Raw genomic sequence first — 55,432 nt, forward strand, 5'->3', positions numbered from 1 at the left:
GCCACGACCGCCGGCTCGCACGCCAGCGCCGCGAACGCGAGGCCGCCGAAGCGCGCGCCGCCGCCCGCCGCGCGGCCAGCGCCGGTGCGGCCAAGCCGGCGCCGGCGGCGGGCCAGCCCGGCACGCAGGCCGGCGCACCGAGTGCCGCCCCGGCCGACGACGCCGACGCGAAGAAACGCGCGATCATCGCCGCCGCGCTCGAACGCGCGCGCAAGAAGAAGGACGAGCTGTCCGAGCAAGGCGCCGGGCCGAAGAACACCGAACGCGTGAGCGCGGCCGTGCAGGCACAGATCGACGCAGCCGAAGCCCGCCGCAAGCGGCTCGCCGAACAGCAGGCCCAGCGCGACGCCGAAGCCCAGGCCGCGGCGTCCGGCGACAAGCACGACGACGAAGGCAACGACGACCGGAACGATCCGTCCGCGCCGCCCGACAAGAACAGTCCATGAACGCCAGCAAACGACGCGCGATCTACGAAACGCTGCAAAGCCTCAATCCACATCCGACCACCGAGCTCGAATACACGACGCCGTTCGAGCTGCTGATCGCGGTGATGCTGTCCGCGCAGGCAACCGACGTGTCGGTCAACAAGGCGATGAGGAAGATGTTTCCGGTCGCGAACACCCCGCGACAAATCGTCGCGCTCGGCGAAGAAGGCGTCGCCGACTACATCAAGACGATCGGCCTGTACCGGACCAAGGCGAAGAACGTGATCGCGACGTGCAACCTCTTGCTCGAGCGCTACGACGGCGAGGTGCCGGCCGATCGCGAAGCGCTCGAAAGCCTGCCGGGCGTCGGCCGCAAGACCGCTAACGTCGTGCTGAACACCGCGTTCGGCCAGCCGACGATCGCGGTCGACACGCATATCTTCCGCGTCGCGAACCGCACGGGGCTCGCGCCGGGCAAGGACGTGCGGGCCGTCGAAGCCGCGCTCGAGAAGTTCACACCGAAGGAATTCCTGCAGGACGCGCATCATTGGCTGATCCTGCACGGGCGCTATGTATGCAAGGCCCGCAAGCCCGAATGCTGGCACTGCGCGATCGAGCCGCTGTGCGAATTCAGGCCGAAGACGCCGCCACCGAACGAATGAGCGTCAGCCGCGGCTGACCCGCCGCTCGGGCCGCGCGGCACAGCCCGCCGGCCACGTTGCGGCGCCGGCCGCTTCCCCTTCCCCGCTATGCGTTGGACGTTGCCGTCGCATCGTCGGCCGCCGCGCCGCCCGCACGCACGAGCGCCAGCACGGCCGCGAGGATCGCGACGCCGCCGGCCCACTGTAGCGGCGACAGCGCCTCGCCGAACAGCAACGCCGCGAGCGCGACCGTCACGACCGGTTCGAGCGTCGACAGCATCGACGTGCGCGCGGCCCCCAGCCGCTCGAGCCCGGCGAAGAACGCGAGCATCGCCGTGACCGTCGACACCAGCGCGATCGCGAGCATCGACGCCCAGCCGCCGGCCGTCGCCGGCCAGCGCGGCGGTGCGCCGAATGCAGCGGTCCGCACGATCGCGATCGCGACGAGCGTCGCGGTCGCCGACAGGCAGATGATCGCGGTGGTCGCGAGCGGATCGACGCCGCGCGTCGCCTTCGTGCCGCCGACGATGTACAGCGAATAGATCACCGCGGCGGCCAGCGCGAGCGCGATGCCGAGCGGCTCGCCGTGCCCGCCGCCGACCATCAGCGCCGAGCCCGCGACACAGAGCACCAGCGCGACCGCCTTCGCGCGCGTGAGGCGCTCGCCGAGCCACCACGCGGCCAGCAGCGTCACGAAGGCCGGATACAGGTACAAGAGCAGCGCGACGAGGCTCGCCTGCGCGTGCTGGAGCGCGCTGAAATAGCAGAACGACTGTCCGACGTAGCCGAGCGCGCCCATCGCCACGAGCGGCGCAAGCGCGCGGCCGCGTGGCCATGCGACACGGCGGTGCCGGGCGATCGCGGCGAGGACCGCGCCGCCGATCGCGAAGCGCACGATCAACAGCCCGAGCACGTCGACGCCGGCGGCATACGCATAGCGGCCGAAGATCGCCATCGCGCCGAACGCGACGGCGGACAGCGCGACATAGAGCGCGCCCTGCAGCGCGGCCGACGGTGAGCGGGTGGTGGCGGACATGACGATACGGCGCGAACGCGACGACGGGAATCGCCGGAGTGTAGCGGCGCGGCGACGCTCAGCCTAGCCCGCGCTTACCCGTTGCGCCGCCCCGCTGCCCCGCCCCGCAAGCCGCGCCGGCCGACTGCCGCCACCCGCGGCGGCGCCAGCACCGTCCGCCGACCCGGCGTACAATGCCCGACGCGGCATGAGGCCGCCCGAATCACGACGCTTCCCCACCATGTTCAATCCGAGTCGCGACGAAGTCCGTCGCTTTTTCACCGAAACCTGGCGCAAGCAGTGCGCCGGCGAGATCCTGACGCCGCTGGAAGCGATGGCAGCAGACTGGATCGTCGAGCACCCCGAATACCACGCCGACCTCGCGGACGCCGACGGCGCCGCCGCGCGTAATTACACGCCCGAGGAAGGCCGGACGAACCCGTTCCTGCACCTGTCGATGCACCTCGCGATCAGCGAGCAGTTGTCGATCGACCAGCCGCCCGGCATCCGCGCCGCGCACGACAAGCTGGCCGCGAAGCTCGACTCGACCCACGATGCGCAACACGTGATCATGGAATGCCTCGGCGAGACGATCTGGGAAGCGCAGCGCACCGGCACGCCGCCCGATACGGACGCGTACCTGCAGCGCATCCTCCGTCGCGCGTCGCGCGACTGAGCGCCGCGGACAAAAAAATACCCCGCCGTGGCGGGGTATTCTTGCTGCGTGGGCCGGCAAGGCCCGTCGCGCTTACTTCTTGAACACGAGGTCGGTTTCTTTCAGCGACTCGATGTAGGCCGCGATGTCCTTCATGTCGCTGACCGACAGGTTCTGCACCTGCGCCTGCATGATCGCGTTGTTGCGACCGAGCAGCGGGTTCGTCAGCCCCATCTGGTACTGGCGCATCGCCCACACGAGGTAGTCGGCGTGCTGGCCCGCGAGACGCGGATATTCGGCGTTGATCGGCTTGTTCAGCTGCGCGCCGTGGCAGGCCGCGCAGTTGTGCGATTCGACCAGCTCCTTGCCCTTCGTGGTGTCCGCCGCATGCGCGGCACCGATCGCGAGGCCGGCCGCCAGTGCAACCGCCACCGTCTTGAATGCGTTGTTCATGAATGCTCCTGTCCCGCCGGTCAGATCGGCGGCGCGCGCTTTACTTGTAGGGATTGTCCTTCGTGTCGGCCTTCTGGGCGGCGTAGTACGCCGACAGATCCGCGATGTCCTGGTCCGTCAGCGAACCGGCAATCGCGTTCATCGACGGGAAGTGACGATCCTTCTTGCGGTAGGCCTTCAGCGCGTTCTCGAGGTATTGCTGGTTCTGGCCGCCGAGGACGGGCACCCGGTAGACCTCCGGGTACGCTGCGCGGTAATCCTGGATGCCGTGGCAGCCGATGCACATGGCGGCCTTGCTCGCCCCGTCCTTCGGGTTGCCGACCACACCGGCCGCCTGCGCGCTGCCCGCGAGCGCCACGAGCGCTGCGACAACGACGTGTTTGCCGACGAATTTGTTCATAGCTCTTGTAACCTAGCTTGAGGGGAAACTGGCGCCGAAGCGGCAACGGCCCGCGCCGTTTTGCTGATCGGATCGCCACGCAGGCCAAAAAAAACGGCCAGATTGTACCGCGCCGGCGGGGAATGCGTCCATACGGCGCCCCGGTTGGTCCCGCCGCAGCCCCGCAACGATACGCGGGCCCGGCCCAACCGGACAGCCCTTCTGACTTATACTGGGTTTTTTTGCGATTAAGAAGAGCGCCGCCATGCGTTTCGAAGGATCCTCGCACTACGTCGCCACCGACGACCTGAAGCTCGCGGTCAATGCCGCGCTGACGCTGCAGCGCCCGCTGCTGATCAAGGGCGAGCCCGGCACCGGCAAGACCATGCTCGCCGAGGAAGTGGCCGCCGCGCTCGACATGCCGCTGTTGCAGTGGCACATCAAGTCGACGACGAAGGCGCAGCAGGGCCTGTACGAATACGACGCGGTGTCGCGGCTGCGCGACTCGCAGCTCGGCGACGCGCGCGTGAAGGACATCTCGAACTACATCGTGAAGGGCGTGCTGTGGCAGGCGTTCGACGCCGAGCATCCGAGCGTGCTGCTGATCGACGAGATCGACAAGGCCGACATCGAATTCCCGAACGACCTGCTGCGCGAGCTCGACCGGATGGAATTCCACGTGTACGAGACGCGCGAGACCGTGCGCGCGAAGCATCGCCCGCTCGTCATCATCACGTCGAACAACGAGAAGGAGCTGCCCGACGCGTTCCTGCGCCGCTGCTTCTTCCACTACATCCAGTTTCCCGACCCGGCGACGATGCAGAAGATCGTCGCGGTCCACTTCCCGAACATTCGCGAGGAGTTGCTGCACGCGGCGCTCGAGAGCTTCTTCGAGTTGCGCAGCGTGTCGGGGCTGAAGAAGAAGCCGTCGACGTCCGAACTGCTCGACTGGCTGAAGCTGCTGCTCGCCGAGAACATCCCCGCCGACGCGCTGCGCGGCGTCGATGCGAAGCAGATCGTGCCGCCGCTCGCGGGCGCGCTGCTGAAGAACGAGCAGGACCTGAGCCTGCTCGAGCGGCTCGTCTACATGAACCGGCACAACCGGTAACCCCACCCGCGAAGGCCCGGCCATGCTGCTCAATTTCTTCTACGCGCTGCGCGCAGCCAAGCTGCCCGTCTCGGTGAAGGAATACCTGACGCTGCTCGAATCGCTGAAGGCCGGGCTGATCTCGCCGTCGATCGACGCGTTCTACTTCCTCGCGCGGATGACGCTCGTCAAGGACGAGCAGTACTTCGACAAGTTCGACCAGGCGTTCGGCGCGTATTTCCACGGCGTGTCCGCACTGCCGGCCGAAGCGTTCGACATCCCGCTCGACTGGCTCGAGAAGCGCCTCGAACGCGAGCTGTCCCCGGAGGAGAAGGCGCAGATCGAAGCGATGGGCGGGCTCGACAAGCTGATGGAGCGGCTGAAGGAACTGCTCGACGAGCAGAAGGAGCGCCACGAAGGCGGCAACAAGTGGATCGGCACGGGCGGCACCTCGCCGTTCGGTCATGGCGGCTACAACCCGGAAGGCGTGCGCATCGGCGGCCCGTCGAACGGCAACCGCACCGCGGTGAAAGTGTGGGAAGCGCGCGCGTACCGCGACTACGACGACTCGGTCGAGATCGGCACGCGCAACATCAAGGTCGCGCTGCGGCGCCTGCGCCGCTTCGCGCGCGAAGGCGCGGCCGAGGAGCTCGACCTGCCCGGCACGATCCGCAGCACGGCGGCGAACGCCGGCTGGCTCGACCTGCGGATGGTGCCCGAGCGCCACAACAACGTGAAGGTGCTGATGCTGCTCGACGTCGGCGGCTCGATGGACGATCACATCAAGCGCACCGAAGAGCTGTTCTCGGCCGCGAAGGCCGAGTTCAAGCACCTCGAGTTCTACTACTTCCACAACTGCGTGTACGACCACCTGTGGAAGAACAACCGCCGCCGTCACGCGGAGCGCACCGCGACGTGGGACGTGCTGCACAAGTTCACGCCCGACTACAAGCTGATCTTCGTCGGCGACGCGACGATGAGCCCGTACGAGGTACTGCAACCCGGCGGCTCGGTCGAATACAACAACCCGGAAGCCGGCGCCGTGTGGCTGCGCCGCCTCGCCGACCAGTTCCCCCATCATGCATGGCTGAACCCCGAGCCCGAGCGGCTATGGGAATACCGGCAATCGGTCGCGGTGATCCGCGACCTGCTGGGCCAGCGCATGTATCCACTGACGCTCGCGGGCCTCGAAGCCGCGATGCGCGCACTCAGCAAGTAACGAACCCAACCTGCAGACACGAAGGCCGCGTCCAAGCGGCCTCCCCCCCGGAGATAGCATGAACCCTTCGCCCACCGCGAGCGCTGGCCGCGCCGGCGGCCGCCGCTTTTTCGCCGATACGTCCGTCTCCGCGCTCGTCGCCGGCTTCGTCGCGATGATGACGGGCTACACGAGCTCGCTCGTGCTGATGTTCCAGGCCGGCCGCGCCGCGCACCTGAACGACGCGCAGATCTCGTCGTGGATCTGGGCGTTGTCGATCGGCATGGCGCTGACGACGATCGGCCTGTCGCTGCGCTTTCGCGCGCCCGTCGTCGTCGCATGGTCGACTCCCGGTGCCGCGCTGCTGATCGCGTCGCTGCCCGGCGTGCCTTACCCCGAGGCGATCGGCGCGTTCGTCGTTTGTGCGCTGCTGCTGACGGCCGTCGGCGTGAGCGGGCTGTTCGACACGCTGATGCGGCGGATTCCGGCCGGCATCGCCGCCGCCTTGCTCGCGGGCATCCTGTTCGAGATCGGTATCGAGATCTTCCGCGCCGCGCAGTTCCAGACCGCGCTCGTGCTCGCGATGTTCTTCACGTACCTGATCGTCAAGCGGCTCGCGCCGCGCTACGCGATCGTCACGACGCTGATCGTCGGCACCGCGGTGGCCGGCGGCCTCGGCCTGCTCGACTTCAGCCGCTTCCACATCGCGCTCGCGCAGCCCGTGTTCACGATGCCCGCGTTCTCGATCGCGTCGATCGTCAGCATCGGCATTCCGCTGTTCGTGGTTGCCATGGCGTCGCAGAACGTACCGGGCATCGCGGTGCTGCGCGCCGACGGCTATCAGACACCGTCATCGCCGCTGATCGCGACCACCGGCCTCGCGTCGCTGCTGCTCGCGCCGTTCGGCTCGCACGGCGTGAACCTCGCGGCGATCACGGCCGCGATCTGCACGGGCCCCGAAGCGCACGAGGACCACGCGAAGCGTTACACCGCCGCCGTGTGGTGCGGCACGTTCTACCTGATCGCCGGGATCTTCGGCGCGACGATCGCCGCGTTGTTCGCGGCGCTGCCGAAGGCGCTCGTCGTATCGGTTGCCGCGCTCGCGCTGTTCGGCTCGATCATGAGCGGGCTCGCGAACGCGATGCAGGACGTGAAGCAGCGCGAAGCCGCGCTCGTCACGTTCATGGTCACGGCGTCGGGCCTCACGCTGCTGTCGATCGGCTCGGCGTTCTGGGGGCTCGTCGCCGGGATCGTCACGCAGGTGATCCTGAACGCGAGGCGCCCCGCGTGATACGGCGCGACGCCCGCCACAGCGGGGGCCGGACACGCCAAAACGTGCTCGACACGAATCGGGCCTAAAATGATGGATCGGAGGCGGCGCCCTGCGCCGCTTCGCTTCGCCGCCGCGCTCGCGCGGCCCGTGAGAACCCGGCGCTCCGCGCCCTTCTTCCGAATCGCCATGACTACCGCACTCGACCAGCTGAAGCAGTACACGACCGTCGTCGCCGACACGGGCGATTTCCAGCAGCTTGCGCAATACAAGCCGCAGGACGCGACCACGAACCCGTCGCTGATCCTGAAGGCCGTCCAGAAGGATGCGTACAAGCCCATCCTCGAGAAAACCGTCCGCGATCACCGCGACGAAAGCACCGATTTCATCATCGACCGCCTGCTGATCGCATTCGGCACCGAAATCCTGAAGCTGATCCCGGGCCGCGTATCGACCGAAGTCGACGCGCGCCTGTCGTTCGACACGCAGCGCTCCATCGACAAGGGTCGCGAACTCATCAAGCTGTACGAAGCCGCCGGCATCGGCCGCGAGCGCATCCTGATCAAGCTCGCGTCGACGTGGGAAGGTATTCGCGCGGCCGAGGTGCTGCAGAAGGAAGGGATCAAGTGCAACATGACCCTGCTTTTCTCGCTCGTGCAGGCCGCCGCATGTGCGGAAGCCGGCGCGCAACTGATCTCGCCGTTCGTCGGCCGCATCTACGACTGGTACAAGAAGCAGGCCGGCGCAGAGTGGGATGAAGTGAAGAACGGCGGCGCGAACGATCCGGGCGTGCAGTCGGTGCGCGGCATCTACACGTACTACAAGACGTTCGGCTACAACACCGAAGTGATGGGTGCGAGCTTCCGCACGACGAGCCAGATCACCGAGCTCGCGGGCTGCGACCTGCTGACGATCAGCCCCGATTTGCTGCAGAAGCTGCAGGAGAGCACCGACGCGGTCGCACGCAAGCTGTCGCCGGACGCGCTTCAGGACAAGCCGACCGCGCGCGTCGCGATCGACGAGGCATCGTTCCGCTTCCAGCTGAACGACGATGCGATGGCGACGGAAAAACTGTCCGAAGGCATCCGCGTGTTCGCCGCCGATGCGGTCAAGCTCGAGAAGCTGATCGACGCGCTGCGCTGAACCGGACTACGCGAGATTGCTGTCAGTTGAACTGTCAGCAACCCTGACAACAGCCGTCAGCAAGCGTGACCAACGGCCGCGAACCTCGTGTTCGCGGCCGTTTTTATTTTTCATTCCATCGTCAGGCGCGCGCACTACAATCCACGTCACGAGTGCGCCGGCCGCATCCCGACGTGCTCTTCCCGGTCAATCTTGGAAGTACCCGAGCCGGCACCGACACGCCGGCCCGGCCCACAGGAGACAACGATGCAAGTCCAACCGTATCTGACGTTCTACGGCCGCGCGGAAGAGGCCCTGCAGTTCTACGAAAAGGCGCTCGGCGCGAAGACCATGTTCAAGATGCACTTCAAGGATGCGCCGCCGAATCCCGATCACCCGATGTCGCCGGAGATGGGCGACAAGGTGATGCATGCGAGCTTCATGATCGGCGACTCGATGATCATGTGCTCGGACGGCGACTGCAGCCAGCCGGCAGGCGCCGCGCACGCCGGCTACTCGCTGTCGCTGAATCCGGCGACGGTCGAGGAAGGCCAGAAGCTGTTCAATGCACTCGCCGACGGCGGCGAAGTGACGATGCCGTTCGGCAAGACGTTCTGGGCGCTCGGCTTTGGCATGGCGAAGGATCGTTTCGGCGTGCACTGGATGGTCAACGTCGAGGACCTGTCGCAACGCGAAGATCTCGCGAAGCGCGCACAGGGCTGACGCCAACGAAAACGCCCGCCACTTCGCAGTGGCGGGCGTCGTTGTCGCGGCGCGATGCGCGGCCCGCGACATGCGGCCGCGCCGCCCGCATCAACCCTCGACGACGTCGAGATAATCCTCCGGCCGCGTGCGATCCTCCGCATGCGCCATGCCCATCGCGCGCACCAGCACGCTCACCACCACCGCCACGACCAGGTTCACGACCAGCGACCACACGGCCGCGTAGCCGGGAATCGCGAGGCCGAACAGGTGGATCGTGAAGATCGAGCTTGCGAGCTTCAGCGACACCGCCATCCACGTGCCGCACACGATGCCGGCCGCCCAGCCGGCCAGCAGGCCGCGATGGTCGAGCAGCCGCGTGTACAGGCCGAGCACGATCGCGGGCAGCGTCTGGATGATCCAGATCCCGCCGAGCAGCTGCAGCTGGATCGCATAGGTGAGCGGCAGCCCGAGGATGAACGCGACCGCGCCGACCTTCACGATCAGCGAAGTGAGCTTCGCGACGTGCGTCTCCTGGTCGTGCGTCATGTCGCGGTTGATGAACTCGCGGTGGATGTTGCGCGTATAGAGGTTCGCGGCCGCGATCGACATGATCGCCGCCGGCACCAGCGCGCCGATGCCGATCGCCGCGAACGCGACGCCAACGAACCACGACGGAAAATACTCGAGGAACAGCGCGGGCACCGCGAAGTTCGGGCCGAACGCCTTGAAGTACGGCGCGTACTGCGGCATGTCCTTCACGCCCGCCGCAAGCGCCATGTAGCCTAGCAGCGCGAGCAGGCCGAGCACGAACGAGTACGCGGGCAGCATCGCCATGTTGCGGCGGATCGAGTTGCCGGACGACGACGACAGGATCGCCGTGACCGAGTGCGGATACAGGAACAGCGCGAGCGCCGAGCCGATCGCGAGCGTCACGTACGCGCTGTAGCCGTTCAGGCTCGCCGCGTCCGGCGCCTTCAGCAGCAGCTTCGCGGGCGGCACGCTCGCGAAGATATGGCCGAAGCCGCCGAGCTTCGCCGGGATCACGATGACCGCCGCGGCGATCGTGATGTAGATCAGGATGTCCTTCACGATCGCGATCATCGCGGGTGCGCGCAGCCCCGACGTATACGTGTACGCGGCGAGGATCGCGAACGCGATGATCAGCGGCAGGTCGCCGACGAAGCCGGTCGTATCGAAGCCGAGCGCGCCGATCACCACTTCGATGCCGACGAGCTGCAGCGCGATGTACGGCATCGTCGCGAGGATGCCCGTCACCGCGATCGCGAGCGCGAGCATCCGGCTGCCGTAGCGGGCGTTCACGAAGTCGGCAGCCGTCACGTAGCCGTGGCGCTTCGCGATGCTCCACAGCTTCGGGAACACGATGAACGCGAACGGGTAGATCAGGATCGTGTACGGCAGCGCGAAGAAGCCCATCGCGCCGGCACCGAACACGAGCGCGGGCACCGCGACGAACGTGTAGGCCGTGTAGAGGTCTCCGCCGAGCAGGAACCACGTGACGATCGTGCCGAAGCGGCGGCCGCCGAGGCCCCATTCGTCGAGGTGGGCGAGATCGCCGCGCCGCCAGTTCGCAGCCAGGAAACCGATGATGGTGACGCCAATGAACAGGAGTACGAAGACGAAGGTTGCGCCGAGATTCATCGTGCACCTCCCTGCGGGCCGCCCGCCTTCCACGCGTTCTTGGTCTTGAAATAGACGAACGCGGTGATCACCGCGCTAATGAAGACCCAAAGCAGCTGGTACCAGTAGAAAAACGGAAACCCGAACCATTGCGGTTCGATCTTGCTGTACGACGGCACCCACACCATCGCGATCAGCGGCAGCACCAGCAGCCAGAGCCAGCGCTTGGCGGCCCGATTGGCGTCGGCATTGTGAGCCATGACGTCTCCTCATCTTTCCCGGTTATCGATCTTGTTAAGCGGGTACGGCGGCGAGAGGAGCGGCAAAACGGGTAAGCTGCGGCCCCCCTGGCTTCGCGCCAGTATAGGAGCCGCGAGCGAGCGGTCAAGCGGGGGCGAACCCGAGGTGATCCGCCCCCAGTCATGCGGTTGCACCGGCATGCGGCCGGTGCATGAGCGTCAGATCGCGAACGAGGATTCGCGTGCGCCGGCCGTTTCTTTCAAAGCTTTCACCCATTTGCGCGCGGGCAGCTTCAGCGTGTCCTCGATCAGCTTCGCGCGTGCGTCGAGCTGGGCGAACGACACGTCGAGCGCGGGGCCCGAGAACGCGATCGCGATCCGGTTGCCGTCGTGCACTTCCGGCAGCGCGATCACGCGATGGTCGAACGCCGCGTTCAGGTGCTTCATGTTGCGTACGAAGCTCGGATGATCGCCGAACAGGTTGATCGTCGCGATGCCCGCATCGGCCAGGCAGCCGCGCACCGCGCGGTAGAACGCGACGCTGTCGAGCACCGGCCCGCGCGCGGTCGCATCGTACAGGTCGATCTGGATCGCGCCCGTGGTGCCGCGATTGGCCGGGTCGTTGACGAAATCCCAGGCGTCGGCTTCGTGCACGGCGAGGCGTGCGTCATCGGGCGGCAGCGCGAACATCGTGCGCGCGGCGACGATCACGGCCGGGTTCAGTTCGACGGCCTCGACCTTCGCGTGCGGCAGGAAGCGATGCGAGAACTTGGTCAGCGCGCCGGTGCCGAGCCCGAGCTGGACGATCCGCCCGGGCGTTTCGAGGAACAGCAGCCACGCCATCATCTGCTGCGCGTATTCGAGTTCGATGTGCAGCGGCTTCGAGATGCGCATCGCGCCCTGCACCCATTCGGTACCGAAGTGCAGGAAGCGCACGCCGCGCTCTTCCGAGAACGTGACGGGTGCAAAGCGCGGCTTGCGCGGTGCTTCGAGGACGGGCACGTCGTCGTGTTCGTCGATGTCCGGGCGGCGCTTCACGCGCGGCGGCTGGAGTTTTTCGGAGCCGTTGTACGCGGACGTCTTGCGTTGCTTGAACGCGCGCGCCTCGGCGGACGCGCGCTTGATCAGTCGGGTCATGATTGAATCTCGCTGGGTGAGGCTGGATGAGCGGACGAGAGGATAGCATTGGTGGCAGCGGGAACCGTACCGAACGCCTGGTGATGCACGACTTCGACTTCACCGCGCCGTTGGCGCTACGCTGCGTTCATTGATCGAAGGAGGACGCATGACCTCGAACGGCAAGAAGATCTGGTTTCCCGCGAAGCGCTACGGCTGGGGATGGGGTTTGCCTGTCGCATGGCAAGGTTGGGTCGTGCTGCTGCTGTTCGCGATCGGGATCACCGCGAGCGCGTGGCTGGCGCCGCCGCACCAATCGCCGATCGCATACGGTGCCTGCATCGTGGTACTGGTCGCGCTGCTGACTGCCGTTTGCTGGCTCAAGGGCGAGAAGCCCGGGTGGCGATGGGGCAAGGACGATTGATCGTCGGGCGCGATACGCACGCACGTGCGATCGCCGTTCTTCGGCAACGAACAACCCGCTTCCCGCCGTCATCGACCCAAAGCGATCGCCCTCTGTCGAACGGCTGAATTGCCCCGGTCTCCCCGCGACGCAAAGATGTGAAGGAACGGCCGTCGGCCGGAAGATCACGCGCGCGCTCGCCTTCGTCAACACGCACCGCGGTGCCGAGCCGGCATCGCCCATCGGCGTTCACCTCCAGCCTGCCCCGCCCTCACACCGCATGCGAACGGTCGCACCGGGTTCCTGCGCGCACCTTGAAAATATACCCAAATAGGGATAAATTCATCGATGGATCCGTACATCAAACCGCTGTACTGGCTCGGTTCGGCGCGCAAGGACCTCAAAGCGATGCCCGAAGCCGTGCAGGACACTTTCGGTTATGCGCTCCTGGCGCAGACCGGACGCAAGCACGAGCAGGCGAAACCGTTGCGAGGATTCGGATCGGCTGGCGTGCTCGAGATCGTGGAATCGGAAGACAACGGCACGTACCGCGCCGTCTACACGGTGAAGCTCGGGAGCAGCGTCTACGTGCTGCACTGCTTCCAGAAGAAATCATCGTGCGGCATCGCGACGCCAAAGCCGGACGGCGATCTCGTCCGCGCACGCCTGAAAGCAGCCGACGCACACGCACAAGGAGCAAGACGATGATCGAAATCGAACCGGGCAGCGGGAACGTCTACGCTGATCTGGGCATGCGCGATGCCGACGAAATGCGCGTGAAGGCTCAACTCGCCGCCAAGATCGCGGAGATCATCAAGGCACGCAAATGGACGCAGCAGCAGGCGGCCCGGCTGCTCGGCATGACGCAGCCGAAGCTGTCGAACATGCTGCGCGGGCAGTTTCGCGGCGTGAGCGAAACGAAGATGCTGGAATGTCTGGCGAAGCTCGGACGCGACGTGCAGATCGTCGTCGGGCCTGACCGTCAGTCCGAAGTCGAAGGGCACATCGAAGTCGTATTCGCCGCCTGACGGCAACGTCGTGCCGATGTTCCGGATTGCAGGGCGAGCGACGCGATCGCGTACTGCTGCGTCGCGACGCGCCTCTCCTGGCATCCTTGGTATGTCGATCGGGAGGACCGATGGATCGCCGCCATTTCCTCAAGTCGTCGACCTTTTTCACGGTTGCGGCAGCCACCGGTACGCTCGTCGTTCCGCTGTCGGCCCGATCTGCCAGCACCGCGCGCAAAGGCCGGTATCGGTTCCCGCAAGGCGTCGCCAGCGGTGATCCGCGCGATCGCTCCGTCGTGTTCTGGACGCGCTGCGTGCCCGTCTTCGAGGACACGCGGCGCCGCGCAAAAGGCATCGCGCACACAATACCGTTACGGCTCGAAGTATCGACGCGGCCGGATTTCTCGGCGCTCGTCGCCAGCGTACCGCTGGGAGCACGCGCCACCTATGACTTCACCGTGCGCGCGAAGGTAACGGAGCTCTCACCGAATATCACGTACCACTACCGGTTCGTCGCCGGCGGCGACGTGAGTGCCACCGGCGTCGTGCGCACGGCTCCGGATGTTGACGAGGCCAACCACCGCGTTCGCTTCGCATGGCTCACCTGCCAGGACTGGAGTATCAATCACTGGCAAGCCATGAGCCTGCTGGCAGCCGAAAGCGATCTCGATTTCGTCGTGCATGTGGGCGATTACATCTATGAGACTGTTGGGACCTCGAGATCCGGCGCGGTCGAGGCGGCGCACCCGCCGCTGCGCCTGCCTGACGGCAAGCCTCTCGCCGATGGCCGCGTGTATGCCGATACGCTCGAAGACTATCGGACGCTCTATCGCACCTATCGTACCGACCCGCGCTTGCAGACGCTGCACCAGCGCCTGCCGATGATCGCGATATGGGACGACCACGAATTTTCCGACGACTGCTGGCAGGATCACCAGGTCTACACCAACGAGGAAAGGCAGGAGACGCAGCGCCGCCGCAACGCCAGTCGTGCGTGGGCGGAGTACATGCCGGTGGACTGGAGCGACGTGCGCTTCGAACCGGACAATCCGTCGTATACCAACATTCGTATCTATCGCGAATTTCGCTTCGGCACGCTGATGCATCTCGTGATGACGGACGAGCGGCTGTATCGCGACGACCATGTCGTCAGCGAGGCGTCTGTCGCGCGGGCACGCGGGCACGACCCGGTCAACGGCGACGACGCAGCCGGCTCGCGCTACTTCGTTAACCAGGGTGTGCTGCAGCGACTGGAGGCGCAGGATACCGCGCAGCTCGGTCGCGCGCCGTCGATGCTCGGCCCGGAGCAGACGCAATGGTGGAAGGCCACGATGAAGGGTTCGCCCGCGACCTGGAAGGTGTGGGGCAACGAGGTGATGTTGAACCGTCTGTGGGCCGTGATGCCAGGCGCGCCGCAGACACCGGCAGCACGCCTCGTGGTCGATTGCGACGCATGGGACGGCTATCCGGCACACAAGCACGAACTGCTCTCATACCTGAACGAGCAGGGGATCCGCAACGTCGTCGCGATCAGCGGGGACCTGCATGCGTTTCAGTGCGGCGTCGTGCGGGACGACCCCGACCCTGCAAAAGGTTCGCCCGTGGCCGTCGACTTCGTCTGTGCAGGCATCAGCAGCGCGTCCTTCTATTCCTACCTGAAAGCCGCATGGAGCGGCACGCCGTTTGCGTCACTGGCCTCCACCCCGGCCAAACTCGACACCTTCCTGATGACGAACAACCCCGATCTGCGCCACGCCGACCACGACGCACAGGGCTATGCGTCAGCCACCGTCACGCCGGAGCGTTTTTCCGTGGTGTTCAACAAAGTGAGGCCGTTGAACCCGGACGCCACCGCGCCCGCGGATGCCCTGCTCGACCGCACGCAGCTGACCGTGCCCAAGGATTCGGTCGAGGTGCGCGTCGAGCGCTTCTAGGTTCACGCTTCAGAGATGGCGCATTGCTCGCGCTGCCATTTTGTTCAGTTTGACATCGGCGTCGATCAGACAGCATGCTGCTGTCGCACCTGCATTTTCTTTCGATGTGACCTGATACGCCGTAACGTCATCGAAGCCTGCCAACATCTGCTCCGGCCATACCTGCTCCATCACACGGGATTTCGTAATCATGAGTCACATCCACTTCATCGGCGGGGAAAAAGGCGGCGTCGGCAAATCGCTCGCCGCCCGTGTGCTGGCCCAGTATTTCATCGATCGGAGCGTGCCCTTCATGGGCTTCGATACCGACCGATCGCACGGCGCGCTACTGCGGTTCTATGCCGATTTTGCCGCGCCTGCCGTGCTCGACCAGCATGACAGCCTCGATCCGGTCATGGAATCGGCGCTCGAAGATCCGCAGCGGCGCATACTGGTCGACCTCGCGGCCCAGACGCGGCAGTCGCTCGCAAGATGGCTCGACGATTCGGACGTGCTGGATTTTGCCGAAGAACACGGCCTCACGTTGACGTGGTGGCACGTGATGGACACCGGACGCGATTCGGTCGATCTGCTGCGGCATTGGCTCGACGAATTCGGTGGACGCATCAGGCTGGTGCTGGTACTGAATGAAGTCCGCGGCGATCGCTTCGAGATTCTGGAGGCATCCGGCGAACGCGAGAGGGCCGAGGCCCTCGGCGCCAGCGTGATTACGCTGCGCCGCCTGCCCGACACGACGATGCAGAAGATCGATCGTCAAAGCGCGAGCTTCTGGGCGGCGGTCAATCATCCCGACCGCGCCGCCACGGGGCTCGGCTTGCTGGAGCGGCAGCGCGTCAAGGTCTGGCTGCATCGTACTTATGAGGAGCTGGGCACGCTCGCGTTGTAGTGCGGGCCCCTGCGACGGCGCGGAGGGTGCGGCGCGTTGCTGGAATGGCTCATACACGGAAACCTGGAGGTTGCGATGGCCGATCACGACAGACTGCATCCACTCCGTCCGTTCCTGAAGAATTGGGTTTGGGAGCACGGCCGAATCGGGACGCGCTATCTCGACTGCGTCGATGGCGAAATCAAGTTCGATGCAGGCAAGAAATCGCATTTCGCTGCCGAGAAATATATCTACGTGCCGCTGGGCAAGAACACTGACGACGACGCATCCGCGGAGGGTCCTGCGATCCACGAGGAAGGACTTGCCCGCTTTTTGCGGGCTGCGCAACTGGGCACGCCAGGGGAAGCCGGTTCTGTAGCAGAGGTTCAGCGCGCGGTGCAGGACTGCGTGGAGATCGGCCTGTTCAGCGCGTATCAATGGGAGGCTCGACAGGCATTTGCCCGCTACGCGCAGGAACCCATGTTCGACGACGAGATCCGCGCGGCGGTTGTCGACGACATCCGGCGAATGTACGTCGGCATGCGAGAGCAGCTGGCACTGTACGATTTCAGTGTGCTCTACGGCTTGCCCACGCCGCTGCTGATCAGCGACACACCGTTCATCGACTGGCGCGTGAGCGCCAGTCCGGCACTTCCGTTCGTATCGCTTCCGCTGGGACCTTACTGCCTGCTGGTAGGCGCGCCGTCGGGCAGGAGTAGCCGAATCGGCCCGGTGGTCTGGAAGGCCGCTGCCGCGATGGGCCCGTTGAAGGACCACAACCGCCGGATCGAGGAGCACGCACGTCTGTGGCTGGTGGCGACCACCGACGACCAACTCGTCGCTGCACAAGGTCGCATTGCCGCGGCCAGGGGCGCCAGGCACCTGCCGCCGCCCACCTGATACCGCTTCACCGAATCCTCGGAATCCAGCGCACCTCAGGTGCGAAGTGCGCGCCAGAGCACCAGTTTCTGTTCGAACGACAACGTCGCATTTGCCGGACTCGACGAAGGCAACACGAGCGTTTCATAACCCGCCGCGCCGATCACATCGGCAAACCGCCCTGCCGTCTTGCCGTTGAAGCAGACTTTCTTCAGCAACGGCGCGTGCTCGCGCAACGAAGCAAAGTCGTTCGGCTTCGCATTCCGGATCGCCGAATCGAGACTGCCTTTGCGATGGCATGCATCGAGCACGTCCCAGATGCCGATGCCGTGCGCAAGCACGCGTTCGAGCCGCGCGTCATACACGAGTTCGTGCAGCCCGGGTTCGCCGAGCACCGCACCGAGCAACCGCCAGAACTGGTTGCGCGGATGCGCGTAGTACTGCGCGGCATCGAGCGACGCCTCGCCCGGAAAGCTGCCCAGGATCATCGTGTGCGTATTCGGGCCGGCGACCGGCGGAAAACCTTGCAGCATCACGCGTCTCCACGCGGCCCGACGGATCGCGGCCCGTCGCCGTGCGCATCGAGATGACGCCACAGCGCCGGCAGCATACATTCGGTGACCATCAGCGGTTTGCCGTGACGCTGAAACACCGAGCGTCGCGCGGCAAACGCATGCGGCGCGCGCACGCCTGCGCCGAGCGCATGGGTCGCCAGTGCATACAACGGATGTCCCGCAATCACGCGCCGGCTGACGAGCGCGGAGCGCTCGACCTCCGGATCGCTGTACAGCAACTCCGCGAGCGGCCGCGTGCGCAACCGCCGCATCGCCTGCCACACGCCCTTGCTGGCCGCGAGCGGTGCGATGCTGTGCGCGGCGACGAACGGCGTGCCGTCGACCGACAGGATCACCTCGCGCACCCACATCGGCGCACGCGGCGCACTGGCGAGCGCGACCGGCTCGTCGAACCACGGACAGTCGACGGCCTCGCGCGTCACGCGCACCTTCACGCTACCGAGCCGCGCGAGATGGGCGGTGAGCGAACCGCCGCGCGTCAGCCAGTCGCGCTGGTCGAGCGTGCAGCCGGGCCGGGGCGTTTCGCGCCAGCCCGCCTGTGCGCCGTCGAATCGCATCCGCGCGTTCACGCGGCGCGCGACAGCAGCAGCGCGTTGGTCCGCTTCACGAAGCTCGCCGGATCGTCGAGCATGCCGCCTTCGGCCAGCAGCGCCTGGTCGAACAGCAGATGGGCCCAGTCGCCGAAATCGGCGCTGTCGGCGTTCAGCTGCTTGACGAGCGCGTGATCCGGGTTGATCTCGAGGATCGGCTGCATCGCGGGCGCGTTCTGGCCGGCCGCCTTCAGCATCCGCTGCAAGTAGCCGCTCATGTCGTTGTCGTCCGCGACGAGGCACGACGGCGAATCGGTCAGGCGGAACGTGACGCGCACTTCCTTCACCTTGTCGCCGAGCGCTTCCTTCATCTTCTCGACGACCGGCTTGATCGCCTCGCCGGCCTGCTCCTGCGCCTTCTTTTCCTCGTCGTTCAGCTCGCCGAGGTCGAGATCGCCGCGCGCGACGCTCGCGAGCGGCTTGCCGTCGAATTCCTGCAGGAACGACAGCATCCATTCGTCGACGCGATCGGTCAGCAGCAGCACCTCGACACCCTTCTTGCGGAACACTTCCAGATGCGGGCTGTTCTTCGCGGCCTGCCACGTATCGGCGGTCACGTAGTAGATCTTGCTTTGCTCGGGCTTCATGCGCGACACGTAGTCGGCAAGCGACACGTCCTGCGCGTCGGTCGTGCCGTGCGTCGATGCGAAACGCAGCAGCTTCGCGATGCGCTCGCGGTTCGCGTGATCCTCGCCGAGGCCTTCCTTCAGCACCTGGCCGAACGCGCTCCAGAACGCCTTGTACTTCTCCTTGCCGGCATCCTCTTCCGCGTTTGCGAGTTCCTCGAGCATCGACAGCGCGCGCTTCGTCACGCCTTCGCGGATCGCCTTCACGTCGCGGCTTTCCTGCAGGATTTCACGCGACACGTTCAGCGGCAGGTCGGCCGAATCGACGACGCCCTTCACGAAGCGCAGGTATTGCGGCAGCAGCTGCTCGGCGTCGTCCATGATGAACACGCGCTTCACGTACAGCTTCAGGCCGCCGCGGTAGTCGCGGTTCCACAGGTCGAACGGCGCGTGCGCCGGCACGAACAGCAGCTGCGTGTATTCGCTGCGGCCCTCGACGCGGTTGTGCGTCCACGTGAGCGGATCCTGGTGGTCGTGCGCGATGTGCTGGTAGAACTGCGTGTACTGCTCGTCGGTGACTTCGCTCTTCGAACGCGTCCACAGCGCGCTCGCCTGGTTGACAGTCTCGTCCTCGTCCTTCAGGACCATCTCGCCCTTTTCCTGATCCCACTCTTCCTGCTGCATCAGGATCGGCAGCGCGATGTGATCGGAGTACTTCTGGATGATCGACTTCAGGCGATGCGACGACAGCAGTTCGTCCTCGCCTTCGCGCAGGTGCAGCGTGATCGTGGTGCCGCGCTGCGCGCGCTCGATCGCGTCGATCGTGAAATCGCCCTCGCCCGCGCTTTCCCAGCGCACGGCTTCGCTCGCCGGCAGGCCGGCGCGGCGCGTCTCGACGGTGATCTTGTCGGCGACGATGAAGCCCGAGTAGAAGCCGACGCCGAACTGGCCGATCAGCGCCGCGTCCTTCTGCTGGTCGCCCGACAGCTTCGTGAAGAATTCCTTGGTGCCCGAACGCGCGATCGTGCCGAGGTTCGCGATCGCCTCGTCGCGGCTCATGCCGATGCCGTTGTCCTCGATCGTGATCGTGCGTGCCGCCTTGTCGAAGCCGATACGGATGCGCAGGTTCGGATCGTTCTCGTACAGCGCGTTGTCCGCGAGCCCTTCGAAACGCAGCTTGTCGGCCGCGTCGGACGCGTTCGACACCAGTTCGCGCAGGAAGATTTCCTTGTTGCTGTAGAGCGAATGGATCATCAGGTGGAGGAGTTGCTTGACCTCTGCCTGAAAGCTCATCGTTTCGTGTGCCATGGATGCTGTTTCCTCTTACTTGAACTTGAACTTGAATGGTGTGGCGCAGGCGCCCGGCGCGCGATGCCGGTGGGCTCGTCAAGGACAACCGTCTGGCGCAAGCGGTTTGCGCGCGTATCTGGGGACGGGCGGCCGGATTTCAAGGGGCGGCGTGCCGCCCCCGTCACGACGCGCGCCGCGCCGCCGAGTCGATATAGCGCGCGAGAAACCCCGGCAGCGCCGGATCGCCGCAGTTCGCGACATTGAAGCGCGTCCACGTCGACGTCGACTGCTGCGGCGAGAACAGGCTCCCCGGCGTCAGCAGGAACCCTTCCTCGTGCGCGGCAGCCGCGAGCGCGTCCGAATCGACGCCCGTGTCGGCCCACAGAAACATCCCGGCCGCCGGCATCGTGAAGAGCCGCAGCCCGGTGCGCTCGAGCATCCGCGCCGTCTTGTCGCGCACGCCGTCGAGCCGCGCGCGCAGCCGCTCGACGTGGCGCCGGTAATGCCCCTCGGTCAGGATCTTGTAAAGCACGCGCTCGTTCAGCTCCGGCGTGGTCATCCCCACCAGCATCTTCTGGTCGGTGATCGCCTTCGCGATCTCGGGCGCGCAGGCGACGTAGCCGACCCGCAAATTCGCCGCGAGCGTCTTCGAATAGCTGCCGAGGTAGATCACGCGCTTCAACTGATCGAGGCTCGCGAGCCGCGTGGCCGGATAGCTCGGCGGGCACAGGTCGCCGTACACGTCGTCCTCGACGACCAGGAAATCGTACGCCTCGGCGAGCTTCAGGATCCGGAACGCCTGCGCGGCCGACAGCGACGTGCCGGTCGGGTTCTGCAACACCGAATTGATCACGAGCATCTTCGGCCGCCACATCTGCACGAGCGTCTCGAGCGCGTCGAGGTCGGGGCCGTCGGGCGTGTACGGCATCCCGACGAGCTGCGCGCCCTGCGACGCGAAGCGGCCGAACATCTGGAACCACGCGGGATCGCCGACGATCACCGCATCGCCGGGCCGCACGTAGATCCGCGAGATCAGGTCGATCGCCTGCGTGATGCCGGACACCAGCACGAGCTGCTCGGGCTTCGCGCCGATCTCGACTTCCGCGAGCCGCGTCTGCAGTTGCTGGCGCAGCGGCAGGAAACCCTGCGCGGTGCCGAAGCCGAGCATCTGCGCGCCGGACTGGCGCCCGAGCGCGCGTAGCGCGCCGGTGATCAGCTCGCCGTCGAGCCAGCGGCCCGGCAGGTAGCCGAGACCCGGCCCCTTTTCCGGGCTGACGGTGTGCAGCATGTTGCGCAGCAGCCAGACGACGTCGATCGTGTTGTGGACCGGCGCAGCCTCGGCCACGCGCACCACGCTGTCGGCCGGCTGCGGGCCGGTGGCCGTGCGCTCGCGCACGTAGAAGCCCGAGCCGCGCCGCGAGTCGAGATAGCCCTGCGCGACGAGCCGCTCGTAGGCCTCGACCACGGTGAAGCGCGACACGCTCTTGTCGAGCGCGAGCTTGCGGATCGACGGCATCCGCATGCCGGGCCGGAACACGCGCTCATCGATGCGGCGCCGCGCCCACTGGACGAGCTGGTCGACGAGCGTGAGCGTGGCCGTATCGTGCGGCACGGGAATCTGGGCGAGAGGGACGGTGGACATGGGCGGCAGCTCCAACTGTACCGAAGGCTATCGCGCCGATTGTACCGTTACTGTGCCGGTGCCGACGATTACAGTTGACCGCAATGGCGACCCTGCGGCCGCCGTTCCGGCCTTGCCGCACTTGAGCGGCGCCCGCCGGACCGCAGCGCGGCCCGTGCATCGGCCGGCCGCGCAGCCACCCGGCGGATCGCCCGCCCACCATGACACTTTCACTTCCCGACCGACGTTCATGCCAGCCCGCTCCGTGACCCTCGACCATCTCGTCATCGCCGCGCGCACGCTCGACGAAGGCGTGCGCCATGTCGCCGACGCGCTCGGCATCGAGCCGGCCGGCGGCGGCCGCCATCCGCTGATGCGCACCCATAATGCGCTGTTCGGCGTGTGGGGCGGGCTGTACCTCGAAGTGATCGCGATCGATCCCGACGCACCCGCTGCGGGCGCCGACGCCGCGCCACCACGCGCCCGGCTGTTCGGGCTCGACGATCCGGCCATCCACGCGCGGCTCGCGCAGGGCCCGTTCCTCGCGCACTGGGTCGCGCGCGTCGACCGCCCGCGCCGGCTCGCGCTGTGGCAGAGCCAGTACCCGGCCCGCATCGCGCCGGTGGTCGCGATGCGGCGCGGCGACCTGAGCTGGGGCCTCACGGTCCCCGACGACGGCGCGTTCCCCGCGTGGCAAGGCGCCGGCGACGGCCTCGTGCCGTCGCTGATCCAGTGGGACAGCCCGCGCCATCCGGCCGAATCGCTGCCGCACGACGGCGTCGCGCTGAAGGTGCTCAAGGGCGTCCACCCGCGTGCGGACACGATCCGCGAGCAGCTCGACTGGCTCGGCGCCGGCCACCTGCTCGAGCTCGAAACCGGCGACGGCCCGCCCGCGCTCGTCGCCGAATTCGATACGCCGCAAGGTACCCGCACGCTGCGCTGACCGCCCTGCCGCCCCTTCCATTACACGAACCCAGCAATACGGAGACACCCACGACATGAATTCGCGCGAAACCCGGGGCATGCTGCTCGGCCTCATCGGCGTGATGATCTTCAGCCTGACGCTGCCGATGACGCGTATCGTCGTCTCCGAACTCAATCCGCTCCTCAACGGGCTCGGCCGTGCGCTCGCCGCGTCTGTGCCGGCCGGCCTGCTGCTGTGGTGGCGCCGCGAACGGCTGCCGAGCCGCGCGCAACTGAAAAGCCTCGCGGTCGTGTCGGCCGGCGTGATCATCGCGTATCCGGTGTTCTCCGCATGGGCGATGAAAACGGTGCCGGCGTCGCACGGCGCGGTCGTCAACGGCCTGCAGCCGCTGTTCGTCGCGCTGTACGCGGCGTGGCTGTCGCACGAGCGGCCGTCGAAGGCGTTCTGGGTCAGCGCGCTGGCGGGCAGCGCGCTGGTGATCGCGTTCGCGCTGCGCGACGGCGGCGGCACCGTGCAGGCCGGCGACGCGCTGATGCTCGTGGCGGTCGGCATCGGCGCGCTCGGCTATGCGGAAGGCGCGCGCCTCGCGCGCCAGATCGGCGGCTGGCAGGTGATCTGCTGGGCGCTCGTCGTATCCGCGCCGTTCCTCGTGCTGCCGGTCGGCTGGCTCGCATGGACGCAGCACATCGCGCATCCGGCCCCGCTCGCGCTGCGCACGTGGCTCGCGTTCGGCTACGTGACCCTCTTTTCGCAATTCATCGGCTTTTTCGCGTGGTATGCGGGGCTCGCGATGGGCGGCATCGCACGCGTCGGCCAGGTGCAATTGCTGCAGATCTTCTTCACGATCGCCTTTTCCGCGCTGCTGTTCGGCGAAACGGTCACGCCGTCGACGTGGCTGTTCGCGGCCGCCGTGATCGCGACCGTGATGCTCGGCCGGCGCTCGGCGGTGGCCACGGCCCCGCGTCCCGCTCGCGCCGGTTGAAGAGGTGCGCCATAATGTTTGTTTTGCCTGAACGGTTTTGCCCACCCGGCCGCGACGGCCCGATCGCGCTCCCGCATGCTCACCCGGCTGCGTCGACGCAATCAGCCTGATCGACCTTTCTTGACTGACCACGATATCCGAACGAGGAGACTATGAATCCGAGCGACCTGCATCCGCCGCACTGGCAGCTTTCCGAACGCGCCCGCAAGCTGACGAGCTCTGCGATCCGCGAGATCCTGAAGGTGACGGAACGCCCCGAGGTCATCTCGTTCGCAGGCGGCCTGCCCGCTCCCGCGACGTTCCCGGCCGAACGCATGCGCGCCGCGGCCGACCGCGTGCTGCGCGATGCGCCCGCTGCCGCCCTCCAGTACAGCGCGACCGAAGGCTACCTGCCGCTGCGCGAATGGATCGCCGAGCGCTACAGCGTGCGCGTGTCGCAGGTACTGATCACGACCGGCTCGCAGCAGGCGCTCGACCTGCTCGGCAAGGCGCTGATCGATCCGAACAGCCCGATCCTGGTCGAAACCCCGACCTACCTCGGCGCGCTGCAATCCTTCTCGCTGTACGAGCCGCGCTACGTGCAGGTACCGACCGACGAGCAGGGCCTGCTGCCGGAAGGCCTCACGCCCGAACTCACGCAAGGTGCGCGCCTGCTGTACGCGCAGCCGAACTTCCAGAACCCGACCGGCCGCCGCCTGCCCGTCGAGCGCCGCCGCGCGCTCGCCGCGTTCGCGCAGTCGAGCCCGTTCCCGGTGCTGGAAGACGATCCGTACGGCGCGCTGAACTACCAGGGCGAGCCGCTGCCGACGATGCTGTCGATGGCGCCGGATCACGTCGTGCACCTCGGCACGTTCTCGAAGGTGCTCGCGCCGGGCCTGCGGATCGGCTACATCATTGCCCCCGAAGAACTCCACTTCAAGCTTGTGCAGGCCAAGCAGGCCACCGACCTGCACACGCCGACGCTCACGCAGCGCATCGCACACGAAGTGATCAAGGACGGCTTCCTCGACGAACACATCCCGACGATCCGCCAACTGTACGGCGCGCAGTGCGAAGCGATGCTCGCGTCGCTCGCGCGCCACATGCCGGAAGGCGTCACGTGGAACCGCCCGGAAGGCGGGATGTTCATCTGGGTGGATCTGCCCCCGCAGATCGACAGCATGAAGCTGCTCGCCGCGGCGGTCGACAACCACGTCGCCTTCGTGCCGGGCGCGCCGTTCTTCGCGGACAACGCGCAGCCGAACACGCTGCGCCTGTCGTTCGTGACGGTGCCGCCCGAGAAGATCGAGGAAGGCGTCGCGCGGCTCGGCAAGCTGCTGCGCGAGCGTCTCTGAGCCCCTTTTTCCTGTCACGACTCTCTACGAGGAATCGAACACATGGCTAACGTCTACGACAAACTGAAGTCGCTCGGCATCGAGCTCCCGACCGCCGGCGCACCGGCTGCCGCCTACGTGATGAGCGCGCAAAGCGGCAACACGGTCTACCTGTCGGGCCACATCGCGAAGAAGGACGGCAAGGTCTGGGCCGGCAAGCTCGGCGCCGATCTGCAGACGGAAGACGGCAAGGCCGCCGCACGCGCGATCGCGATCGACCTGCTCGCGACGCTGCACGCGCACACGGGCGACCTGAACAAGGTCACGCGTATCGTCAAGCTGATGAGCCTCGTCAACTCGACGCTCGACTTCACCGAACAGCACATCGTCACGAACGGCGCATCGGAACTGATCGCCGAAGTGTTCGGCGACGCAGGCAAGCACGCACGTTCGGCATTCGGTGTCGCGCAGATTCCGCTCGGCGCGTGCGTCGAGATCGAGCTGATCGCCGAAGTCGCGTAACGGACGCAGCGCGATGCCCGGCCGTCTCGTCCGCTTCAAGCAGGTTGACGTGTTCACGTCGGTGCCGTTCAAGGGCAACGCGCTCGCCGTGGTGTTCGACGCCGATTCGCTCGGCGACGACGCCATGCTCGAGATCGCCCGCTGGACGAACCTGTCGGAAACGACGTTCGTTTGCACGCCGACCGATCCGGAAGCCGACTACCGCGTACGGATCTTCACGCCGTGCGGCGAACTGCCGTTCGCCGGCCACCCGACGCTGGGTACCGCGCATGCGTTCCTGGAAAGCGGCGCGCAGCCGCGCACGCCGGGCCGGCTGATCCAGCAGTGCGGGGTCGGCCGGGTCGCGCTGCGCGAGCAGGCCGACGGCTGGGCGTTCGCCGCGCCGCCGGCACGCGTCACGCCGCTCGACCGTTCGGACTACGCGGCGCTCGCTGCCGCGTTGCGCAGCGATGCGATCGACCTGGATGCCGAGCCGTGCGCAGTCGACAACGGCGCGCCGTGGCTAGTCGTGCGGCTGAAGTCGGCCGACGCGTGCATCGGCCTGACGCCCGATCCCGCCGCGCTGGAGGCACTCACGCACCGCTACGGTGCGGACGGCCTCGCGGTCTACGCGCCGCACGCCGAAGGCGGCCCCGCGACGTTCGAAATCCGCTGCCTGATGACCGGCGGCAACTTCGGCATCGGCGAGGATCCCGTCACCGGCAGTGCCAACGCCGCGCTGGCCGGACTGCTGAGCCGCCAGCAGCGCCGCCCCGGCACGTCGTACACCGCCCGCCAGGGCACGGCGATCGGCCGCGACGGCCGCGTCTTCGTCCGCTACGGCGACGACGGCACGATCTGGATCGGCGGGCACGCCGTCACGATCGTCGACGGCACGTTCCAGGCGCCCGCCTGACGTTTCGCAAGGTGCGATGGTGCCGGCCCCGCCGGCACCCTACGATTCACCCGGCTATCGCAAAAACGTTCCAGCCAGTAATATCGGGCCTAATCCGTCGCTTCGGCGGGTCTGTCCATGGTTGCGCGTCCCGCGAACGAACAGACGCCGGTGCGACCCTAGCCATAGCCGGCCATTCCGACGGGGATGGCGCACGCGAGCAGGACGCCGCCCTTTTCCGATGAGCTCCGCCCGGACCAACCACACGCCACCGACCCGGCCGCTGCGCGCGCCGCGCAAGTCGCGCCGGCGCGCGCTGTTCGCGATCCCGCTGCTCGGGATGCTGGCGCTTGCGCTGCTGTGGGCGGTAATCGTCGCGCGGCTGGCGGTCGAAAAGGACAGCGCGTTCAAGGAAGCGGCGGCATCCGCGGCGATCCTGTCGTCCGCGCTCGAGCAGCATACGGTGAAGGCGATCCACCAGGTCGACCAGATCACCCGCTTCGTCAAGTTCGAGTTCGAGAAATCGCCGTCGCGCTTCAACCTCGCGAGCACGGTCGAGAAAGGCGTCGTGCCGAGCGACACGCTGATCCAGGTCTCGCTCGTCAACGCGAAAGGCATCCTGTTCGCGAACACGGCCGAGCGCCATCCGCTGCCGATCAACCTGTCCGATCGCGAGCACTTCAGGGTCCACCTCGCGCACAACGACGACCGCCTGTACATCAGCAAGCCCGTGCTCGGCCGCGTATCGAGCCACTGGACGCTGCAGATGACGCGCCGCCTGAACAACCCGGACGGCAGCTTCGCCGGCATCGTCGTCGTGTCGGAAGACCCGAGCTACTTCACGAACGACTTCTACAACAACGCGGCGATCGGCAAGGAAGGCGTGATCTCCGTCGTGTCCGACACCGGCGCCGTGCTGGCGCGCCGGACCGGTTCGGTCAGCAACGCGCCGGGCGCGTTCTCCGCGTCGGGCGTGTACCCGATCGCCGAGCGCGTGACGGGCACGATCCTCGATCCGATCGACGGCGTGACGCGCATCGTGTCGTACCGCCATCTCGACGGCTACCCGCTCGCGGTGATGGTCGGGCTGTCGCAGACCGAGGAATACGCGGACTACTACCACACGCGCAACGTCTACCTGCTGATGACGAGCTTCATCACGCTCGCGATGCTCGCGTTCTTCGGTGTCGCGACGGGCCTGATCGGCAAGCTGCTCGGCCGCGAGCGCGAGATGACCCAGCTCGCCGAATACGACCTGCTCACCGGTCTCGCGAACCGCTACGCGACGCTGCGCGGGCTGCGCAACGAGGTGGCGCTGCCGACGAGCCTGTCGCGGCTCGGCCTGCTGTTCATCGATCTCGACAACTTCAAGACCGTCAACGACACGCTCGGCCACAACGCCGGCGACATCGTGCTGCAGATGACCGCGTCGCGCCTGTCGGATGCGGTCGGCGACGAAGGGTCGCTCGCGCGGATCGGCGGCGACGAGTTCGTCGTCGTGATGAAGGGCGACGACGTCGAACGGCGCGCGGTGCGGCTCGCGGAAGCGATCATCCGGATGTTCGGCGAGCCGTTCGACGTGCGCGGCAGTTCGTTCGTGCTGCATGCGAGCATCGGCATCGCGCTGCACACCGTCGCAAACGAAAGCGAGATCGACCTGCTGAAAAAGGCCGATCTCGCCATGTACAGCGCAAAGGATGCCGGCAAGAACTGCTACCAGTTCTATGCGCCGCACCTGTCGCACCGCGCGGACCACCTGATGCGCTGGGAACAACAATTGCGCGTCGCGCTCGCCGAGCAACAGCTGTTCCTCGCGTACCAGCCGAAGATCGACCTCACGCACCGCACGATCACGGGCTTCGAGGCGCTCGCACGCTGGGACCATCCCGAGCACGGCATCATCTCCGCGAACGAATTCATTTCGATCGCCGAATCGACGGGCCTGATCGTGCCGATCGGCGACTTCGTGATCCGCACCGCGTGCGAGCAGATCGCGCGCTGGCGCGACGACGGCCACGACACGCTGACGCTCGCGGTCAACATCTCGCCCGTGCAATTCTGGCGCGGCGACCTGATCGAGACGATCTCGCGCACGCTGCAGGAAACCGGCATCGACGCGAACCGGCTCGAACTCGAGATCACCGAGACTGCGATGATGGAATACCCGGAGCTCGTGTCCGAGAAGATCGTCGCGCTGAAGAAGCTCGGCATCCGGATCGCGCTCGACGATTTCGGCACCGGCTATTCGTCGCTGTCGTACCTGCACCGCTTCTCCGTCGATACGCTGAAGGTCGACCGTTCGTTCGTGCAGGCGATTCCGAACGATCGCAGCGTGTGCGTGATGGTGTCGTCGATCGTGCATCTCGCCCGCTCGCTCGGCCTGACGGTCGTCGTCGAGGGCACCGAGACCGAGGAGCAGATCATCTGGCTGTCCGCGCTCGGCGAGATCGAGGCGCAGGGCTTCCTGTTCTCGCGGCCCGTGCCGGCCGATGCGATCCCGGCGCTGATCGCGCGCTTCGGCGTGCGCGGCGACCGGCCGAACGTCATCGCGCACCGCGCGACGGGCAGCGCAGGCGTCTGAGCGCCCCGCCGCCCCCCACGGCACACTTGTTGCGCCGCACGCCGATTGTTTCGGCTTCCGATCCGGTTGTTTAGTCCATTTACTAGCGTTTTCGCGCATGGCAGTGTCACGGTGCGCGGCGGACAATCGGGAGGGCCAGCGTGTCGGCGGGCCGCCGGCATGTCCATATGCGCGAGATCGGCCCTGCACCAACAGCACAATCATGACCACCGTCGAAGTCGAAGCGGCCGAACGTGTCGAACGGACACAGGAGGCATCCCTGTGGACCTTGTTCAAGGTCATCGCCGGCATTTCCGCCATGTCATGGGGTGGGCTCTCGATGATGGCGCAGCTCGAACGCCACTACGTCGACCGGTTGCAGCGCATCGAGCCGCACATGTTCGCCGATCTCGTCGCGCTCGCGTGGCTGGTGCCAGGCCCGGTCGGCTGCAATGTCGCGGTACAGGTCGGCCAGACGCTGCACGGCCGCGTCGGCGCATGGGTCGCCGGCATCGCGAGCGTGCTGCCGTTTTCCGTGCTGATGACGCTGTTCGCGATCTTCTATCGCACGCCGGTCGTACGCTCGCTCGCCGCGCCGGTGCTGATCAATCACTTCGGGATGGTGCTCGCCGCGCTGATCGGCGTGACGTGGTGCAGGCAATTGCGCACGCTCGCGCGCACGCGGCTCGAACGTCTGATCGCCGCGCTGTCGACGATTCTGCTCGCTTTTGCGCAGAGTCCTACCGCTTTCGTCGGCATTCTCTTCGCTGCGTTTGCAGCAGGCTGGCTCACCGGGCCGCCGCAAGACGACACGGTCGATTTCACACTGTCGAAGCGCGACCGCAACCTGCTCGTGCTGCTGGCGATTCTCGTCACGCTGTTCGCGGTGCCGCTGCCCGGCGACTACCAGGTGACGCTGCTGTGGCCGCGGCTCGCCGGCGCCGGCATGACGCTGTTCGGCGGCGGCTTCTCCGCGCTGCCCGTGCTCAAGGCTTTGTTCGTGTCGCCGGCAACCGGCATCTCGGACCACGACTTTACACTGGCCTTCGCGCTGTCGCCGGTGTCGCCCGGACCGCTGCTGAACGTCGTGCCGTTTCTCGGCTACCTGACCGACGGCTGGGTCGGTGCGCTGCTCGCGACCGCCGCGCTGTTCATTCCGTCGGGGTGTCTCGTGGTATTTGCACAGAACCACCTGTTCCGGCTCAAGCGCCATTCGCGCTTCGAGCACGGCATGCACCTGCTGCGCGCGGCGACGACGGGCTTTCTCGTCGTCGCCGTCGTGAAGATCCTGCATCGCGAACCGGCCGATCCGGTCTATTGGGTGACCGGCGGATTCGCGGCGCTGTGCTTCGCACGCTTCAAGGTGCCCGTGTACGCCGTCTACGGCGCGGTGGCGATCGCGTGCGGCGTGTGGCTGTGGGCCGCCGCGCACTGACGGGCGTCCGCAGTCGACGCCCCCACGCCGCCGGCCGCGTAACGCTCAGCCTGCCTGCATCGCGCCCCGGCGGGCGACCCAGCGAGCCCGCAGCGCGTCGTACGCGAGGTTGAAACAGAACGTATAAGGCAGGAAGAACAGCACGATGCCGAGGTCGAGCAGCAGCGCCTCGACGAGGCTCACGTTCAGCCACCACGCTGCAACCGGCACCACCATCGCGACCAGACCGAGTTCGAACATGACCGCATGCGCAATCCGCATGCCAAGCGTGCGCGTCAGTCCCGCACGCCGCTCGATGCGGTCGAACAGCGTGTTGAACGTCATGTTCCACGCCATCGCGATCAGCGACACCATCACCGTCAGCACGCCGACGTGCGACACCGGCATGTCGAGCAGCCACGCGCCGATCGGCGCGCACAGAGCGATCGCCACCAATTCGAACGTCAGCGCGTGCACGAGGCGTTCCGCCACCGTTTTGTTCACATGTTTCATGGTTCCCTCCGATGCTTCGTTGGTTCAGCTCGTGTCGGTCATTTTGATCGGCAAAACCGTACGAATCCAGTTTGATATCATCGGTTTTACCGATATAACACCATGAGGACCGCCGCATGCGTCACGCCCCCGAAGCCCTGCTCGCCTTCGTCGAAGCTGCGCTGCTCGGCTCGTTCACGGCCGCCGCGCGCAAGCTCGGCAAGCGCCAGTCGACCGTGTCCGAAGCGATCGCGAACCTCGAGATCGACCTCGGCGTGCAGCTGTTCGACCGCTCGACGCGTACGCCGACGCTCACCGATGCCGGACGCGCGCTGCTGCCGCAGGTGCAGCGCGCGCTGGAAGCCGGCGCGGCGATCGATCGCACGGCCGCGCGGCTCGCGCAGGGCGAGGAAGCGCGGCTCACGCTCGTCGTGTCCGATACCTACCAGTCGAAGCGTTACGAGGAAACCTTGATGGCGCTCGAACGGCGCTTTCCGGCGCTCGAGCTCGAATGCCAGATCGCCGAGCACGAGGATGTGCTCGACCTGATCCAGCAGGGCCGCGCGCAGCTCGGGCTGATGGCCGCGCGCGCCGCCTACCCGCCCGATATCGGCGCGGCAACGGTAGCGGAGGAATCGGAGATCGGCTTGTTCGTCGGCCGCATGCACGCGCTCGCGGCATACGGCGATGCCGAAGTCCCGCATGCCGCGCTGCGCGACGCGCGCGAGCTGCGCCTCAACACCTACGTGAAACCGGAAGATCGCGGCGCCGACGGCCGGATCGTCGTCGGCACGCAGCGCTGGCTCGCGCCAAGCTATCTGATGCTGCTGGAGATGGCGGTGCTGGGATTCGGCTGGGCCGAGCTGCCGCGCTGGATGGTCGACCACTTCGCGCGCGATCGCCTGTGCGAGCTGCGCTCGCGCGGCTGGCCGCGCCGCGTGCGGGTCGATGCGGTATGGTCGCGCAACCGGCCGCTCGGCCCGGCCGGTGCATGGCTGCTCGACGCGATGCTGGCCGCGTAGCGGCGCGCCACGCCGGCGCCTGGCGCCGAACGGCGCCGCAAGCTCAGAAACCGCGCGACAGCACGGCCGCGCCGACCGTCACGACACCGAGCACGAGGTTGACGACGACCAGCAGGCGCACCGTGTTCACCGCGCGCGCGCCGTCCGGCCAGTTCTGCGACTGCACCGCGCGGCGGATGCGCGGGAACAGCGCGAAGCGGATATGGCCGAAGATCAGCATCATCACGACGCCGAGCCCGGCCATCGCGTGCAGCGTCCACGTCGCGTGCGCGCCGCCGAATGCCATCAGCAGGAAACCGCCGGACAGCAGGATCACGATCACCGCGCCCGACACCCAGTTGAAGAAGCGGCCGAACACGCTCTCGATCAGCGGCAGCCGAAGCTGCGGCGTCAGGTCGGACAGCGCCGGGCGCAGGCAGAAGTTCGCGAAGACCATGCCGCCCACCCACACGGCGACGGCCAGCAGATGAAGAAACAGCGCAACGGCAACAGCGTGGGACATGGCGGCAATCCTGTTATGGGTTATGTGCAACGAACAGCCGCGTCACGCGCGGTCTCGAGCGACATTCGACCGGCGTGCCGCCGCTCGGTTCAGGCCCCTGGCGGCATTTCACAATATTTTGCAAGTTCCGCATGACGGCGCCACTCTCGCTTACCTGAATACGTCGTCCCAAAAAATAACAGGCCGCACGCCCGCCGAAGCGGAGGTGCGGCCTTCGATGCCGGTCGACCGGCGACCGGATTCGGCGTCAGCCGAGCAGCGGACGCAGCTCGTTGACGACCTTGAGCTTCGTGTCCGGCGCGCGGCCCTTGCGTGCGCGCTTGCCGACGTGCGGCGCGAGCCCCGCATACGACAGCGTTTCGTCCTGCGCCTTGCCGCCGCGACCGGTGCCGATCAGCACGACGCCGGCCGGATCGATCGCGAGCGCCTGCACGAGCGTTTCCTTGTCGTCGAGCGCCATCAGGATCACGCCGCGGCCGCCGCCCGACAGCGTCTTCATCTCGTCCATCCCGAACACCAGCAGCCGGCCGCCGCTCGACAGACACGCGACCTGGGTCGCGTTCGGCAGCACCGGCATCGGCGCAAGCGGCACCGCGCCTGGATCGATCGTCATGAACGACTTGCCGGCCTTCACGCGGCTCACCATGTCGCCCATCTTCGCGAGGAAGCCGAAGCCGTTGCTCGATGCGAGCAGCAGCTGCTGTTCGGCCGGCGCAGCGTAGTAGTGCATCAGGTGCGAGCCCGATTCGAGCTCGATCAGCGACGTCACGGGCACGCCGTCGCCGCGGCCGCCCGGCAGCACCGACACGTCGACCGAGTACACGCGGCCGCTGCTGCCCCACGCGATCAGGCGATCCGGCGTGCGGCACTGGAATGCCGCGTACAGGTTGTCGCCGGCCTTGAACGAGAAGCCGGCCGGGTCGAGCCCATGGCCCTTCAGCGCACGCACCCAGCCCTTCTGCGACACGACGACCGTCACCGGTTCGTCGACGACCTTCGCCTCGAACGTCGCGCGCTTTTCCTGCTGGATCAGCGTGCGGCGATCGTCGCCGTACTGCTTCGCGTCGGCCTCGATCTCCTTGATCATCAGCCGCTTCATCGCGCTTTCGTTCGCGAGCAGTTCCTCGAGCTTCGCCTTCTCGTCGCGCAGCGCCTCGAGTTCCTTCTCGATCTTGATCTTCTCGAGCCGCGCGAGCTGGCGCAGGCGGATTTCGAGGATGTCTTCGGCCTGGCGGTCGGTGAGGCCGAACGCGCTCATCAGCGCGGCCTTCGGTTCGTCGGCCTCGCGGATGATGCGGATCACCTCGTCGATGTTCAGGAAGACGATCATCCGCCCTTCGAGGATGTGGATGCGGTCGTCGACCTTCGCGAGACGATGGCGGCACCGGCGCGTCATCGTCAGCTGGCGGAACTTCACCCACTCGTCGAGGATCGTCAGCAGCCCCTTCTGGCCCGGCCGGCCGTCGGCGCCGATCATCACGAGGTTCAGCGTCGCATTCGACTCGAGGCTCGTGTACGCGAGCAGCGTGTTCACGAATTCCGTCTGGTCGATCGTGCGCGACTTCGGCTCGAACACGAGCCGCACCGCCGCTTCCTTGCCCGACTCGTCGCGCACCGCGTCGAGCAGGTCGAGCATCGCCTTCTTCGTGTTGAGCTGCTCGGGCGTCAAGGTCTTCTTGCCGAGCTTGAGCTTCGGGTTGGTCAGTTCCTCGATTTCCTCGAGCACCTTCTGGCCCGACGTGTTCGGCGGCAGCTCGGTGACGACGAGCTGCCACTGGCCGCGCGCGAGATCCTCGATCTTCCAGCGCGCGCGCACCTTCAGGCTGCCGCGGCCGGATTCATAGGCCGCCGCGATTTCGGTGTCGCTCGAGATGATCTGGCCGCCGCCCGGGAAGTCCGGGCCGGGGATCAGGTTCACCAGTTCCGCGTGCGTGAGCTTCGGATTGCGGATCAATGCGACCGCCGCCGCCGCGACCTCGCGCAGGTTGTGCGAGGGGATTTCGGTGGCGAGACCGACCGCGATGCCCGACGCGCCGTTCAGCAGCACGAACGGCATGCGGCTCGGCAGCGTCTTCGGTTCCTCGAACGAGCCGTCGTAGTTCGGCATGAAGTCGACCGTGCCCTGGTCGATCTCGTCGAGCAGCAGCTTCGAGATCGGCGTGAGCCGCGCTTCGGTGTATCGCATCGCCGCCGCGCCGTCGCCGTCGCGCGAGCCAAAGTTGCCCTGCCCGTCGATCAGCGGATAGCGCAGCGAGAAATCCTGCGCGAGACGCACGAGCGCGTCATAGGCCGACTGGTCGCCGTGCGGGTGGTATTTACCGAGCACGTCGCCGACCACGCGCGCCGACTTCACCGGCTTCGCGTCGGGACCGAGGCCCATTTCGTTCATCGCGAACAGGATCCGGCGCTGCACCGGCTTCTGGCCGTCGCACACGTCGGGCAGCGCGCGGCTCTTCACGACGCTGACCGCGTAGCTGAGGTACGCCTGCTCCGCGTAGTTGCCGAGCGTCAGCGCATCGGCGCCCGGTGCATCGGACCCGGCGAAGAGATCGGAAGTATTGTCGTCCATCTGAATTCCGTATTCGTAAGTGGCGTGAGGCCGGGCCGGGCGTCATGCCCGGCCGCGCGGATGCTGTGTCGTGTTCGATGCCAAGCGGTGCCGATGCGCCAGCGGATTCGCGTTCGTGGCAAGAAGCAAACCGCAGCGATGCCGGGCGGCATCGCGAGGATGTGCGACGCCGCCACGGGCGCGAAGGCGCAGCGCATCAGTGCCGATTGGTGTCGAACACTGCACTAAATGTCCGCTTCGACGTCGTTGCCCTTTTCCTCGAGCCAGCCGCGCCGCGCGGCTGCCTCGCCCTTGCCCATCAGCATCGTCATGCGCGCGACGGTTGCCTCGTAGTCGAGCTCGCCGAGCTTCACCGGCATCAGGCGGCGTGTGTCGGGGTTCATCGTCGTGTCCCACAGCTGCTCCGCGCTCATTTCGCCGAGACCCTTGAAGCGGCTGATGCTCCACTGCGTGTCGCGCACGCCGTCCTTGCGCAGCTTGTCGAGGGTCGCCTCGAGTTCGCCTTCGTCGAGCGCATAGAGCTTCTGCGCGGGCTTCTTGCCGCGCGCGGGCGCGTCGACCCGGAACAGCGGCGGCCGCGCGACATGCACGTGACCGCGCTCGATCAGCTGCGGGAAATGCTTGAAGAACAGCGTGAGCAGCAGCACCTGGATGTGCGAGCCGTCGACGTCCGCATCCGACAGGATGCAGATCTTGCCGTAGCGCAGGTTCGACAGGTCGACGGTGTCGTCCGGGCTGTGCGGATCGACGCCGATTGCGACCGAGATGTCGTGCACCTCGTTGTTCGCGAACAAGCGGTCACGCTCGGTTTCCCACGTGTTCAGCACCTTGCCGCGCAGCGGCAGGATCGCCTGGTATTCCTTGTCGCGGCCCATCTTCGCGGAGCCGCCCGCCGAGTCGCCCTCGACGAGGAACAGTTCGTTGCGCGCGATATCTTCCGTCTCGCAGTCGGTCAGCTTGCCCGGCAGCACCGCGACGCCCGAGCTCTTGCGCTTCTCGACCTTCTGGCCCGCGCGCGTGCGCGCCTGCGCCTGCTTGATCACGAGTTCGGCGAGCTTCTTGCCGAGCTCGACGTGCTGGTTCAGCCAAAGTTCGAGCGCGGGACGCGAGAACGACGACACGAGCTTCACTGCGTCGCGGCTGTTCAGGCGTTCCTTGATCTGCCCCTGGAACTGCGGATCGAGCACCTTCGCGGACAGCACGAACGACACGCGCGCGAACACGTCTTCCGCGAGCAGCTTCACGCCCTTCGGCTGCAGGTTGTGCAGTTCGACGAAGCTTTTCACCGCCTGGTAAAGACCGTCGCGCAGGCCCGACTCGTGCGTGCCGCCGGCCGGCGTCGGGATCAGGTTCACGTACGACTCGCGCACGAGCGAGCCTTCCTCGCTCCATGCGACGACCCACGACGCGCCCTCGCCCTCGGCGAACGTGTCGTCGCTCGACCGCGCATCGGCGAAGCGCTCGCCTTCGAACAACGGAATCAGCAGCTCGCTGCCGTTCATCTCGTCGAGCAGGTAGCCGCGCAGGCCGTCCTCGTATTTCCAGGTCTGGCGCTCGCCGCTCTTCTCGTTGACGAGCACGACCTCGACGCCCGGCAGCAGCACGGCCTTCGAGCGCAGCAGGCGCTGCAGCTCGCCAAGCGGCAGGTTCGGCGAATCGAAATACTTCGGATTCGGCCACACCTGCACGCGCGTGCCGGATTTCTTCTCGCCGCGGCCGGCGCCTTGCGTCGCCAGCGGCTTCACGACATCGCCATCGGCGAAGCCGAGCTGCGCGATCTTGCTGTCGCGCCAGACCGTTACGTCGAGGCGCGTCGCGAGTGCGTTCGTCACCGACACGCCGACGCCGTGCAGGCCGCCCGAGAACGTGTATGCGCCGCCGGCGGCCTTGTCGAACTTGCCGCCCGCGTGCAGGCGCGTGAACACGATCTCGACGACCGGCACGCCTTCTTCGGGGTGCATGCCGAACGGGATGCCGCGACCATCGTCCTCGACCGACACCGACTGGTCGGCGTGCAGCGTGACCGTGATCTGCTTGCCGTAGCCGCCGAGCGCCTCGTCGGACGCGTTGTCGATGACTTCCTGGATGATGTGCAGCGGATTTTCGGTACGGGTGTACATGCCGGGCCGCTGCTTGACCGGCTCGAGGCCCTTGAGCACCTTGATCGATGCTTCGCTATAGGCCGCGCTGGGCTTCTTCGTTGACATAGGCGCTGAATTTCGTCATTCATCGGGACGTTGTCCACATCTCGTGTGGATAACGTCGTGGACAAAACGTTGAGTTCGGTAAAAAAGCGAATCGAAACAACGGTGTGCTTGGACTGCTCCGAAAGCGGGCGCGCGGCATGCGCTGCGCGACCCGGGACGCGCGGTATTTTACTGGTTCCGCGTGGCGCGCCATCGCTAGATCGTCGCAGTGTCGCCGCGGGCCGGGCAGCCGGCCATGGGGCGCCGGCCGGGCCCGCCCGCGCGATGCATCAGGCCGGCTTGCGCTTCGCCTCGAGCGTCTCCCACCGCTCGAGCGCGGCGAGAAGTTCATCGTCGATCGCCGCGAACCGCTCGGTCAGGCGCGTGCCTTCCTGCGGATCCTTCGCGAAGATCGAGCCGTCTTCGAGCTGCGCGTTGATCGTCTTCTGTTCTTCTTCGAGCGCTGCAATCTTCTCCGGCAGCGAATCGAGCTCGCGCTGCTCGTTGAACGAAAGCTTCACCGTGCGCTGCGCGTTGCGGCCGGCCGCGCTTTTCGCCGCGTCTTCCTTGACCGGCGCCGCTTCCTTCACCGCGCGCTTCGCCGCTTCCTGCTGTGCGAGTTGCTGCGAACGCTCGCTCTGGATCTGCCAGTCGGTGAAGCCGCCGACATATTCGCGCCACTTGCCGTCGCCCTCGGCCGCGATCACCGACGTCGCGACGTTGTCGAGGAATGCGCGATCATGGCTGACGAGCAGCACCGTGCCGTCGTAGTCGGCCAGCAGCTCTTCGAGCAGTTCGAGCGTCGGGATGTCGAGGTCGTTGGTCGGTTCGTCGAGCACCAGCACGTTGGCCGGACGCGCGAACAGACGCGCGAGCAGCAGCCGGTTGCGCTCGCCGCCCGACAGCGACTTCACCGGCGAACGCGCGCGTTCCGGCGCGAACAGGAAGTCGCCGAGATAGCTCATCACGTGCTTGCGCACGCCGCCGATCTCGACCCATTCGCTGCCGGGGCTGATCGTGTCGGCCAGGCTCTTTTCCTGGTCGAGCTGCGCGCGCATCTGGTCGAAATACGCGACCTGCAGGTTCGTGCCGGTGCGCACCGTGCCCGCGTCGGGCTTCAGCTCGCCGAGGATCAACTTGAGCAGCGTGGTCTTGCCGGCGCCGTTCGGGCCGACGAAACCGATCTTGTCGCCGCGCATGACCGTCGTCGAGAAGGTGTCGACGACCGTGCGATCGCCGTAGCGCTTCGTCACGTCCGTCAGCTCCGCGACGATCTTGCCCGACTTCTCGCCCTGCGCGACGTCGAGCTTCACGTTGCCCTGCGAGTTGCGGCGCTCCGCACGCTCGTTGCGCATCTGCACGAGCCGCGCGATGCGGCCGACGCTGCGCGTGCGGCGCGCCTCGACGCCCTTGCGGATCCACACTTCTTCCTGCGCGAGCAGCTTGTCGAACTTCTCGTTTTCCACGCGCTCGACTTCGAGCTGCTGCGCCTTGCGCGTCTGGTATGCGGAGAAATTGCCCGGATACGACAGCAGCCGGCCGCGATCCAGCTCGACGATACGCGTCGCGACGCGGTCGAGGAACGCGCGATCGTGGGTGATGAACAGCAGGCCCGCGCGCTGCGAGACGAGCAGTTCTTCCAGCCAGCGGATGCCGTCGAAGTCGAGGTGGTTGGTCGGTTCGTCGAGCAGCAGCACGTCGGGCTGCAGCACCAGCGCCCGGGCCAGCGCGACGCGCTTCTGCATCCCGCCCGACAGCGCGTCGACTGGCGCGTCGCCGTCCGTCAGGCCGATCTGCGCGAGCGTCATCGACACGCGCGTGCGCCAGTTCCACGCATCGTGCGCGTCGAGCGACGACTGCAGCGCATTCATCCGCGCGAGCAGCGTGTCGTGCTCGGCGCCTTCGGGCGTCTCCGCAAGGCGGTGCACGATCGAATCGTATTCTTCGAGGACTTCGCGCGTGTGCGTGAGCCCCGATGCCACCGCGTCGAACACGGTCGCGCCGGGTTCGAATTCGGGCTCCTGCGGCACGTAGACGGTCACGAGCTCCTGCTGGCGCGTGATCAGCCCGTCATCGGGTTTCGCGAGCCCGGCGACGATCTTCAGCAGCGACGACTTGCCCGCGCCGTTGCGACCGATCAGGCCGACGCGCTCGCCGGCCTCCAGCGAGAAGTCCGCGTGATCGAGCAATGCGACGTGACCGAACGCGAGTTGCGCGCCGGTAATGGAATAAAGCGACATGGGGAAACGGCGAAGAGAGAAATCGGAAGCGCCCATTGTACCGGTGGCGGACGCCTGCGCCGGGATGGCCGGACGGACTAGGCCGGCGGGCGATTCATTTTGTGCTGCGACGGCATGACGGCGCGCGCTCGGCGGACGGGGCCGGGATAGCGCCCGGCCGCCGTCGCGCGACGTCGGTGCCGGGCATCCGGCCGGGTTTCCCGAGCCGGGCGCCAGCACGCGGGATGCGCAATTACTTCACGTTGACCGTGATCGTCGAGCTCAGGTCGGGACCGTACGAACGGTGCGCGCCGTCGCCGAGCTGCAGCGTCAGCGTGTGCTGGCCGGGCGGCAGCTTCACGTCGGTTTCGGTCTGACCCTTGCCGAAGTGCAGCGAATGGTCGGTGGCGGGGATCACGTCGCCCTTCGGCACCGGCTTGCCGTCGATCAGCAGGTGATGGTGGCCCGTATCCGGCGTCATGTCGCCGGCCGGCTTGAGTGCCATGCCTTCGAGGCCGAACTTCACATGCACGGGGCTCGAAACCGTCGCGCCGTCCTTCGGCTCGACGAAGAACACGCGTCCCTCGGCACGCGCGAGGGTCGACACGGCCAGTGCCGCGACACAAACCGTACCCGCGATCCACTTCTTGTTGAGCATCGTTTTCTCCTGCAGATTGAAAGGCTCACGCAGCATACACTGCATGCCCGGCACGCGCGATGACGGTCGTTGTTCGCGATGCGTACGTTTAAAACGACGTTGCGGAGGCGTTCGGCGAAATTCCGGTACCATTGCGCCTTTCGTCCGCCGGCCATGCCGCGGGCGGCATCACCGACTTTCATCTTCCCGAGCGCCATATGAGCGAAGTAATCGAATACCAGAGCTGGGTCTGCCTGATTTGCGGGTGGGTCTACAACGAAGCGGAAGGCCTGCCCGACGAGGGTATCCCCGCGGGCACCCGTTTCGCCGACATTCCCGCCGACTGGCGCTGCCCGCTGTGCGACGTGGGCAAGGAAGATTTCGTCGTCGTCGATTTCTGATTTCGGGTTTCTGAACACGGCCGGGCGCGCGACGCGCGCATCGGCACGCATTCCGTCCGCCGATGCGCCGCGCGTTTGCTATACTCTGCGCGCTGTCCACATCGCCGTCCCGTTCGCGCCTTCGCGCGCGAAATCGCGGACATGGCTCTCCCCGTAGTTCAATGGATAGAACAAGCGCCTCCTAAGCGCTAGATACAGGTTCGATTCCTGTCGGGGGGACCAGGACAATCCTCCAAAGCCTTGTCTGGCTTGCCTGACGGCGTTCTCAGGGTCGTGTGTGGGTACCACAATGGTTACCACATGCGGTACGCCAATGGCCCTGCTGCACCTCTCCGCACTCGTGTCCGTTAAGCTCAAATGCGTCTGGCAGAAGTCGAATAGCTCGCTGCCGTCCTTCCGCCGCCGCATCCCCGGCGATGTGAAACCGCTGCTCGCCGCCACTGGCTCTCCGCATGCGGTGAAACCGTCACATCGGCGCCGAGTATCGGGTTGGTGCCACTGGAAGGCCGAAGCGTCGCGCCGGACGCTGTACCGGTCGCGCCGGCAGTCGACGTCGGGCAGCCGGAGTTCGTCGATGAAGTCGATGCACCGGACGCAGCGCCTGCAGGTGTGGCGGACGATGTCGACGTGCCCGCAACGATCTGCGGTGCCGGTGCCGCGTTGTCGTCGCCGCCACATGCGGCAAGGCAAAGGCAGAGCGCGGCACACGTCGCCCGATCGACTGTACGCATACGCTGTTCCGCGAGCCCGAGTTGGGGCGATCGCAAGTACGCGCAGCCCGCTTGTAAATGAGATCCGTGCGCCGGGTTCCGTGCCGTACGCCAAACGGTTCGTTATCCTCTTTGCCGGCGCTCACGGGCGCGAGCGGCAAGTAACGGCGCGACAAAGAAACCACGCGCGGCTACGTCGGCGCGAACCACGGCGCGGCGGCAGCTGCCCGCGCGCGGCCGCGCCAATGCATTACTGCGTCACGGCGTGCTGCACGTCCTTCGACGCGTGCCACACGCGGTAGCGCACGTCGAAACCATCCGGCACGTACACGACGAGCGGCAGGCGGCTGTTGTAGCGCAGCAGCTGGCCGTCGCCGCGCACCTGCACGAACCGCTGCTGCGGCGCCTGGCCCGGGCAGGCCATCAGCGTCGACGCCGGCCCCTTCACGTCGGTCAGCCGATAGTACGTATAGCCCCAGCCCTTCACGTCCTCTGCGGTCAGTTCGCCGCCGAACCATTGCTGGTTGCAGTCGGTCTGCATCGTCTTGCCGATCATCAGCTCGACGCGCGCGTCGCCTTCGTTCTCGAGCGCGGGCAGCGCGATCACGACGCGCTGCTGGCCGGCCGCCGGCTGCGGAAACATCTTGATCGACTCGGCCGGCACGGCCGGTGCCGATGCGGGCCCGGCCGCGCAGGCAGCGGCCGTGGTCACGCAAAAGGCGGCCAGGACGGCCCGGATCGCGAATTTCATCGATGTGCTCCTGATAAACGAAATAGGCCCGGGATGCTAACACTTTCGCCGCGCGACCTTACGACACCGTAATTTGAAGACACAATTGCATACAGCCGGGAATCCCCGCGCGCGGTATTTATAAGGGAATCAACGGAGAACATCATGCTGAAGCTCATTGCTGCCGCCGGCGTCGCCACGCTGCTGGCGGGCTGCGTCGTCGGTCCGGACGCCGGATACGGCTACGGACAGCCCTACTATTCCGATCCCGGCTACGCGTACGGTCCGGCCTACGGGGCGGCGCCCGTCTACGGCACGGTCAATATCTGGGGCGGCGGCGGCGGTGGGCGCGACTGGGATCGCGGACACCGCGACGACCGCCGCTGGGATCGCGATCGTGGCGACCGCGGCGATCGCGGCGGCTGGGGACGTGGCGATCGCGGCGACCGCGGCAATCATGGCGACTGGGGACGCGGCGGCGGACGTCGCGGCGACTGGAACGACGCTGGCGGGCGCGACCAGGACAACGGCGGCGGCCATCGCCACTGATTCAATTGCAACCGTTTGTATCCGCACGCGGCCTCGCACGGCCGCCGCATGACGTAGAAGAACTACCGCTCGCAAAATGACCAAGGCCCTCGCATCGTGCGAGGGCCTTCCTTTTGTATTGTCGTCCCGCGTACCGTGTGTTCAACCGGCGCCGGCCACGCGGCGCCGAATCCGGTCATCCACCCGCTTACCAGCCGGCCGGCTGCGCATAGCCGCCCGACACGGGCGCACCGCACACGTACGCGCGCTGATAGCGGTCGTAGCAATAGTTCGGGCCGTCGTCCTGGTACTGCGCCTGCTGGTAGGTCGGATAGGCCGGCTGCTGGTAGGCCGGCGCCTGGTAATACGTCGGCGGCTGATAGGCCGGTGCCTGATACATGGGCGCCTGGTACGCGACGGGCGGATTCATCGCGGACGTCACGATCGCGCCAAGCACCGCGCCGCCGATCAGCGCGCCGATGACGGCGCCGCCGTCGCGGCCATGCGCGGACGCCGGGCCCGCCACGACGAGCGAACCGGCAAGGACACAGACTGCGGCAATTCTTTTCATGATGGACTCCCACGCGAAGTGGTACTGGATGCGATGCATTGTGGCTGCGCGGGGCCGTAATAGATGCAGCAAGTGGTAACGCACCATTACGGGTATCACGCACGCCGAAACGCGCCGGCGCCGTGCTACGATTTTCGGCATACAGGAGACGTCTTCATGCAGCCCGAAATCGCCCGCCGTTTCGATACTGAATTCGCACCGCGCATCGCGCAGGCGATCGCCGCGTTCTTCGCCGATCACGTCCTGACCGACGTCGTCCCCTATGGCGGGCACGGGCACCCGACGTGCGTGCAGATCCGCAGCGCGCCGCACGAGCACGTGAGCGGCTTCGTGCATCCGCTGAACCTCGAGCTGACCTGGGACACCGACGAGATCGAACGGCTGATGGAGCCCGATGGCCCGGCACGCTTCGAGCACTACCTGACCGCGCTGCCGAGGAAGCTCAGCGCATGGCAGGGGGCGCGCGACATCGATCTGGCGTCGCGCACCCAGGCCGCCCCGCTCGTGCGGCTCGGCGGCCTCGACTTCGAAGGCTGAATGCGCGCGCCGGCCGGCGGCCGGGCACACCGGCTTCGCGCGATGCGGCCCGGTGATACACTCGACCGGCCCCGATCCGGCGCGGCTACGCCGGCCGGGCCATTCACCGCCGCCTCCACCCGCGGGCATGGTTGCGCACGCAACCGGCACCCGGGCGCGCGAACAACCACGCCTTCGCTCCCGTCATGAACGCCGACATCGGCCTGCCGCTTCCGCAACGCTACTGGGCGATCGTCTGCGTCGCACTGGGCATCACGCTCGCCGTGCTCGACGGCGCCATCGCGAACGTTGCGCTGCCGACGATCGCGCACGACCTGCATGCGTCCGATGCCGCGTCGATCTGGATCGTCAACGCGTACCAGCTCGCGGTCACGATCACGCTGCTGCCACTTGCGTCGCTCGGCGAGCGCATCGGCTATCGCCGCATCTACATCGCCGGGCTCGCGCTCTTCACCGCGGCGTCGCTCGGCTGCGCGCTCGCCGGCTCGCTGCCGACGCTCGCGGTGATGCGCGTGATCCAGGGGTTCGGCGCGGCCGGCATCATGAGCGTCAACGCGGCGCTCGTGCGGATGATCTACCCGTCGTCGATGCTCGGGCGCGGGCTGTCGATCAACGCGATGGTGGTCGCGCTGTCGTCGGCGATCGGCCCGACGGTCGCCTCGGCGATCCTGTCGTTCGCGTCGTGGCCGTGGCTGTTCGCGGTCAACGTGCCGATCGGCATCGCCGCCGTGCTCGGCAGCCTGCGGGCGCTGCCGGCCAACCCGCTGCACGATGCGCCGTACGACTTCCCTAGCGCGCTGATGAACGCGTGCGTGTTCGGGCTGCTGATCACGGCCGTCGACGGGCTCGGTCATGGCGAACGCCATGTGTACGTCGCGGCCGAGCTGGCCGTCGCGGTCGGCGTCGGCTACTTCTTCGTGAAGCGCCAGCTGTCGCAGCCGGCGCCGCTGCTGCCGGTCGACCTGATGCGCATCCCGATGTTCGCGCTGTCGATCTACACGTCGATGGCATCGTTCACGTCGCAGATGCTCGCGTTCGTCGCGCTGCCGTTCTGGCTGCAGAATTCGCTCGGCTTCTCGCAGGTCGAGACCGGCCTCTACATGACGCCGTGGCCGCTCGTGATCGTGTTCGCCGCGCCGCTCGCGGGCGTGCTGTCGGACCGCTACTCGGCCGGCATCCTCGGCGGGATCGGGCTCGCGCTGTTCGCGGCCGGGCTGCTGTCGCTCGCGACGATCGGCGCCCACCCGGGCACCGTCGACATCGTGTGGCGGATGGCGCTGTGCGGCGCGGGCTTCGGGCTGTTCCAGTCGCCGAACAACCGCGCGATGCTGTCGTCGGCGCCACGCGAGCGCAGCGGCGGCGCGGGCGGGATGCTGAGCACGGCACGCCTGACGGGCCAGACGCTCGGCGCCGCCCTCGTCGCACTGATTTTCGGGCTCGCGCCCGACCACGGTCCGACGATCGCGCTCTATGTCGCCACGGTATTCGCGGCGGTCGCCGCGGTGGTCAGCATGCTGCGCATCGCGTCGCCGCGGCCCGACGCGGCGACATGACGCCGCCGCGCGCCGCCCCCGGCGGTCACGCGACGTCGAGCGCGTCCATCACGAAACGCACGCGCGCCTTCACGCTCACGCGCGGCAGCTCGACCAGCCGATAGCCGTATGACGTGTAGCAATCGACCATCGCGTCGTAGGTACGCACGGCTTCCGCGAAATCCTGCCGCCGCTCGGTGTCCTGCGCGTAGATCTCGGGCCACGGCGGCGCGATGAACACGCGCCTGTGATAGCGAAAGCGCCGCGCGGCGGCTTCCGCATGCGCGGGCACCGCGAGGCTCGTGAGCCGCAGGTAGCCGATCACGTCCGGCACGCCGCGATCGAAGAACACGGACCCGCGCGCGCACCGCGCGAGATGGTACGAGCGCATCTCCCAGTTCAGCATCAGTTCGGCGAAGGCGGCCCGGTCGCGCCATGGCAGCGCCGGGCCGTCGATCGCCATCTGGTCGCGGATCACGCCGCGCCCGGCCTCGTGCGAGCGCGCGAAGCCGGCACGCTCGAGCGCGTCGAGCAAGGTGCTCTTGCCCGCACCGGGGCCGCCCGTGACGACGAAGAAGCGGGTCGACGCATCGTCCGCGGACCCGCCCTGCGCCACGTGCTCAGACATGCGCGGCCCGCCGGCCCGCGCGCTGCGTGACCGACGCGGCGGCCGCGACGCTGCGCAGGTCGGCGACGAACGTGTCGCGCCATACCGACAGGTCGTTCTCGCGCAGCCGCGCGAGGTTCTGCTCGTGGCGCGCCTGCCGCTCCGCGAGCGGCATCGACAGTGCACGCTCGAGCGCGTCGGCCATCTGCGACAGGTCGTACGGATTGACGAGCAGCGCGCCGGTCAGCTCGGCCGCCGCACCGGCGAATTCCGACAGCACGAGCACGCCCGGATCGGCCGGATCCTGCGCGGCGACGTATTCCTTCGCGACGAGGTTCATCCCGTCGCGCAACGGCGTCACGTAGCCGACCTGCGACATCCGGAAGAACGCCATCAGCAAGTTGCGCTCGTACTTGCGGTTCAGATACTGGATCGGCGTCCAGTCGAGCTGCGAGAAGCGGCCGTTGATGCGGCCGGCCTCGCCTTCGAGCGTTTCTCGAATGTCCTGGTAGGTCTGCACGTCGGAGCGCGTCGGCGGCGCGATCTGCAACAGCGACACGCGCCCCTGCCAGCCCGGCGCGTTGGCGAGCATCCGCTCGAATGACTGGAAGCGCTCGACGAGCCCCTTCGAATAATCGAGCCGGTCGACGCTCATCACGAGCTTGCGGCCGTCGAGTGCCTCACGCAGCATCTTCACCGGCTTGCGCGCGCCGTACTGGACGGCCGCCTGCTCGATCGCGTCCGGATGCACGCCGATCGGATAGGCGGCGACCTTCACGACGCGGCCATGCGCGTGCAGCATCCCGTCGTCGCTCGCCGCCCCGATCCCGCGTCGCTCGATGTAGTCGGTGAACGCCTGCTTGTCGGCGTCGGTCTGGAAGCCCGCGACGTCGTACGCGCACATGAACTTCACGAGTTCCTCGTGCGGCGGCACGACACGCAGCATGTCGGGCGACGGAAACGGAATGTGCAGGAAAAAGCCGATCGGGTTCTTCACGCCGAGCTCGCGCAGGAAGTGCGCGAACGGCAGCAGGTGGTAGTCGTGCACCCAGATCAGATCGTCGGGCTGCAACAGCGCGGCGAGCTGCTTCGCGAGCATCGCGTTCACGCGCAGATAGCCCGCGTACTCCTGCCGGTCGAAGCGCGCGAGATCGCCGCGATAGTGGAACACCGGCCACAGCGTCGCATTCGAGAAACCGCGGTAGTACTGGTCGTAGTCGCGCCGGGTCAGCCCGAGCGTCGCGTACGTGACGTTGCCGTCTCGCTGGATCGCGGGCCCGGCGTCGGGCGTATCGACGATCTCGCCGTTCCAGCCGAACCAGACGCCGCCGGTTTCCCGCAGCGCGTCCATCACGCCGACCGCAAGACCGCCTGCGCTCGGGCGCGTGTCCTCGCCTGCGGCGACACGGTTCGATACCACGATCAGTCTGCTCATGCGGCTTCCCCACTTCGATTCGATTGGCTGGCGCGCGGCGCGCGCCCATGCGGACGCGGCGGCCCAAGGGCGGCCGCGCGGCGATTCAGTTCCGAGAAATGCAATGAAATACGGCGCTGGAATGCGATGACGACGGCATCAAGCGTCCTGCTCCTGGCCGAGGTCGCGTTGATACTCGAGCCCTTCCGGGCGGGCGCCACCCTGGTTGTGATCGCCGTCGGACGGCGTCTCGTCGGGCGCGCCGGCAGGCGGTGCCGACGGAGCGTCGGTCGGCGGACGCGGGCGGTCTGCCCCCGCATCGGGCGGCCGGTGTGAAAGCCGTTTTGAACGGCGCATGGCTGGGTGTCTCATATGCGGCGCGGCGCGAGACCGTCGGAGAAACATTCCATAACAAAACAGTCTAGGTCGGTTCCTTGCACGCCGAGGTAACAATTGCCTTCAATTTGTAACGTTTCGACCCCGCGTCAACCATCTATCCGACAATACCGCCGCGCGCACGCGCGCGGCATGCCGTCCGGCGATTTGTCACTGCTTTGCAGTTTTCCTATGACAATTGCGAAACAATGACGCGGCATCGGGGCGTGCATGCGTCGCCGCTCACCCAGACAGGACTTGCACTCAGGGATGAACATTCGTTTCGAATCGCCGCGCCGGGCCACGCCGGTGCGCGTCGTGCTGGCCGCGCTCGCCACGGCCGCGCTGATGTCCGGCTGCAACTCGCTGTACAGCGAAGGCGCGACCGCCGGCGCCGGTATCGCGGGTGCCGCGATCGCCTCCAAGGTCACCAACAACGCCGCCGTCGCGACGGGCATCGGCCTCGGTGCCGTCGCCGGCGCGCGCGCGGGCGTCCAGTACACGCAGCGCGTCGCACACCGCTACACGCAGGAACAGATCGCGAAGGCGGCCGGCCCGCTCGACGTCGGCGGCGTCGCGCCGTGGTCGACGCACCATTCGTTCCCGATCGAGGAAGACGAACAGGGCCGCGTGACGGTCAGCCGGATGATCAGCGTCGGCCCGCTCGACTGCAAGGAAATCGTGTTCGCGGTCGACACGCCCGCGAAGGCCGACAAGGCCGCGCAGTCGGCGTTCTACGTTGCCACCCTGTGCCGCGACGGCCCCGTGTGGAAATGGGCGTCGGCGGAGCCCGCAACCGAACGCTGGGGCGCGCTGCAATGAGCGTCGCACTCCGTATCGCGGCGCTCGGCACACTGTGCGCGGCCAGCGCCGCGCTGTCGGGCTGCGGGTCGGTCGGCGCGGCGAGCGGCGCGCTCGCCGGCGCGGCGACGGGCCTCGTCACCGCGAACCCGGCGGTGGGCGTCGGCGTCGGGATTGCCGTGCAGGCGGCGACCGACGAGGCCGTCAACCGCACGATGAAGCAGCTCCATCAGAACCAGCAGGACGCGATCGCGAAGGCGGCCGGCAGCCTGGCCGTCGGCGAAGTGAAGCCGTGGAAAGTGCAGAACACGCTGCCGCTGGAAAACGGCGAAGGCGAAGTGCGCGTCACGCGCGCGTACGCGTCGGCGCTCGCGCTGTGCAAGGAATTCGCGTTCTCGGTGAAGGACGGTGCCAAGGCCGACTGGTATTTCGCGAATGTGTGCCAGCAAGGCACGCACTGGAAGTGGGCGTCGGCCGAACCGGCCGTCGATCGCTGGGGCAACCTGCAGTAACGACGCGCTGCGCGCCGCGTGACCCACGCGGCGCATGCGGATGCCGGGCTGGCGCCGCGGCACAGCCGCTCAGGACTCGACGTCCTCGAGACTGAAGATTTCAGTCTGGTCGTTGTACGAGAAGATCTCGCCGTAGCGGCCCCAGTCGATCACCGCGTCGAGCGTTTCCTCGGCCGCGCCGTCCGACAGGAAATCCTCGAGCTCCTGCTCGAAGCGCACGCGCGGCGCGCGATGGCCCGGACGTTCATTCAGCACCTTCTTGATCCGCGCGGCGAGCGGCACGTGCTTCAGCAGGTGATCGGCAAACATCAGCTTGCGTTCCTGCGTGCCGAATTCGGCGAACACGCGCCCCGGCGGCGTGAGGAACACGTCCCCTTCCCGCACGTCCGCGAAACCGAGGTACTGCAGCACTTCGGCGATCGGGAACAGGTCGTCGACCTCCAGGTGCAGCGTGCGCGCGATTTCCGGCATGTCCGCGCGGCCGTGGTACGGCGCCATCGCGAGCGTCTCGATCAGGCCGGCCATCAGGTTGGTCGACACCTGCGGCAGCCAGCTGCCCAGCTCGAGCCCCTTCTTCGTCGCCTCGCCGGTCTGGCGGGCCGTCATCTTCGCGTAGATATCGTCGACCAGCTTGCGGAAGGCCGGATCGAGACGGTTGCGCGGATGCTTGAACGGCACCTTGATCTCGGCGATCACGCGGCCCGGGTTCGACGACAGCACCAGGATCCGGTCGCACATGAACACCGCTTCCTCGATGTTGTGCGTGACGATCAGCACCGACTTGATCGGCATGCGGCCTTGCGTCCACAGATCGAGCAGGTCGGTACGCAGCGTTTCGGCCGTCAGCACGTCGAGCGCCGAGAACGGCTCGTCCATCAGCAGGATCGTCGGGTCGACGACGAGCGCGCGCGCAAAGCCCACGCGCTGGCGCATGCCGCCCGACAGCTCGCGCGGGTACGCGTTCTCGAAGCCGTCGAGACCGATCAGGTCGATTGCCGCCAGCGCACGTTCGCGCCGCTCGCGCGCACCGACGCCGAGCGCCTCGAGGCCGGCTTCCACGTTCTGCAGCACGGTGAGCCACGGGAACAGCGCGAAGGTCTGGAACACCATCGCGACGCCCTCGGCCGGGCCGGTCAGCGGCTTGCCGAGATAGGTCACTTCACCGCCGGTCGGCTCGATCAGGCCGGCAATGATCCGCAGCAGCGTCGACTTGCCCGAGCCGGAACGGCCGAGCAGGCCGACGATCTCGCCTTCGCGCAGCGACAGGTTCGCGTCGTCGAGCACGAGCAGCTCGCCCTGCGTCTTGTTGAAGCCGCGGCAGACGTGATCGACGCGCAGGATTTCCTCACCGAGGCGCGGCGGCTGGGACGTCTGGATGGGGGCGTTTACAGCATTCGGATTGTGCATCGCGTTTCGCTCTCAATCGGTCTCAGTCGAGCCGCAGCTTCGCTTCGGCGAAGGCATACAGCGGGCGCCACAGCAGGCGGTTGAACAGGGTGACGAACAGGGACATCACGGCGATGCCCAGGATGATCTTCGGGAAATCGCCGGCGGCAGTGGTCTGCGCGATGTACGCGCCGAGGCCGTGCGCCTCGATCTTGGTGTTGCCCCACTGCACGGCTTCGGACACGATGCTCGCGTTCCACGCGCCACCCGACGCGGTGATCGCGCCGGTCACGTAGTACGGGAAGATGCCGGGCAGGATCGCCTGCCGCCACCACTGCCAGCCACGGATGCGGAAGTTGGTCGCCGCTTCGCGATAGTCGTTCGGGTAGGACGTCGCGCCGGCGATCACGTTGAACAGGATATACCACTGTGTCCCGAGCACGATCAGCGGCGACAGCCAGATGTCGGCGTTCAGGTGGAAGCGCGCGATCACGATCACGAACGCCGGGAACAGCAGGTTGGCCGGGAACGCCGCGAGAAACTGCGCGAGCGGCTGCAGCTTCTCGGCCAGCCGCGGGCGCAGCCCGACCCACACGCCGATCGGCACCCAGATCACCGACGCGATCGCGATCAGCACGACCACGCGCAGCAACGTGATGAGCCCGAGCACGAGCACGTGGCCGACCTCGGCCATCGTCACGCCGGTCGACACGAAGCTGATCACGCGCCACACGATATAGGCCGTGCCGATCAGCACGAGGACCGACCACGCGATGTCGACCGTGCGCGACGCCTTCTTCTCGACGCGCGGCAGCGTGAAGCGCATCGCGCCCGACAGCGGCAGGCGCAGCGGAATCCGCGCGGCCTTCGCGAAGAACCAGCCGGCCGGCACGAGCAGTTGATGAATCAGGCGCGTGCGGCGCACGAGGTCGAGCAGCCAGGATTGCGGCGCATCGCCCGACGCGGTGTTCTCCATCCGGAACTTGTCGGCCCACGCGATGAGCGGGCGGAACAGGAACTGGTCGTACGCGAGAATCACGACCGTCATCGTGAGGATCACCCAGCCGATCGCGCCGAGGTTCTTGTCCGAGATCGCCTGCGCGAGATACGCACCGATGCCCGGCAGCGTGATGGTCTGGTTGCCGACGGTGATGGCTTCCGACGCGACGACGAAGAACCAGCCGCCCGACATCGACATCATCATGTTCCAGATCAGGCCCGGCATCGAGAACGGCACTTCGAGCTTCCAGAAGCGCTGCCACGACGTCAGGTGGAAGCCGCGCGACACTTCGTCCAGATCGCGCGGCACCGTGCGCAGCGACTGGTAGAAGCTGAACGTCATGTTCCACGCCTGGCTCGTGAAGATCGCGAAGATCGCCGCCAGCTCGGCGCCGAGCACGCGGCTCGGGAACAGCGCGAGGAAGAACGTGACGGTAAACGAGATGAAGCCGAGCACCGGCACCGACTGCAGGATGTCGAGGATCGGGATCAGCACCATGCCCGCGCGGCGGCTCTTGGCCGCGAGCGTGCCGTACACGAGCGTGAACGCGAGCGACGCGACCATCGCGGCGAGCATCCGCAGCGTGGTGCGCAACGCGTATTCGGGCAGGTTCGACGGATCGAGCGATATCTTCTGCGTCTGCAGAGTCCCGATCGGTGCCAGCGTTTCGTGGAAACCGACGACCGCCATCGCGATCAGGCAGATGATCAGCGGAAACGCGATGAAGTCCCACCGGTTCGGCAGAACGCGCCATGCAGATGCGTTGGCGGTCCGGTTCGGATTGAAGAATCCGACGTCCATCAGGCGCCCTCCCCGGTAAGGCCGAACGAAGCCGGCAGACGATGTTGATTCATGGCAAAGCGCACGGGCGCGGTAATTCGACGCGGTAATTCGATTGATTCACGATCTCACGCCGGCGCGCTGCGCCGGACGTGCAAGCTGCGCCCCGGCGCGGCCGCGGACGAGTCGGGCCGCGACGGCACGACACTACACCAACCTGTATTTCAGGTACAACCGTCCGGGGACGGCGCGGCGCGACGCACGAACGGCCGGCGCACGGATCGTGCCCGGCGCGCGCGGTGCGGAGCCCCCCCGGACCGCGGTCTTTCGGCCGGCGTGCAGGCCCCGAATTATGCCGTGATCCGGCCCGGCCGTGAACCCGCCAGCGGCACACGAACACAATCCGTGTCGGGCGTCAGCGGACGGATACGGCGAAGCGGGTATGATCGGGGCTTGCCCTTGGGGTCCGTCGACATGCGGATCCTGCGGATCGACCGACGAGCAGGAGGAAGGGAATGGCAGGAAACTTGGTGATCGTCTGCCGCGATCAGGATGCCGACGCGTTCTACGAACTGATGCAGGAGTACGGGTCGTTCCAGACGCGGCTGTCGTCGACGGCGTGGTACCTGAACATGAACATCGTGCCGGAATCGCTGCAGGAGGAAATCCTGGAACGCCTCGGCCGCTATACGACCGTCTATATCTTCGAGGCCACGAGCGTGACCTACAACACCATCGACAGCAACGCCGCCGAGACGCTCGGCACGCTGTTCGGCGAGTGAAGCCGCGCGGCGCCTGCCCGGCAGGCGCCGCATGCGCCGCTTACGCGGCCTGTGCGTGAAGTTCGTCCTTCGGCACCACGTCGAACGGGAACGTCATCGCGACGCGCAGGCCGCCCTCGGGACGGTTGCCGATCTCGCACGCCCCGCCCAGCCTCAGCACCAGCCGCTCGACGATCGCGAGCCCGAGCCCGCTGTGGCCGTTGCCGCCGCGCGCGGGGTCGAGCCGCACGAACGGCCGCGTCGCGGCCGCGAGGTCGCGCGGCGCGATCCCGCCACCGCTGTCGGAGACCGCCAGCACATAGCCGGCCGGCGTACGCGCCGTCTGGATGACCACCGGCGGTGCGCCATACGCATGCGCGTTGTCCAGCAGGTTCGACAGGATCCGGTCGAGCGTCGCGGTCGGCAGGCGGAAGCCCGCGTCGGCTGCGAGATGCGTCTGGACCGCCGGCGCGTTCGGCGCGACCGCCCGATAGCTGCGCGCGATCCGCTCGCAGGTCTGGTCGACCGGCACGGGCTCGCTGCGGTCGGACCCGCCATGCGCGAACACGAGGAACTGGTCGACGATGTGCGACATCGAGTCGACATCGCGCACCACGCCGTCGCGCAGCCGCGCGTCATCCATCATTTCCGCACGCAGGCGCATCCGCGCGAGCGGCGTGCGCAGGTCGTGCGCGACGCCGGCCAGCATCACCGCGCGGTCGCTATCGGCCTGCGACACCTGCTCCACCATCTGGTTGAAGCCGTGCGTGAGCTGGCGCAGCTCGCGCGGGCCGCGCTCGCGCAGCGGCGGCACCGGCTGGCCGCGGCCGAAGCGCGCGACCGCGCGCGCCAGCGAGCGCAGCGGCTGCTGCAGCTGCCAGGCCGCGAACAGCGCGGCGATCACGCCGGCCGAGAAGATCGTGCCGAGCCACAGCAGCATCCGGTCGAGCGAGCGCGGCGGCCGCAGCGGCTGCACCGGCACCACGATCCAGTTGCGATCGGTCGGCTCCTTGACCCACAGCACCGGCGGATGGCCGGGCACGCCGACCTCGACCCGGGTGCCGGGCGGCATCCGCTCGCTCACGTCGTCGCGGAAACGCTTGAGCGGCGCCGGCAGGTTCGACTCGGCGCCATTCGGCACGTCGGGGCTGCCCGGCGACACGAGGCGCACCCGCGACGGCAGCGGCTGGTCGGGCGTGCGCTCGACGTGCTGGCGCACCGCGTCGACGAGGAACGCGGCCTCCTCGACCGCGTAGCGCGTCTGCATCTGGTTGCGCTCGAGCCGCATCGCGAAAAACCACGCGAAATGGGACAGGAGCAGAACCCCGACGACCAGCAGCGCCAGCCGCCCGAACAGTGAATCAATGGGTTTGCGCATGGGCCTCGCCGTCGGGCACGAACACGTAGCCGCGCCCGCGGACCGTCTGGATGAAGCGCGGCGTCGACGGATCCGTCTCCAGGATGCGGCGCAGGCGCCACACCTGGACGTCGATGCCGCGGTCGGTACCGTCGTACTCGGGCCCGTGCAGCAGCTCGAGCAGCCGCTCGCGCGTGAGCGTGCGCAGTGCATGGTTCACGAAGATCTTCAACAGCGCGAATTCGCTGCTCGACAGCGTCGCCGGCTTGCCGTCGACCGACAGCGTGCGCGCCTGGAAGTCGAGCACGAAGCGGCCGAACGCGAACGGTTCGCGCTGCTCGGGCGCCGCCGCCGACGGCGTCGCGCGGCGGCGGCGCAGCACGGCCTGCACGCGCGCGAGCAACTCGCGCGGGTTGAACGGCTTGCCGAGGTAGTCGTCCGCACCGAGTTCGAGCCCGACGATGCGGTCGACGTCGTCCGCACGCGCGGTCAGCATGATCACGGGGATGTCGTCACCGGCCGCGCGCAGCTGACGCAGCGCGGTCAGGCCATCCACGCCCGGCATCATCAGGTCCAGCACGATCAGGTCGGGCCGCTCGCGCTCGAGGCGCTTCTCGAGCGACGCCGCGTCGTGCAGCACGGACACTTCCATCCCCTGGCGCACGAGATAGTCGCGCAGCAGGTCTCGGAGTTCTTGGTCGTCGTCGACGATGAGGATCTGGGTAGTCATGGCTCGAAGTTTACCGCGCAAGCGCGGAGTCGAAGAACGATACAAAGGGACGAAAGGGTTACTGCGGGTTACGGCGCAAGGGAACTGTAATGCGCCGTAACCCGGTAGCCATCCCGCGTAACACCCGCCGGGGCACGCGCCGCTAACCTGCGTCTTACCGGATGCGGCACACGGGCCACCCCGCGCACCGCATCGCCGGACCCTCTGGATACAAGGAGTTTCTGAAATGTATAAGAAGACTTCCCGCGTGGCCATTGCGGCCGCTACCGTGCTCGCGCTCGCATTCGGCACCGCGCATGCCGCGCAACCCAACGACATGCCGCCGCCGGGCGGCCCCGGCATGCACCAGATGCACGGCGGCCATGACGGCGGCCCGTTTGGCGTGATCATGAAGCTGCACGACCAGTTGAAGCTCAACGCGTCGCAGGAACAGCAATGGCAGACGGCCGTCAATACGATGAAGCAGAACCATGAAGCGATGCGCAAGAGCCACGAGCAGATGCGCGAGCAGTTCAAGGCGCAGCAGAACCAGCCGATCCTCGACCTGAACGCGATGCACGCCGCCCACCAGCAGGCCGAACAGCAGCATGCGCAACTGCGCGAGCAGAGCTCGGCCGCATGGCTCGCGTTCTACAACGGGCTGAACGACCAGCAGAAGACGACGGTCAGCACCGCACTGAAGCAGCAGTTCGCCCGGATGGAGCAGCGTCACGAGAAGATGAAGGAACGCTGGCAGCAGCACCGCGCGGAAAAGGCCGCGTCGGCGCCGGCGCAGTAAGCCGGTGGGCCGCCTTCCCGGGCGGCACCGCA

At 67.1% G+C, this 55,432-nt stretch carries 55 protein-coding genes, 1 tRNA gene and 1 pseudogene; 31 read left to right on the top strand and 26 right to left on the bottom strand.

Going from position 1 to position 55,432, the window contains the following annotated elements; translation table 11 throughout:
• A pseudogene (locus tag PI86_RS05360) lies at positions 1–446 on the top strand (electron transport complex subunit RsxB); the annotation flags it as partial.
• Entirely contained in the window at positions 443–1,087 is a 645-nt protein-coding gene (gene nth, locus PI86_RS05365) for an endonuclease III (RefSeq protein WP_039319555.1), read from the top strand. The pseudogene PI86_RS05360 and the gene nth, both read left to right, overlap by 4 nt.
• An 85-nt stretch (positions 1,088–1,172) precedes the next feature.
• Here nth and PI86_RS05370 read toward each other — a convergent pair whose 3' ends face one another.
• On the bottom strand, positions 1,173–2,102 hold the full coding sequence (locus PI86_RS05370) for a DMT family transporter (RefSeq protein ID WP_014896424.1): 930 nt from the start codon (positions 2,100–2,102) through the stop codon (positions 1,173–1,175).
• A 187-nt stretch (positions 2,103–2,289) separates the two neighbouring features.
• Between PI86_RS05370 and PI86_RS05375 the strand changes: the two genes are divergently transcribed.
• Positions 2,290–2,757 (top strand): DUF1841 family protein, encoded by a 468-nt coding sequence (locus tag PI86_RS05375; protein ID WP_442854567.1) that lies wholly within the window; start codon positions 2,290–2,292, stop codon positions 2,755–2,757.
• Positions 2,758–2,829: 72 nt separating this feature from the next.
• Here the strand turns inward: PI86_RS05375 and PI86_RS05380 are convergent, their stop codons facing one another.
• Both PI86_RS05380 and PI86_RS05385 read right to left on the bottom strand, forming a co-directional pair.
• Entirely contained in the window at positions 2,830–3,189 is a 360-nt protein-coding gene (locus tag PI86_RS05380; RefSeq protein ID WP_014896422.1) for a c-type cytochrome, read from the bottom strand.
• Positions 3,190–3,229: 40 nt separating this feature from the next.
• Complete coding sequence (locus tag PI86_RS05385; protein WP_006478192.1) at positions 3,230–3,589, bottom strand: c-type cytochrome; 360 nt, start codon at positions 3,587–3,589, stop codon at positions 3,230–3,232.
• 244 nt (positions 3,590–3,833) lie between these two features.
• On the opposite strand from PI86_RS05385, the gene PI86_RS05390 reads away from it, so the two are divergent.
• From PI86_RS05390 to PI86_RS05410, 5 genes are all read left to right on the top strand, one after another.
• A complete protein-coding gene (locus PI86_RS05390) occupies positions 3,834–4,676 on the top strand; it encodes an AAA family ATPase (RefSeq protein ID WP_014896421.1) in 843 nt (280 codons plus the stop codon).
• A gap of 22 nt (positions 4,677–4,698) precedes the next feature.
• Entirely contained in the window at positions 4,699–5,874 is a 1,176-nt protein-coding gene (locus PI86_RS05395) for a vWA domain-containing protein (protein ID WP_039319563.1), read from the top strand.
• Between the two features lie 58 nt (positions 5,875–5,932).
• Positions 5,933–7,144: a benzoate/H(+) symporter BenE family transporter gene (locus tag PI86_RS05400; protein ID WP_039319565.1), complete on the top strand. Its 1,212-nt coding sequence runs from the start codon at positions 5,933–5,935 to the stop codon at positions 7,142–7,144.
• A 168-nt stretch (positions 7,145–7,312) separates the two neighbouring features.
• Positions 7,313–8,266 carry a transaldolase gene (gene tal / locus PI86_RS05405; protein WP_039319568.1) on the top strand — a complete coding sequence of 318 codons (954 nt, stop codon included), beginning with the start codon at positions 7,313–7,315 and terminating at the stop codon, positions 8,264–8,266.
• Between the two features lie 246 nt (positions 8,267–8,512).
• Positions 8,513–8,968 (top strand): VOC family protein, encoded by a 456-nt coding sequence (locus tag PI86_RS05410; protein WP_014896417.1) that lies wholly within the window; start codon positions 8,513–8,515, stop codon positions 8,966–8,968.
• A 90-nt stretch (positions 8,969–9,058) separates the two neighbouring features.
• Here the strand turns inward: PI86_RS05410 and mctP are convergent, their stop codons facing one another.
• The 3 genes from mctP to PI86_RS05425 form a co-directional block, all read right to left on the bottom strand.
• Positions 9,059–10,609: a monocarboxylate uptake permease MctP gene (gene mctP / locus PI86_RS05415; RefSeq protein WP_014896416.1), complete on the bottom strand. Its 1,551-nt coding sequence runs from the start codon at positions 10,607–10,609 to the stop codon at positions 9,059–9,061.
• Entirely contained in the window at positions 10,606–10,848 is a 243-nt protein-coding gene (locus PI86_RS05420; protein ID WP_039319570.1) for a DUF3311 domain-containing protein, read from the bottom strand. Before PI86_RS05420 ends, mctP begins: the two co-directional genes overlap by 4 nt.
• Before the next feature lie 198 nt (positions 10,849–11,046).
• Positions 11,047–11,964, bottom strand: a complete 918-nt coding sequence (locus PI86_RS05425; protein WP_014896414.1) for a spermidine synthase — start codon at positions 11,962–11,964, stop codon at positions 11,047–11,049.
• A gap of 148 nt (positions 11,965–12,112) precedes the next feature.
• On the opposite strand from PI86_RS05425, the gene PI86_RS05430 reads away from it, so the two are divergent.
• The 4 genes from PI86_RS05430 to PI86_RS05445 all read left to right on the top strand — a co-directional run bounded on the left by PI86_RS05430 (position 12,113) and on the right by PI86_RS05445 (position 15,287).
• Entirely contained in the window at positions 12,113–12,367 is a 255-nt protein-coding gene (locus tag PI86_RS05430) for a hypothetical protein (protein ID WP_039319572.1), read from the top strand.
• Positions 12,368–12,694: 327 nt separating this feature from the next.
• Complete coding sequence (locus PI86_RS05435) at positions 12,695–13,054, top strand: type II toxin-antitoxin system RelE/ParE family toxin (RefSeq protein ID WP_039319575.1); 360 nt, start codon at positions 12,695–12,697, stop codon at positions 13,052–13,054.
• Entirely contained in the window at positions 13,051–13,374 is a 324-nt protein-coding gene (locus PI86_RS05440; RefSeq protein WP_039319579.1) for a helix-turn-helix domain-containing protein, read from the top strand. Before PI86_RS05435 ends, PI86_RS05440 begins: the two co-directional genes overlap by 4 nt.
• Before the next feature lie 110 nt (positions 13,375–13,484).
• A complete protein-coding gene (locus PI86_RS05445) occupies positions 13,485–15,287 on the top strand; it encodes an alkaline phosphatase D family protein (protein WP_039319581.1) in 1,803 nt (600 codons plus the stop codon).
• A gap of 9 nt (positions 15,288–15,296) precedes the next feature.
• On the opposite strand, the gene PI86_RS05450 is transcribed toward PI86_RS05445, so the two are convergent.
• The gene (locus PI86_RS05450; RefSeq protein WP_039319583.1) at positions 15,297–15,479 is read right to left on the bottom strand and encodes a hypothetical protein; all 183 of its coding nucleotides are present in this window, start codon (positions 15,477–15,479) and stop codon (positions 15,297–15,299) included.
• On the opposite strand from PI86_RS05450, the gene PI86_RS05455 reads away from it, so the two are divergent.
• Positions 15,478–16,173, top strand: a complete 696-nt coding sequence (locus PI86_RS05455; protein ID WP_039319584.1) for a mobilization protein — start codon at positions 15,478–15,480, stop codon at positions 16,171–16,173. The genes PI86_RS05450 and PI86_RS05455 overlap by 2 nt on opposite strands.
• 75 nt (positions 16,174–16,248) lie before the next feature.
• A complete protein-coding gene (locus tag PI86_RS05460) occupies positions 16,249–17,052 on the top strand; it encodes a hypothetical protein (RefSeq protein ID WP_039319586.1) in 804 nt (267 codons plus the stop codon).
• 35 nt (positions 17,053–17,087) lie between these two features.
• Here PI86_RS05460 and PI86_RS05465 read toward each other — a convergent pair whose 3' ends face one another.
• The 4 genes from PI86_RS05465 to PI86_RS05480 form a co-directional block, all read right to left on the bottom strand.
• Entirely contained in the window at positions 17,088–17,564 is a 477-nt protein-coding gene (locus tag PI86_RS05465; RefSeq protein WP_039319589.1) for a DNA-deoxyinosine glycosylase, read from the bottom strand.
• Positions 17,564–18,163: a chorismate--pyruvate lyase family protein gene (locus PI86_RS05470; protein WP_039319708.1), complete on the bottom strand. Its 600-nt coding sequence runs from the start codon at positions 18,161–18,163 to the stop codon at positions 17,564–17,566. The genes PI86_RS05465 and PI86_RS05470 overlap by 1 nt, the downstream gene beginning before the upstream one ends.
• Before the next feature lie 8 nt (positions 18,164–18,171).
• Positions 18,172–20,070 (bottom strand): molecular chaperone HtpG, encoded by a 1,899-nt coding sequence (gene htpG, locus PI86_RS05475; protein WP_039319592.1) that lies wholly within the window; start codon positions 20,068–20,070, stop codon positions 18,172–18,174.
• A gap of 163 nt (positions 20,071–20,233) precedes the next feature.
• Positions 20,234–21,694, bottom strand: a complete 1,461-nt coding sequence (locus PI86_RS05480) for an aminotransferase-like domain-containing protein (RefSeq protein ID WP_014896407.1) — start codon at positions 21,692–21,694, stop codon at positions 20,234–20,236.
• A 229-nt stretch (positions 21,695–21,923) separates the two neighbouring features.
• Here PI86_RS05480 and PI86_RS05485 point away from each other — a divergent pair, with 229 nt between their 5' ends.
• The 7 genes from PI86_RS05485 to PI86_RS05515 all read left to right on the top strand — a co-directional run bounded on the left by PI86_RS05485 (position 21,924) and on the right by PI86_RS05515 (position 30,284).
• Complete coding sequence (locus tag PI86_RS05485; RefSeq protein WP_039319595.1) at positions 21,924–22,616, top strand: VOC family protein; 693 nt, start codon at positions 21,924–21,926, stop codon at positions 22,614–22,616.
• Positions 22,617–22,671: 55 nt separating this feature from the next.
• On the top strand, positions 22,672–23,580 hold the full coding sequence (locus PI86_RS05490) for a DMT family transporter (protein ID WP_039319597.1): 909 nt from the start codon (positions 22,672–22,674) through the stop codon (positions 23,578–23,580).
• Between the two features lie 152 nt (positions 23,581–23,732).
• On the top strand, positions 23,733–24,914 hold the full coding sequence (locus PI86_RS05495; protein WP_039319599.1) for an aminotransferase-like domain-containing protein: 1,182 nt from the start codon (positions 23,733–23,735) through the stop codon (positions 24,912–24,914).
• A gap of 42 nt (positions 24,915–24,956) precedes the next feature.
• Positions 24,957–25,415 (top strand): RidA family protein, encoded by a 459-nt coding sequence (locus PI86_RS05500; protein ID WP_039319604.1) that lies wholly within the window; start codon positions 24,957–24,959, stop codon positions 25,413–25,415.
• 13 nt (positions 25,416–25,428) lie between these two features.
• Complete coding sequence (locus PI86_RS05505) at positions 25,429–26,310, top strand: PhzF family phenazine biosynthesis protein (RefSeq protein WP_039319607.1); 882 nt, start codon at positions 25,429–25,431, stop codon at positions 26,308–26,310.
• A 220-nt stretch (positions 26,311–26,530) separates the two neighbouring features.
• On the top strand, positions 26,531–28,870 hold the full coding sequence (locus PI86_RS05510; protein WP_039319609.1) for a bifunctional diguanylate cyclase/phosphodiesterase: 2,340 nt from the start codon (positions 26,531–26,533) through the stop codon (positions 28,868–28,870).
• Between the two features lie 202 nt (positions 28,871–29,072).
• A complete protein-coding gene (locus PI86_RS05515) occupies positions 29,073–30,284 on the top strand; it encodes a chromate transporter (RefSeq protein ID WP_039319612.1) in 1,212 nt (403 codons plus the stop codon).
• Positions 30,285–30,329: 45 nt separating this feature from the next.
• Here PI86_RS05515 and PI86_RS05520 read toward each other — a convergent pair whose 3' ends face one another.
• Entirely contained in the window at positions 30,330–30,776 is a 447-nt protein-coding gene (locus PI86_RS05520; protein ID WP_039319615.1) for a multidrug/biocide efflux PACE transporter, read from the bottom strand.
• Positions 30,777–30,892: 116 nt separating this feature from the next.
• Here PI86_RS05520 and PI86_RS05525 point away from each other — a divergent pair, with 116 nt between their 5' ends.
• Complete coding sequence (locus PI86_RS05525) at positions 30,893–31,777, top strand: LysR family transcriptional regulator (protein WP_014896398.1); 885 nt, start codon at positions 30,893–30,895, stop codon at positions 31,775–31,777.
• Between the two features lie 43 nt (positions 31,778–31,820).
• Here PI86_RS05525 and PI86_RS05530 read toward each other — a convergent pair whose 3' ends face one another.
• The 5 genes from PI86_RS05530 to PI86_RS05550 all read right to left on the bottom strand — a co-directional run bounded on the left by PI86_RS05530 (position 31,821) and on the right by PI86_RS05550 (position 39,911).
• Positions 31,821–32,279, bottom strand: coding sequence for a CopD family protein (locus PI86_RS05530; RefSeq protein WP_039319618.1), 459 nt, complete (start codon positions 32,277–32,279; stop codon positions 31,821–31,823).
• A 247-nt stretch (positions 32,280–32,526) separates the two neighbouring features.
• A complete protein-coding gene (gene parC, locus PI86_RS05535) occupies positions 32,527–34,848 on the bottom strand; it encodes a DNA topoisomerase IV subunit A (protein ID WP_039319621.1) in 2,322 nt (773 codons plus the stop codon).
• 224 nt (positions 34,849–35,072) lie between these two features.
• Positions 35,073–37,055, bottom strand: coding sequence for a DNA topoisomerase IV subunit B (locus PI86_RS05540; protein WP_039319623.1), 1,983 nt, complete (start codon positions 37,053–37,055; stop codon positions 35,073–35,075).
• A gap of 269 nt (positions 37,056–37,324) precedes the next feature.
• On the bottom strand, positions 37,325–39,274 hold the full coding sequence (locus tag PI86_RS05545) for an ATP-binding cassette domain-containing protein (protein WP_039319627.1): 1,950 nt from the start codon (positions 39,272–39,274) through the stop codon (positions 37,325–37,327).
• A 232-nt stretch (positions 39,275–39,506) separates the two neighbouring features.
• Positions 39,507–39,911 (bottom strand): DUF4399 domain-containing protein, encoded by a 405-nt coding sequence (locus tag PI86_RS05550; RefSeq protein WP_039319711.1) that lies wholly within the window; start codon positions 39,909–39,911, stop codon positions 39,507–39,509.
• Between the two features lie 197 nt (positions 39,912–40,108).
• Between PI86_RS05550 and PI86_RS05555 the strand changes: the two genes are divergently transcribed.
• Together PI86_RS05555 and PI86_RS05560 are read left to right on the top strand one after the other, a co-directional pair.
• On the top strand, positions 40,109–40,291 hold the full coding sequence (locus PI86_RS05555; protein ID WP_012364402.1) for a rubredoxin: 183 nt from the start codon (positions 40,109–40,111) through the stop codon (positions 40,289–40,291).
• Between the two features lie 147 nt (positions 40,292–40,438).
• A tRNA-Arg gene (locus PI86_RS05560) sits at positions 40,439–40,513 on the top strand.
• 738 nt (positions 40,514–41,251) lie between these two features.
• Here PI86_RS05560 and eco read toward each other — a convergent pair.
• Positions 41,252–41,752 carry a serine protease inhibitor ecotin gene (eco, locus tag PI86_RS05565; RefSeq protein WP_039319629.1) on the bottom strand — a complete coding sequence of 167 codons (501 nt, stop codon included), beginning with the start codon at positions 41,750–41,752 and terminating at the stop codon, positions 41,252–41,254.
• A 144-nt stretch (positions 41,753–41,896) separates the two neighbouring features.
• Between eco and PI86_RS05570 the strand changes: the two genes are divergently transcribed.
• Entirely contained in the window at positions 41,897–42,280 is a 384-nt protein-coding gene (locus PI86_RS05570; RefSeq protein WP_039319631.1) for a hypothetical protein, read from the top strand.
• 187 nt (positions 42,281–42,467) lie between these two features.
• On the opposite strand, the gene PI86_RS05575 is transcribed toward PI86_RS05570, so the two are convergent.
• Positions 42,468–42,869 (bottom strand): hypothetical protein, encoded by a 402-nt coding sequence (locus tag PI86_RS05575; RefSeq protein ID WP_039319633.1) that lies wholly within the window; start codon positions 42,867–42,869, stop codon positions 42,468–42,470.
• A gap of 117 nt (positions 42,870–42,986) precedes the next feature.
• Between PI86_RS05575 and PI86_RS05580 the strand changes: the two genes are divergently transcribed.
• Complete coding sequence (locus PI86_RS05580; RefSeq protein WP_039319635.1) at positions 42,987–43,367, top strand: DUF5594 family protein; 381 nt, start codon at positions 42,987–42,989, stop codon at positions 43,365–43,367.
• Between the two features lie 185 nt (positions 43,368–43,552).
• The gene (locus tag PI86_RS05585) at positions 43,553–44,920 is read left to right on the top strand and encodes an MFS transporter (RefSeq protein ID WP_039319637.1); all 1,368 of its coding nucleotides are present in this window, start codon (positions 43,553–43,555) and stop codon (positions 44,918–44,920) included.
• Between the two features lie 25 nt (positions 44,921–44,945).
• On the opposite strand, the gene PI86_RS05590 is transcribed toward PI86_RS05585, so the two are convergent.
• The 3 genes from PI86_RS05590 to PI86_RS16110 all read right to left on the bottom strand — a co-directional run bounded on the left by PI86_RS05590 (position 44,946) and on the right by PI86_RS16110 (position 47,277).
• The gene (locus PI86_RS05590; RefSeq protein ID WP_039319639.1) at positions 44,946–45,527 is read right to left on the bottom strand and encodes an AAA family ATPase; all 582 of its coding nucleotides are present in this window, start codon (positions 45,525–45,527) and stop codon (positions 44,946–44,948) included.
• Complete coding sequence (otsA, locus tag PI86_RS05595) at positions 45,520–46,941, bottom strand: alpha,alpha-trehalose-phosphate synthase (UDP-forming) (RefSeq protein WP_039319641.1); 1,422 nt, start codon at positions 46,939–46,941, stop codon at positions 45,520–45,522. Before otsA ends, PI86_RS05590 begins: the two co-directional genes overlap by 8 nt.
• Positions 46,942–47,079: 138 nt before the next feature.
• A complete protein-coding gene (locus tag PI86_RS16110) occupies positions 47,080–47,277 on the bottom strand; it encodes a hypothetical protein (RefSeq protein ID WP_082012145.1) in 198 nt (65 codons plus the stop codon).
• A gap of 288 nt (positions 47,278–47,565) precedes the next feature.
• Between PI86_RS16110 and PI86_RS05605 the strand changes: the two genes are divergently transcribed.
• Both PI86_RS05605 and PI86_RS05610 read left to right on the top strand, forming a co-directional pair.
• Positions 47,566–48,117, top strand: coding sequence for a hypothetical protein (locus tag PI86_RS05605; RefSeq protein ID WP_051137963.1), 552 nt, complete (start codon positions 47,566–47,568; stop codon positions 48,115–48,117).
• On the top strand, positions 48,114–48,608 hold the full coding sequence (locus PI86_RS05610; protein ID WP_039319646.1) for a hypothetical protein: 495 nt from the start codon (positions 48,114–48,116) through the stop codon (positions 48,606–48,608). The genes PI86_RS05605 and PI86_RS05610 overlap by 4 nt, the downstream gene beginning before the upstream one ends.
• Before the next feature lie 69 nt (positions 48,609–48,677).
• Here the strand turns inward: PI86_RS05610 and PI86_RS05615 are convergent, their stop codons facing one another.
• Both PI86_RS05615 and PI86_RS05620 read right to left on the bottom strand, forming a co-directional pair.
• The gene (locus PI86_RS05615) at positions 48,678–50,015 is read right to left on the bottom strand and encodes an ABC transporter ATP-binding protein (RefSeq protein WP_039319648.1); all 1,338 of its coding nucleotides are present in this window, start codon (positions 50,013–50,015) and stop codon (positions 48,678–48,680) included.
• A 22-nt stretch (positions 50,016–50,037) separates the two neighbouring features.
• The gene (locus tag PI86_RS05620) at positions 50,038–51,795 is read right to left on the bottom strand and encodes an ABC transporter permease (RefSeq protein ID WP_039319650.1); all 1,758 of its coding nucleotides are present in this window, start codon (positions 51,793–51,795) and stop codon (positions 50,038–50,040) included.
• 494 nt (positions 51,796–52,289) lie between these two features.
• Between PI86_RS05620 and PI86_RS05625 the strand changes: the two genes are divergently transcribed.
• Complete coding sequence (locus tag PI86_RS05625) at positions 52,290–52,556, top strand: double-stranded DNA-specific endonuclease (RefSeq protein WP_014896379.1); 267 nt, start codon at positions 52,290–52,292, stop codon at positions 52,554–52,556.
• A 40-nt stretch (positions 52,557–52,596) separates the two neighbouring features.
• On the opposite strand, the gene PI86_RS05630 is transcribed toward PI86_RS05625, so the two are convergent.
• The gene (locus PI86_RS05630; RefSeq protein WP_039319653.1) at positions 52,597–53,913 is read right to left on the bottom strand and encodes an ATP-binding protein; all 1,317 of its coding nucleotides are present in this window, start codon (positions 53,911–53,913) and stop codon (positions 52,597–52,599) included.
• Positions 53,897–54,622, bottom strand: coding sequence for a response regulator (locus tag PI86_RS05635; protein WP_039319657.1), 726 nt, complete (start codon positions 54,620–54,622; stop codon positions 53,897–53,899). The genes PI86_RS05630 and PI86_RS05635 overlap by 17 nt, the downstream gene beginning before the upstream one ends.
• A 226-nt stretch (positions 54,623–54,848) precedes the next feature.
• Between PI86_RS05635 and PI86_RS05640 the strand changes: the two genes are divergently transcribed.
• Positions 54,849–55,400, top strand: a complete 552-nt coding sequence (locus tag PI86_RS05640) for a periplasmic heavy metal sensor (RefSeq protein WP_039319659.1) — start codon at positions 54,849–54,851, stop codon at positions 55,398–55,400.
• The last annotated feature ends 32 nt before the right edge of the window (positions 55,401–55,432 follow it).

The sequence above is a fragment of the Burkholderia sp. A9 genome, from assembly GCF_000801975.1.

Bases quoted from the DNA above. Each gene is read 5' to 3' on its own strand.
- nth (WP_039319555.1), top strand. From the start codon at position 443: ATGAACGCCAGCAAACGACGCGCGATCTACGAAACGCTGCAAAGCCTC.
- PI86_RS05585 (WP_039319637.1), top strand. From the start codon at position 43,553: ATGAACGCCGACATCGGCCTGCCGCTTCCGCAACGCTACTGGGCGATC.
- PI86_RS16110 (WP_082012145.1), bottom strand. From the start codon at position 47,277: ATGCGCCGTTCAAAACGGCTTTCACACCGGCCGCCCGATGCGGGGGCA.
- PI86_RS05635 (WP_039319657.1), bottom strand. From the start codon at position 54,622: ATGACTACCCAGATCCTCATCGTCGACGACGACCAAGAACTCCGAGAC.
- htpG (WP_039319592.1), bottom strand. From the start codon at position 20,070: ATGGCACACGAAACGATGAGCTTTCAGGCAGAGGTCAAGCAACTCCTC.
- PI86_RS05575 (WP_039319633.1), bottom strand. From the start codon at position 42,869: ATGCATCGCATCCAGTACCACTTCGCGTGGGAGTCCATCATGAAAAGA.
- PI86_RS05450 (WP_039319583.1), bottom strand. From the start codon at position 15,479: ATGATTACGAAATCCCGTGTGATGGAGCAGGTATGGCCGGAGCAGATG.
- PI86_RS05440 (WP_039319579.1), top strand. From the start codon at position 13,051: ATGATCGAAATCGAACCGGGCAGCGGGAACGTCTACGCTGATCTGGGC.
- otsA (WP_039319641.1), bottom strand. From the start codon at position 46,941: ATGAGCAGACTGATCGTGGTATCGAACCGTGTCGCCGCAGGCGAGGAC.
- PI86_RS05590 (WP_039319639.1), bottom strand. From the start codon at position 45,527: ATGTCTGAGCACGTGGCGCAGGGCGGGTCCGCGGACGATGCGTCGACC.
- PI86_RS05520 (WP_039319615.1), bottom strand. From the start codon at position 30,776: ATGAAACATGTGAACAAAACGGTGGCGGAACGCCTCGTGCACGCGCTG.
- tal (WP_039319568.1), top strand. From the start codon at position 7,313: ATGACTACCGCACTCGACCAGCTGAAGCAGTACACGACCGTCGTCGCC.
- PI86_RS05430 (WP_039319572.1), top strand. From the start codon at position 12,113: ATGACCTCGAACGGCAAGAAGATCTGGTTTCCCGCGAAGCGCTACGGC.
- eco (WP_039319629.1), bottom strand. From the start codon at position 41,752: ATGAAATTCGCGATCCGGGCCGTCCTGGCCGCCTTTTGCGTGACCACG.
- PI86_RS05375 (WP_442854567.1), top strand. From the start codon at position 2,290: ATGAGGCCGCCCGAATCACGACGCTTCCCCACCATGTTCAATCCGAGT.
- PI86_RS05630 (WP_039319653.1), bottom strand. From the start codon at position 53,913: ATGCGCAAACCCATTGATTCACTGTTCGGGCGGCTGGCGCTGCTGGTC.
- PI86_RS05605 (WP_051137963.1), top strand. From the start codon at position 47,566: ATGAACATTCGTTTCGAATCGCCGCGCCGGGCCACGCCGGTGCGCGTC.
- PI86_RS05465 (WP_039319589.1), bottom strand. From the start codon at position 17,564: ATGCTGCAAGGTTTTCCGCCGGTCGCCGGCCCGAATACGCACACGATG.
- PI86_RS05410 (WP_014896417.1), top strand. From the start codon at position 8,513: ATGCAAGTCCAACCGTATCTGACGTTCTACGGCCGCGCGGAAGAGGCC.
- PI86_RS05420 (WP_039319570.1), bottom strand. From the start codon at position 10,848: ATGGCTCACAATGCCGACGCCAATCGGGCCGCCAAGCGCTGGCTCTGG.
- PI86_RS05390 (WP_014896421.1), top strand. From the start codon at position 3,834: ATGCGTTTCGAAGGATCCTCGCACTACGTCGCCACCGACGACCTGAAG.
- PI86_RS05435 (WP_039319575.1), top strand. From the start codon at position 12,695: ATGGATCCGTACATCAAACCGCTGTACTGGCTCGGTTCGGCGCGCAAG.
- PI86_RS05615 (WP_039319648.1), bottom strand. From the start codon at position 50,015: ATGCACAATCCGAATGCTGTAAACGCCCCCATCCAGACGTCCCAGCCG.
- PI86_RS05555 (WP_012364402.1), top strand. From the start codon at position 40,109: ATGAGCGAAGTAATCGAATACCAGAGCTGGGTCTGCCTGATTTGCGGG.
- PI86_RS05530 (WP_039319618.1), bottom strand. From the start codon at position 32,279: ATGTCCCACGCTGTTGCCGTTGCGCTGTTTCTTCATCTGCTGGCCGTC.
- PI86_RS05610 (WP_039319646.1), top strand. From the start codon at position 48,114: ATGAGCGTCGCACTCCGTATCGCGGCGCTCGGCACACTGTGCGCGGCC.
- PI86_RS05620 (WP_039319650.1), bottom strand. From the start codon at position 51,795: ATGGACGTCGGATTCTTCAATCCGAACCGGACCGCCAACGCATCTGCA.
- PI86_RS05505 (WP_039319607.1), top strand. From the start codon at position 25,429: ATGCCCGGCCGTCTCGTCCGCTTCAAGCAGGTTGACGTGTTCACGTCG.
- PI86_RS05385 (WP_006478192.1), bottom strand. From the start codon at position 3,589: ATGAACAAATTCGTCGGCAAACACGTCGTTGTCGCAGCGCTCGTGGCG.
- PI86_RS05395 (WP_039319563.1), top strand. From the start codon at position 4,699: ATGCTGCTCAATTTCTTCTACGCGCTGCGCGCAGCCAAGCTGCCCGTC.
- PI86_RS05550 (WP_039319711.1), bottom strand. From the start codon at position 39,911: ATGCTCAACAAGAAGTGGATCGCGGGTACGGTTTGTGTCGCGGCACTG.
- PI86_RS05545 (WP_039319627.1), bottom strand. From the start codon at position 39,274: ATGTCGCTTTATTCCATTACCGGCGCGCAACTCGCGTTCGGTCACGTC.
- PI86_RS05570 (WP_039319631.1), top strand. From the start codon at position 41,897: ATGCTGAAGCTCATTGCTGCCGCCGGCGTCGCCACGCTGCTGGCGGGC.
- PI86_RS05380 (WP_014896422.1), bottom strand. From the start codon at position 3,189: ATGAACAACGCATTCAAGACGGTGGCGGTTGCACTGGCGGCCGGCCTC.
- PI86_RS05460 (WP_039319586.1), top strand. From the start codon at position 16,249: ATGGCCGATCACGACAGACTGCATCCACTCCGTCCGTTCCTGAAGAAT.
- PI86_RS05515 (WP_039319612.1), top strand. From the start codon at position 29,073: ATGACCACCGTCGAAGTCGAAGCGGCCGAACGTGTCGAACGGACACAG.
- mctP (WP_014896416.1), bottom strand. From the start codon at position 10,609: ATGAATCTCGGCGCAACCTTCGTCTTCGTACTCCTGTTCATTGGCGTC.
- PI86_RS05500 (WP_039319604.1), top strand. From the start codon at position 24,957: ATGGCTAACGTCTACGACAAACTGAAGTCGCTCGGCATCGAGCTCCCG.
- PI86_RS05485 (WP_039319595.1), top strand. From the start codon at position 21,924: ATGCCAGCCCGCTCCGTGACCCTCGACCATCTCGTCATCGCCGCGCGC.
- PI86_RS05580 (WP_039319635.1), top strand. From the start codon at position 42,987: ATGCAGCCCGAAATCGCCCGCCGTTTCGATACTGAATTCGCACCGCGC.
- PI86_RS05540 (WP_039319623.1), bottom strand. From the start codon at position 37,055: ATGTCAACGAAGAAGCCCAGCGCGGCCTATAGCGAAGCATCGATCAAG.
- PI86_RS05370 (WP_014896424.1), bottom strand. From the start codon at position 2,102: ATGTCCGCCACCACCCGCTCACCGTCGGCCGCGCTGCAGGGCGCGCTC.
- PI86_RS05625 (WP_014896379.1), top strand. From the start codon at position 52,290: ATGGCAGGAAACTTGGTGATCGTCTGCCGCGATCAGGATGCCGACGCG.
- PI86_RS05425 (WP_014896414.1), bottom strand. From the start codon at position 11,964: ATGACCCGACTGATCAAGCGCGCGTCCGCCGAGGCGCGCGCGTTCAAG.
- parC (WP_039319621.1), bottom strand. From the start codon at position 34,848: ATGGACGACAATACTTCCGATCTCTTCGCCGGGTCCGATGCACCGGGC.
- PI86_RS05455 (WP_039319584.1), top strand. From the start codon at position 15,478: ATGAGTCACATCCACTTCATCGGCGGGGAAAAAGGCGGCGTCGGCAAA.
- PI86_RS05510 (WP_039319609.1), top strand. From the start codon at position 26,531: ATGAGCTCCGCCCGGACCAACCACACGCCACCGACCCGGCCGCTGCGC.
- PI86_RS05400 (WP_039319565.1), top strand. From the start codon at position 5,933: ATGAACCCTTCGCCCACCGCGAGCGCTGGCCGCGCCGGCGGCCGCCGC.
- PI86_RS05640 (WP_039319659.1), top strand. From the start codon at position 54,849: ATGTATAAGAAGACTTCCCGCGTGGCCATTGCGGCCGCTACCGTGCTC.
- PI86_RS05525 (WP_014896398.1), top strand. From the start codon at position 30,893: ATGCGTCACGCCCCCGAAGCCCTGCTCGCCTTCGTCGAAGCTGCGCTG.
- PI86_RS05470 (WP_039319708.1), bottom strand. From the start codon at position 18,163: ATGCGATTCGACGGCGCACAGGCGGGCTGGCGCGAAACGCCCCGGCCC.
- PI86_RS05480 (WP_014896407.1), bottom strand. From the start codon at position 21,694: ATGTCCACCGTCCCTCTCGCCCAGATTCCCGTGCCGCACGATACGGCC.
- PI86_RS05495 (WP_039319599.1), top strand. From the start codon at position 23,733: ATGAATCCGAGCGACCTGCATCCGCCGCACTGGCAGCTTTCCGAACGC.
- PI86_RS05445 (WP_039319581.1), top strand. From the start codon at position 13,485: ATGGATCGCCGCCATTTCCTCAAGTCGTCGACCTTTTTCACGGTTGCG.
- PI86_RS05490 (WP_039319597.1), top strand. From the start codon at position 22,672: ATGAATTCGCGCGAAACCCGGGGCATGCTGCTCGGCCTCATCGGCGTG.